Source organism: Shewanella olleyana (assembly GCF_023283825.1).
In the GTDB taxonomy this organism is placed as follows: Bacteria; Pseudomonadota; Gammaproteobacteria; order Enterobacterales; family Shewanellaceae; genus Shewanella; species Shewanella olleyana.
On sequence record NZ_JAKILD010000007.1, the window covers coordinates 57,672 to 115,342 of the forward strand.

The following is a 57,671-nucleotide window of genomic DNA, read 5'->3' on the forward strand; positions in this document are numbered from 1 at the left end:
AAAGTGGCCATGATCGAAGATCAAGAAAGCCGCAAAGTGACCAAGAAAGAAAAAGATGCGATGAAAGAAGAGATAACCATGACGTTACTGCCACGAGCTTTTTCTCGTCGTAGCCAAACTCATGCGCTTATCATGCCTGAACTCGAAATGATTCTTGTAGACAGCTCTAGTGCAGCAAAAGCAGAAGAGCTATTGGCTTTATTACGTAAAGCCTTAGGCAGCTTGCCAGTAGTGCCATTACACTTCACCACGCCAATTGAAACGACTCTGACTGAATGGTTACGTAATGGCGCTTCGCCACAACCATTTGAAATGCAAGATGAAGCCGAACTTAAATCAGACTCTGATGAAGGCGGTATTGTGCGCTTTAAGCAACAAGTGCTTCAAGAAGATGAAGTGCTTGCTCATTTAGCAACAGGCAAGCAGGTTCATAAACTTGCGCTTCATTTTGGTCAGTCCATTGCCTTTTTATTGCAATCAGATGCGAGTGTTAAGCGTCTTAAGTTCTCTGAAGAATTTAGAGCAGCGACAGATGATGTTGGTACAGAAGACCCACTTGCAAAATTAGATGCAGATTTTGCATTGATGGGCGGCGAACTTGTAGCCTTTATTAATTCAATTAAACAAGCTCTAGGCCCAATTGAAGAAAATATTTAATTGCTGTCGTTCTAATCGTAATCGTTTAAAAGCAATCATTAAAAAGCAATGGTCTAAATTTAAAAGCCCCCATAACTTTGGTTATGGGGGCTTTTTATTCACATGAAGCTCTCTAAATCTTCTTATTTGATAAAGTTTCCAGATTCATCAAATGGCCAGTCAATGCCAAGCCACGCCTTTAAGAACGCTTTCTGCTCTTTACTTGCATCTTTAATTCCTTTGATACTTAGATCACCCTTTGGCTGTTCTTTCAGTGTCAAAGCCACTTGTTTTAGTTGATCGTTACTGAATAACGACACTGAAATTTCGTCACCAGGCTTAAAGTCTTCTAAACGTTTTTTAAATCCTGCAGCAGTTACTTTAAGGCCATTGATAGCAACGATTTCATCTCCAGCAACAATGCCGGCATTCCAAGCGGGGCCATTACGGCTGACATGAGCAAGCGTCAAGTCGTTATGAGCTCCAGTAAGCTTTAATCCACTGTAAATCGTAGCCTCATCTTTTTTGCCATAACTAATAACGAGCCCAGCTTGGGCTAGTAATGAGTCAAAATCTAAACTAAACGGTGACGTAATATGCTGCTGCCACCAAGTTTGGTAATCCTTGCCCGATAAGTTTTTCAAAATGCCTTTCACATCATCAACGTTATAGCCTTTAGGCAATTTAAAATCACGATACAGCTGACGATGCACATCCCTATATGAATGCGCTAAATTGGTGTCTTCAAGTAAATTAAAATCTAAAGATAACGAAGCTAAATAGCCTTCAGAGTAAATATTAACCCCGTGGTTAATTGCATAATCCCCACCTGTATGAGTCCACTCGTTTAAACTTGCCTCCGATACCGATTGGATCTCTCTACCCGGTTTATGCATATTACTGTTAACCCGCTTGGCTAAATCAGCAAAAAACTCTTTTGGCGTAATCACATCAGCGCGTAGCAGCAACTGATTTTGAAAATAGCTTGTTGAACCTTCAGCCATCCATAATAGCTCTGTCATGCTGGCTTCTTGATAATCGTAAGGAACCAACCCTTGTGGGCGGTATGCTTTAACATTCCAAGTGTGAATGAACTCATGAGAAGCGGTGCTGATAAAACGAAGGTAATCTTTGCGCTCTCTGAAATTAAAGCGAGGCAATTGGATAATCGTTGAATTCAAATGCTCAGTTGCACCCCGTGCACCGCTGGTTGCATGCACCATATAAACATAACGCTCGAAAGGATAATCATCCCATATCACTTCAGCGGTACTACTAATTTTGGTTAGGTCTTCTACTACTTTTTGAGGGTCATAATTACCTTCCCCCCAAAAAACCAGTTCGTAATCTCTTCCATCAGCCTCAAAGCTATAGTGAGTGTTGATACCTGTTTCAATAGGTGAATCAATTAGCACATCATAATTATCAGCCACAAATGAGTGAGACTTTCTCCCCTGCTCCATGCCTGAGTAACTGTTCCAACCTTTAGGGACATTCATCGATACTTTAACATTATCGTCTCTAAATTCTGGGCTATACATAAACACGCCACTGGCATCTAAATAAGCATGAGACTCATCAATGTGGCGCACGCGAGTCCCTAAATCGTTGGCGTATAGCTGGTAAGTAACCTTAACCTCAGTCGGTTTAGCTAAGTTAATTTTCCATTCGCCAGTGGCGCTTCGTTGCCAAGTTAACGGTTTGCCCTTGCTGTCAGTCGCATTAAACAGTCGGATTCCATCAGCTAAAGGAAGCACAGCATATTTACCCGTACGCCACACTGGTAAGTTAACAGTGAGCACATCAGACGAAGATTCAGGAAAACTCACTTGAACTTTTGCTAAGTGGTGTTGTGGCTGGGTTAAATCAATTTGATAGTTCACTTCAGCAAGACTGTTTGCCGAAAAAAATACCCCTGTAGTAAAAATAGCCAGTTTTGAGACTTTCACTCTACATTCCTTCTGTTATTATTCTTGTTATGTTTTTATGTATTGTAGTTATTTGTTTTCAACATCATACAAATTCTTTGCGGTAAGTTTACTTTTTACAAAGTGATATTATAACAACAGCGATTATTCGCCCACCTACTTCCAACAAAAGCTTACAAAATAATAATAAGGCCGTTAATCATTCATGCAAAAATTCATACTATTCTGTTATGCCTTGTTGTTATCTTTTGTTGTTTTTCCTGTCAATGCTGAGATAAACGAACAACGTGAGATTGAGTTTATAGAAACCCCCAATCAATTATTCAAGCGAATTTCAGCTCGTATTCAATTTCCGCTGTCATTTAATAATCGTACTGAATTTGAAGCCGTGGCCGAATCATTAAAGTACCGCCCAGATGAATTACAAGCTGATTTAGAAATTCTGGCGCGGCTGTTTCTGGAAACGGCGCTCAAAGCTGATGACAAAATAAATAAAGCCCGATTACTGACACAGCAACTTGAATCTTTAGCTGAAACGCCAATGCAAGAAGCCATTATTTTACTGCTCGAAGGGAGAATAAGAGCGCTTGAAGACCAGCAATACAAGCAATCAATCATTTTATTTAAAGAAGCTCTTAATAAAATAAACAACCTTAAAGATAACCAAAGTTTAAATTTGCAATTTATACTGCATCAAAACTTAAGTTCTTTACACACCTTAGTGAAACAAGATACTCAAGCCTTATATCATTACAAACGCTACCGAGAAATAGCCTACCGACTGCGTAATGATTACTTCATAGCCCTATCTGAAACAGCAATAGGCATTTACTACACTAGACGTAATCAACTCGCTAAAGCACTGCAGCATCATAGTGAAGCTTATCGAATTTCAAATCGTTTAAACTATCCTGTTATTCAAGCGCAAACGCAGTTTCAGTTATCTCGCGCATACCGCGACTTAGGTCAATGGGATGAAGCTCTTAAGAATGCCAACGAAGCTGCTATCAGTTATCAAAAACTGGGGCGAGATGCATCTCAATCTAAAGCGATGACTGTCATTGCAATGATCTACGCCAATCAAGAACAGTGGAATAAAGCCATTGACTACTACCTGAATGCTCAGCAATTAGATGAAAAGAACAACCGAATAATAAGCCAAGGTCTTAATTTTCATAATATTGGCGAAGCGTATCTTCATTTAAATAACTACCCTTCAGCCATGAGTTACTTACAAATGGCCAATGATATTTTTAAAGAAAAAGGGATTGAGCATTACCTTGTTTATAATGAGTTACTATTTGCTCAGGCGATGTCAGAGCAATCATTATGGAAAGAAACAATCACCCATGGGATTGCCGCTTTAACGATAGCCGATTCGAAGCAATTAGCTGATGCACAAAAAGAAGCACTGGAATATTTAGCCAAAGCATACAGAGAGGAAAACAATTACCCTGCGGCATTGGAAATGATGGACAGATTAGTCCTAATGAAACAAGACACTGAAGAAGAGCCTGTTGAAGAAACGCTCACATCAAACTTAACTGAAGAAAAGTTAAAGTTTGAAATCAATATATATCAACACAAACTCAGTGGTTACATTGAAAGCAGTAAAGACCAGCAAATGGCCATTATTATCTTGCTTGCCGCCATTTTTATTTTATCTTTTGCCTGGCTTTATAGCTTAAAAAGGTTAAACAGTTTTAAACAACAAAAAGCGTTACTTGAAAAGCAGGTACTGCAAGAACCCCAAACTCAACTTAAAGGGTACCACGGCCTGCTAAAGTGCATGTCAGATGACAATTCACCTAAAACCATAGCACTTGTCAATGTGAAGCTATTGGCTGATTTAGATTTAGAGTTCGGACTTACAGAATTTAAAAACATCACTGAAAATTTAATTAACCAATTTGAAGCGCGCCTAAGCTGCAAAGTTTATTTGATTAAACCCGGTGAATTTGCATTTTGTTTTTCCGACGCCCTTGCACCTGAGCAAACTCTGACTCAAATATCCGAAGCTCTTTCTTTTCAAGCATTAACAATCAATACCAATGTTCCTAACTATTCTGAATTGAATAAACAGAAACTGGAATGTGTTTTAGGGCATATAAACTTACCTTTGCTAGCAAATCCAGACTTGAGATTAACCAACGAGTTATTATTTGAAACAGTTCAATATGCGTTAGCCGCAGCTAAAAGTATCAATGTAGACCATACTTACGTCAGCATTAGAACGTTGAACTTTGCTCCAGCGGCTATATTTTACAAACCTTTATATTTGAACCTAACCCATGCTCTGCAAAGAGGCATCATCCGAGCAGAAAGTAATAGATCTATTTCTGAGTTCAAATGGCCTAAAAATTAAGCGGTAGAACCCAAGTTAACTAAGCTTTCGTCCTAACCTGCCGATATAGGTGTATAGTTATTTAACATGTCATTGATATGCGCAACTTTTTAATATTAGTTTGTATCATCCATTGCCCAGATTTCTGATGATGTTGGTTATTTGTTTATTTTTAGGAACCCTATAAGCATGAAAGATTCTTCAACTGCAGTCTCACAAGTTTCATTATTAAAACAGAAGCTTAATTCGGCGAGGTTGGCACTCGAGGAAATACATGAAGATCGTAATGAGAAATTGCGCACTTTAATTCAATTCCTGGGTCATTTGAGTCTAGCCTGTAAAGGTCAAAATCTGGAACTTGATAATCGCCTTGCCAAGTTACGTCATCATCTTCAAGGTTATGATCAAATAGATGAAGCTTTACCTGAACTGGTGGAAATTGAGCGTCTGTTAAAAGGCCAATATCACCACACCATGACGCGTTTAGAAGAAAGCCGAACGAGTCTGACCCGAGTCATCGGTCAGATACAACGTGTTGATTCAGCTCCAGATGAAATCAAAAAAGAAATCAATTACTTTAAAAAAGATCTCAACAAACCTATTCATACTATTTGGGAATACATCCCTAAAGTAGAACAAGTTATTAGTTTTTATGAGCACATTTTACAAAAGGAGTTTGCTGGCACAGATGAGCACGTCATTTTGCCTCAGCACCTTATTTTAGCGAAAGAGCTCGCTCATAAAATATCTGAGATTGAGTTTCGCAAAGAGCAACGCGACCAGATTTTAGTCATGAAAGAGGTCTTGATGGGTGACATCAAGCTCAATACATTACTTGAATCTTATCAAACCATTTTAAGTTTATTACTTAATAATATTGCTCGCGAAAAAACCGCTTCTCAAGACTTTTTATATGCGTTAAATGATGCCATTAGCGTAGTGAGAGATGTTGTTACTAACACAGCTAATAACAATGATCGTTCACAACAAATCAAAACCCAGCTTAATAAAGAGATTAACCTGCGAGTTGATAACGCCGACGGTATTTTAATTGAATCTGATGATTTATTATCATTAAAGACAGCGCTTACCGTGCAGCTTACGTCTCTTAAAGATGCTTTGAGTCGTAAAGAAGCGTTAGAAAGCCGTGAGCAAGCTTTGCTGCGTAAATCTATTGATTCAATGCGTAAAGAGCTGACAAGTATTACCAAAGAAGCCAATACCTATAAAGAAAAGCTGTTTGAACATCAAAAACTCAATTTACTTGATCCACTGACACAATTACCAAACCGTGCGGCACTTGAAGACCGTATGGAGCAAGAGTTCAGAAACCATAAGCGCTTTAACACCCCGCTTTGGGTTGCTGTCACCGACATTGATTACTTTAAATCTGTTAATGATAATTTCGGCCACAGCACGGGTGATAAGACCCTACAGGTTATCGCAATGGCGCTTAAAAACTCACTGCGTGAAAGCGAGTTTGTTGCAAGGTATGGTGGAGAAGAATTTGTTTTATTGCTGCCAGAAATCAATGAAGACAATATTGGTTTATTATTAAACCGTGTACGTGAAAAAATTAAGAACATTCCATTTAAATTTAAGAATCAGCGTATTACTGTCACATTATCCATTGGAGCAGCACAAGTGATGGACAATGAACGAATCGAAGAAACGTTTGAACGAGCAGATGCTGCACTTTACAAAGCAAAAAATAATGGCAGAGATAGAGTCGTAATTGATATCTAATATCATAGTCAACTCATCTCTTAGAGGAGTTGCATATGATTGTAAAAATTAGCCCTAGAGGCAGTTTAGATCAACTGTCTCAAATGGAAGTTAATCGTCTTAAACAAAGCGCTAAAAGTGAACTTTACCAACTACTAAGAAATTGCTCTTTGGCTGTACTGGCTTCTGGCCTACAAAGTGATAGCTCAGAAGCATTATTCGATACCTATTCTAATTTTGATATTAATGTATTGCAGCGCGAGCGCGGCCTGCTCATTGAACTTATCAATCCCCCAGAGCAAGCATTTGTCGACGGCGAAATTATTGCCGGTATTCAAGAACACCTCTTTGCCGTGCTGCGTGACATTGTTTATATCGATAACAAATACGATAACTTAAAACACATCAATCTCACCAATGCCAGTCATATCACCAATGTGGTATTTGATATTCTCAGGAATGCCAGAGTCATTTCACCAATGAAAGACCCCAATGTGGTGGTATGTTGGGGCGGTCACAGTATTAACGCCATTGAATATCAATATACTCGAGAAGTCGGCTATGAACTTGGATTAAGAGGTTTAGATATTTGTACAGGTTGTGGCCCAGGAGCTATGGAAGGCCCAATGAAAGGTGCTGCCATTGGCCATGCAAAACAGCGAGTCAATAATGCTAGATACATAGGTTTGACCGAGCCGAGTATTATCGCCGCCGAGCCACCAAATCAAATCGTCAATGAATTAGTCATATTGCCCGATATCGAAAAACGCTTAGAAGCATTCGTACGCTTAGGCCACGGGGTTGTCATCTTCCCAGGCGGCGCTGGTACTGCTGAAGAGCTACTCTATATTCTTGGTATATTACTCAATCAGGCGAATAAAGCGCTACCCTTCCCACTCATTCTTACCGGTCCAAAAGAAAGCGCTGAATACTTTACTGAAATCGATACTTTTATTAGTGCGACCTTAGGCAAAGAGGCACAAGATAAATATCAAATCATCATAGACGATCCAGTTAAAGTGGCTCGCATCATGAAACAAGGTATGCTCAAAGTAAAAGAAATGCGTAAAAGCTTAGGTGATGCGTATCAATATCAATGGTCATTAAAAATTGAGCCCGAATTTCAGCTACCATTTGAGCCTAATCACGAAGTGATGAGTAACTTACATCTGTACTTCCAACCTAACAAAGCCGAACTTGCTGCAACCCTTAGACGCGCTTTTTCAGGTATTGTCGCTGGTAATGTGAAAAGTGAAACCATTAAATTGATTGAAGAGTTCGGTCCATTTGAAATTCGCGGCGATGAAAAATTGATGGCCATGATGGATAAGCTATTAAAAGCCTTTGTAAAGCAAAAAAGAATGAAATTACCTGGTAGTGACTATATCCCTTGTTATCAAATCATCAATGAAAAGGCTAGTTAACCTCAACGAATAGAGCTTATTCAATATAGTCCACATGCATAAGCATGGTCTACATCAAGCTGCCAACTTAAGCTACTCCTTTTGATGGTTGATGGTTTGATGTAAACAAACGCTATATTTTTAAGTCCTAGCCAAGATTCAGTAAACTCTTAACTGCCATTCACAATAGAAACGGCCACTGTCTTTATACCCATTAGTCTTTATCAACAAAGTAAATGCAGGGTGTTGTTTAATATCATGTTAAATAGCTATATGATAAGTCATCTTAAAAACACATCTGAAATAAATTTTTGAAGGTGTGAGAATAAATATATCCTTCAACGGCTCAATTGAGTCGTACCACCAGCTACGAAAGATAAAACATGAATAAACTATTGATCATTGATGGTCTCAATCTTGTTAGACGTATTCATGCTGTATTACCAGATGAAAATGACATCGCCAGTGTCAAAGAGCGAACCATTTCAGCGGCTAAAAAGCTCCTTAAACATCACCAGCCCACTCATGCGATTGTAGTTTGGGATGGAGATGAAGAGTCATGGCGTAAACAGTTATATCCTGATTACAAAAAAGGCCGAAAACCTATGCCTGCGCCTTTAAAGGCGGGGTTAGCTGATATTAAAGCAGCTTTAGCTGAAGCACATATCAACTCCCATGACGCCGCTTCTGAAGCTGATGATGTCATCGCCACGCTAGCCACCAAAATTGCTGAAAATAATGGTCAAGCCATTATCGTATCGACGGATAAAGGGTTTGGTCAGATCTGGCAGAGCAATATTGATATTTGGGACCATTTCAAGCAGCAGTATTTTGATATTAAAGAGTATGAAAAGAAATTAGCTGTGCAGCAAAACCAAATTTTAGACTTTATTGCCTTAGCGGGTGACTCTGGTAATAAAGTACCCGGTATTGCTGGAATTGGCCCTAAATCTGCTGCTGATTTATTAAATAAATTTCGCAGCTTAGCCAACCTCTATAAATCAATCGATAACCTTGGTGCTAAACAAGCGCAAAAGTTAATAGATGGAAAAGAAATGGCGCGAGTGAGTTATAAACTTGCACAGCTACAATGTCATATGCCGCTTAATATCAACCTAAAGCAATTTAGAGTGCCAACAACCAATGAAAGGAGTGCATAGGCAATGAAACCTTCCTTATCCTTTCTTATTGCTTCAATGTTTATTGCTTACGTGGTTTTCGCTATTACGGTTGTTTTGGTGTACGAACCACGACCAGAAGATCGAAGCTGGCAAGAAAGACAAGAATTTAACCATCAAATGCTAAGTGAAATTAACATTGGCCAAACCATTGAAGCTATCCGCGGTAAAATGGGGCGTGCTGACTTTACTGAAGCTAAGGCGACAGATGAAGCCAACTTCCAAATAATGTTCTACAGAACACATCACGTTAAGTCAGATGGAAAAACAACTCGAGATGAGTGCACTCCATTATTGTTTAAAGATGGTGAGTTGATCGCCTGGGGACAAGAAACGTATGATCAGTTTTTACAAATTCCTATTCTAAATAATATCGTTGACTCAAGTGTTTCTAGTAATCCACTGCCCATTACTGCAGCCAAAACAGAAACAGAAACAGATCAATCTAAGCAATAGTTCTAAGAGATTGCTCTAAATATTAGTTCCTAAGCGTTAGCTCTAAACGCTCTTTCTAACAAATCGCTCGGTTTGTTCAAGACATAAAAAATGCCGCTAACTGCGGCATTTTTTATGTCTCTCAATCAGGTTAGCTTTATTTAGCTGATTTATACTCTTGGTAAGCTTCGCCTTTTTCTAACCATTGCGGTGCTGGCGCTCCTTTTAAATAATGGTCAAAGTACTGCTTCATTCGAATAGTGTAGTCCAACTTATTTGGATACTTCTTCAAATGGTGCGGCTCATCTTCATATTGTAAAAACACCACATCTTTACCTGTACGGCGCATAGCTAAGTATAATTCAACACCTTGCTCCCAAGGCACTGCATCATCTTTATCACCAAACATGATCATCATAGGTGTTTGAATACGCTCTGCATAAAATACTGGCGAATTTTCAATGTACTTCTGTGGCGATTGAAATAAGCTTTCAGCAATACGGCTTTGGCCTGTTTCATATTGAAATTGACGAGCAAGGCCTGAACCATGACGAATACCACTATATGCACTGGTCATATTCGATACAGGCGCACCTGTAACCGCAGCTTTAAAGATATTGGTTTGGGTGACAGCAAACGCTGTTTGGTAACCACCCCAAGAGTGTCCTTGAATGCCGACAGCATCAGGATCTGCTATGCCCATATCAATTAGCTTTTGGACGCCAGAAGTTAACCCTTTAACTGCCGATGCACCTGGGTAGCCAACTTCAAAACGAATATCAGGTAAGAAAATAGCGTAGCCATTATCTGCATACCAAGCAAAGTTAGGACGATGATTAATGGCCATATGAGGGAATGAATGTAGACGATCACTCATAAAGCGGTAGAAATACACCATAACAGGGTATTGTTGACCTTCTTGATAATGAGTCGGCTTAATAAGTACACCATCGGTTTGGCGACCATCAGCATCACTCCATTGCACAAGTTCAGCACTGCCCCAATCAAAACCGTCACGCTGCTTATCTAATTGAGTCTGTTTAACTGCATTGTTTGGTGAAGTGACACTTGCAGTATAAAGGTCTGGGTATAAATCATAGCGCTCTTTAGAAAACACGATAGTGTCATCGTTCTTAGCACGCGCAAGCACTTTCAATTTAGCGCCACTATCTACCAATTCAGTCAAACCAGGTACACCTACGGTTGCACTGTATAAACTGTCGGCTTTGGTTGCTTCGTTATAACCATGAATAAGCAAAGTCTGATCTTGTGTTATCACAGCAGGAGCATTTGGGTCTTCATATAAGCCTTTAACTCGTAACTGCGTCTTGGTTTTACGCCCTTCACCATTTGAAAGCATAAATCCGTCAAATGATGATGAGTTAAACTGCCACATATCATATTTATCGTAAGCAATAATTCCTGAACTATCAGCTAACCATGGTCCAAAGCCATAGCTAGGGGCATTACCTGGGTAATCATGATCTTCATTGGCGAAGCTGACACTAATGTCTTTTGAAATAGTATGTCTTCTAACGCCAGCAATGTCGTACATAAACAGTTCACCTTGCTGATAATAAGCAACAAAACGAGCATTGGGCGATAAAGTCGGCATTTCATTAGATGGGTGCTGAGTTAACAACTGCTGTTTACGACCCGTATTTAAATCAACTAAATACACGTCTTGATAAAAGCCTGCCCAGGTAATCATTTTCTGATATGGTACATCAGAAGTCGCTAACAAATAACGTTGCTGTTCACCATATTGCACATCAGGAATGGACTCATCGGCAAGTTGGACAATTCGGTTTGCATTGATATGCAAAACCGATAAATAAGTACGTTGCTGCTCTTTTGAGTATTGCTTAATTTCGTGAGGCTTAATCTTAGGATCGTCCCCATGCCACACTTTTAAGTTACGCAAGCCTGTTACAACAGTTTCATCGAATAAGTCAGCTTCATTTTCTATTTTTGCAAGCGTAACGACTTTATCAACCTGTGGTACACGACCTAGAAAAAGCCTTAAGCTATCTTCAGAGAAAAACACCTTAGAGTATTGATTCAATGTCCAATCATCATCTTTCGGGGTTTCTTTAAGCTCGACGATCTCAAGGTTCAATAACGACAGTTGATATTCTCGTTCATCTCGCTCCTCAGCTGCAGAGCCTTGAGTAAACGCTAACCACTTGGCATCATCAGACAAACTCAGCTCACCAATTTGTGCATCACTGCTTTTATATAGTTGCTTTAGCGTATTGCTCACTAAATTCACTTTCTTAATGACATGCTGTTTTGCTTTAATATCATTAATAGCAACGACAAAGTTTTTGGCGACTCTATCAAAAGTAAATTGAGTGACATTTTCAAAGTCATGAGCTGATTTATCAGAGAGTTTTACCAGCTTTAACTCACTACCTATATCTTTCTCATTAAGCTTTTTGGCATCTTTATCATCTGAATCTTCATCGTTTTCGCTACCTTCGGGTTCAAACCAAATCGCTAAAAATTGACCATCTTGGCTAAATTCAGCTTGTTTAACTTTTTCAAAGGTTTGCTGCTCACCCGTTGTAGTATTAAGTAGCGCAAGGCCTGAATGCAGTTCTGATTTTTTCAAGGTTTCTTGTTTTAATAATGAAGGCGCTAGTGTTGCAATGGCAAAACTACCTTGGCTATTCACCTTAACGTCAGAACCACCGGCAATAACAAACTGCTTTTTAGATTCAACAAGATTGACTAAAGCACGACTATCCCCCCTATCAGGCATCGCCTCAACCGCCAATGTTTTTCCGTTATCGGAGATAACAGGTTGATTGAGGCTTTCAAAATGCATGATGTCATTTAGTGAAAGCGTCGTGGTTTTTTCAGCCGCGGTAACGGACATTGACGCTGCTAGTAGCGTCAAAGGAATAAGTTTATGTAACTTCAAAGTTATCCTCGTTATATTTATTATTTTAAACGGCTAAGCCTTTAATGACTCATTCCTGCGCTCAACCATGAGAAAACGACTCATTTACCTAAATTTGAAATAAATCGTTCAATATCGTGCTTAAGTTTAGTTTTTCATTCTTCAAACTTTATAATAAAGCTTGATCGATAAACTGTTAGACCAAAGTCGTCTGTTCAAAAAATCTAACCTCAATAAGCTATCTTGGTAAATTCATCGAACCAATTAACGATTCAATAACAATCACATTCAAAATATGACGCATATTGAACCTTTAAATTAAGCTGTTGTGAATATCTTAAAGCAATCAGCTGAGGATTAACTTAAAAAACATAAAAAATATGTGATTAAACTCACTAAATCCTGTAAAAAAATTTCAAAATTCGTTAAAATGCGCCGCAACAAAACCGTTAGTTAATCGTCCCGTAACAGTGTTGTTAACACTGACAGGAAAATGCAGTAACCACTAAGTGGAAGGACTATCCATGCCAAAACGTACTATAACCGTAATCCCAGGTGATGGGATTGGACCAAGCATTATCGATTCTGCTTTAAAGATTCTCGACAAGGCTGGTTGCGACTTTGAATATGAATTTGCAGACGCCGGTTTAGCCGCACTAGAAAAACAAGGTGAATTAGTACCACAGCGCACCTTAGACCTCATCGAAAAAAACCGTATTACATTGAAAGGCCCACTAACTACACCAGTTGGTGAAGGTTTCACTTCAATTAACGTTAGCTTGCGTAAAAAGTTCAGCTTATACGCTAACGTACGCCCAGTACTTTCTTTTAAAGGTACTCAAGCACGTTACGACAATATTGATATCATTACTGTTCGTGAAAATACTGAAGGTATGTATTCAGGTCTTGGCCAAAAAGTCTCTGACGATGGCGCAACAGCAGAAGCGACGAGTATCATTACTCGCCTAGGTGCTGAGCAAATCACGACTTTCGCATACGAACTAGCGCGCAAAGAAAACCGTAAGAAAGTAACGATTGTTCACAAAGCGAACATCATGAAGTCAACTTCAGGCTTATTCTTAAAAGTGGCTCGTGAAGTTAGCTTACGTTACCCAGATATCGAAACAGAAGAAATGATTGTAGATGCAACTTGTATGAAGTTGGTCATGAATCCAGAAAACTTTGATGTATTGGTAACCACTAACTTATTCGGTGACATCTTATCTGACTTATGTGCAGGTCTAGTTGGCGGTTTAGGAATGGCTCCTGGCGCTAACATCGGTAAAGATGCTGCTATCTTTGAAGCTGTTCACGGTAGTGCACCTGATATCGCTGGTAAAAACTTAGCTAACCCAACTTCAGTTATCCTTGCATCTATCCAAATGCTTGAATACCTAGGTATGGCTGATAAAGCTGAATTGATCCGCAGTGCAGTTTCTGCAGTGATTGAAGAAGGTGACCGTACCACTCGCGATTTAGGTGGCACACACGGAACGACTGACTTCACTCAAGCCGTTATTGACCGTTTAGGCTAATTTATACTGGCAATAAGCCATATAAACTTAAGCTAACAAAAAGCCCTTAGTGAGATTCACTAAGGGCTTTTTTAATATCTTTTAATTCACTTCACTTGCTGTGATGTCAGTTAGTCACTTAATCGTGAAAGTTCCATGCCGTATTAGGCTTAACCCATAAATGCACTGTCACTTCATCACGGTCATGATAAAGATGTTTACATTGGATTTTAAAATCATCAATTTCGTTTTCTTTTAAAATCTCAGCCATGGTATCAAGGATTTGTCTCACTTCTTTATAACGGCTTTTCATTGGTAGTTTTAAATTAAAAATGGCTTCTTTAAACCATCCGTTAATGGCCCATGCTTCCATCAATTCAGCAACACGAGATGGCTTTTCAACCATGTCGCACACTAACCAATAAATGTTTTTTCTTGGTGGCTCAAATCGAAAACCATCGGCGCGATAATGACGTACTTGTCCTGTATCCATTAATTTTTGATCCATAGGACCGTTATCAACGGCTGCAACAAACATACCTCGGCGAACCAGTTGATAAGTCCAACCGCCAGGGCAAGCACCTAAATCCACAGAATGTAATCCTGAACGACAACGTTGCTCTTGCTCTTCTTTAGTCAAGAAATGACCGAAAGCTTCGTCCAGCTTTAAGCTTGAACGACTCGGTGCATCCGCTGCCATTTTAAGACGCGGAATACCCATAAAGTGAGGTGAGCTATTGTTAGTCAAAGAATAACCGACATAAGCTTGTCCTGGCGCGACAAAACACACATGGATAATCGGTCTTCTATCATTTTCTTGGGCAAGCAGTGAACCTGACTTTTTAAGCCCTTGGCGAAGCGGCACTGTAAACTTACGGCAAAAACCTGAAAGCTCCTTTGCTTCGTTGGTGTCTGGAGTTTCAACCCTCAGCTCACCCGCTTTTGAGACTCCCGCTACTGCAGCCACAATTGGCGTCATACGATCGGTTTCAGGCAAGTTCTTTAATAAATCATTGGCTGCAAACATTTGTCTGGCAAACACTAATGAATTTAATTCGATTTTTTTGGCTAGCTGTTCACCACCATCTTCTTCAAAGCATTGGTAAATAACATAGGCATCGTTGGTATTGGTTTTAACAAAACCACCAATATTCAAGTCAGCTGCTCGCTGTTGAATCTCTGCTGCACAATCTTTCTCATAGCCTGCACGGCAGAATAAAAATAGGTTTTTCATGGTGAACCTTAAGCTTCAATAACAGCACTCTAAATTGAGCGCCGTCAGTACGTACGGATAAAAAATACAATAATGAAATGCATTATACGCAAGTTTACTGGCACTGTGTGAGTTGAAAAATAAAAAGCGCAAACAAAAATGCAGTTGAAATAGCTTTTTTCAACTGCATTAAAAAAATTGGGTCACGATTGCGTCACGATGATGAACTCTGAAGAATTACGACTGCAGCGATTTAGCCTTAGCTTGCCGCCTTGTCATCATGTTTAAATATTGCCACAGCAAATAATAACCAGCCTAAAAGCATACAAAAGCCACCCATTGGGGTTATTGGGCCAATCCATTTAGCGCCTGTGAACGCATACAAATATAACGAACCAGAGAAAAGCAGAATACCAACAAAGAACAAACCTGCCGCCCAATTAAGCAGCTTTGAAGATATCCAATGGCCCGCAAAGGCAACTGCAATAATCGCAAAGGTATGATAAAAATGATAATCAACGCCTAACTTAAAAATGGCCACAAGTTCAGGTGGCGCGATATTCTTAAGTCCATGGGCACCAAAAGCGCCTAAACCAACTGCTAAAAAACCGCTCAATGCCGCTAACAATAACAAGCCTTTTTTCATTCTATTACCTTAATATCCCATTATTACTTTATTAAATCTAAAGTTCGTTAAACCAGCGAATCAATAAATTGCTGACTCTGCTCAACACAATCTTGCAGGTTAGCTTCTAAATCTGTGCCTGACGACTTTCGTGGTTTAAAACTATGATCGCCATCGGTGATCCAACCTAATGAAATCGAATCTTTAATTGGCCAATGAGGTATTTCTAATTTTCCACCAAACTTATCTCGCTCTCCTTGTAATACCATAACAGGACAACTGGCATTATTAATTGGAGATAACCTTGGCTCACCACCTTTAAGCGGTACAAACGGGTAACCTAAACAGACAACGCCTTTGATTAACGTTTTGACTTGCTCAAATTGTGGATGAATTTCAACCTTATCAGTATCAGCAAGTTCGGGGGTCATTATCATGGCGGACATTCTTCCTCCCATGGATTTACCCATCAGAATGATATTTTCAGTGATTAAACTGCCGTCATTAATATAGGATAAGGTATCTACTAACACTTGCTGATAATAGTTCAGTAACTTAGGTGCCCTATCCGGCGGTCTTCTTTTGCCATCTTGCATGTTGGCTTGCATGTACAAAAAGTTAAACCGCAGAACTTGCACGCCTGTTTCAACAAGCTTTTGCGCAACTTGCTCCATAAAATCAGAATGCATATTAGCGCCGGCCCCATGAGCAAAGACCACTAAGGTTTTATTTGGCTTTCCCAATAAAACAGATTCAACTGCTTCTGAGGCTAGTGTTGGAGTTGTTTCATCTACTTGTGTCATTTTTATCGCTTTTTCAATTTAAACTCACTGTTCGCTAAAGCGCTGTTAGCTTCAAAATAGCTAAAGTGCTACTTCAACATAGTTGTACTGTTATCCCGCAAGTAATTCACTTCGAGATTCTTCAGCAAACATGTCGACCATCCACTCACGAAACGCAGCAACCTTGCCGAGTTCTGAATGATTTTGCTGACAAACCAGGTAATAAGCATCTTTACTGACGAGCACTTCAGAGAAAGGACACACTAATCGACCCGCTTTAATATCAGGCCTTGCCAGCACGCTATAACCTAGAGCAACCCCTTGCCCATGGGCAGCAGCCTGTAAAACTAACGAAGAATGGCTAAAGATAGGTCCAGAATTAACATTAATTTCACTAATCCCGCATTGTCTAAACCACGCTTGCCAATCGTGACGACTCGAGTCGTGTAATAAGGTGTGATTTTTAAGATCGCTCGGTTTTTCTAACGGTTTAGGACCGCTCAATAACAAAGGGGAACAAACTGGAATTAGCACTTCGTTACGTAACTTATCAGCTCGAAGTCCTGGCCAGTTTCCTTGGCCATAATAAATTGCAACGTCCACATCATCAGTTAAAGAATCCGCTTCACTGTCTACCGCTTTAATGCGTACGTCGATATCAGGATTCTGCTCACTGAATTTGGCTAATCTCGGTACAAGCCATTGAATTGCAAAGCTTGGAGACATACTCACAGTCAATGAGCCAATTGCACTTCTGGCTAAAAGTCGGTCTGTTGACTCACCTAATTGGATAAAAATATCTTTAATATCGAGGAAGTAGCTTTGACCTTCTTCGGTTAATAATAGTGAACGGTTCTTGCGGCGAAACAGTTTTAAGCCCAAAAAGTCTTCTAATGCTTTAATTTGATGACTCACTGCCGCTTGTGTGACAAATAGCTCTTCTGCAGCACGAGTAAAACTTAGGTGCCTAGCAGCTGCTTCGAATGCTTTTACAGCATTTAAAGGTGGCAATCTTCTCGACATAGTGATCCGCCTCTCGTTTTTTAATTAGTTTTTCTAATGATTATCGTTATTTTTTGTCGTTTGTAAAGAACACTCTGTTCGTTTAAATTATAACCATTGAAATTTAGTGAGTTGGACAGTCTCAAACATGGAAAAGAGGGAATGTCCGACAGCGATATTTGTCAGCCCGGAGGCGACCCTTTATGTTTAACTTAAAAACTTTAGCTACTGTAGCTTTACTTTCTTCTTTTGCTTTTGCTGCTAATGCAACTGATACCACCATTGATATCAGCGACCTTCATGCATCAATCAACGCCGAGTTTGAACAAAGCATGTCAGAAATGCAGAACAACGTTGATGTAGATGTGAAAAGCACTGTAACTGCAGAGAATGAAGACAACACAACAGTCACTACGGCAGAAGTTCGCACTGCTGATTAATCTACTGTAAAAATCGTTTCAAAAAAACCGCATTAGCCAAATTAATGGTAATGCGGTTTTTTTATGTCTTTTATTAGCATATAAATAAGCTAAAAAAAGCCAGCGACGCAATGCCGATGGCTATTTGATATAAAATATATATTGAAAAGCTAACGCTTAAGGGCGATATACCTTCACGTTACTGTAACCTTGCTCGGTTAAGTAAAGCGCTTGTAGCTTACTCATTACGCCACGGTCGCAATATAATAAGTAAGTTTTCTCTTTGTCTAAGTCAGCAAACTGAGTGGCTAATTTAAAGAAAGGGATTTTCAAAATCTCTGTATCTTCGATTTTAAGCGGGTTTTGCTCTTCTTCATCTTGAGCACGGATATCAATCACTACGTTGCCATTATCGATAGACTCAACCGTTTCAGTTTCACTAACAGTGGTTTCAACTTTTTCAGCAATCTGCTTAATATCGATAACAACCGCATCGTTAACCACACGATCAATTAAGTCTTCAGTAAACTTAAGCTCTTCGGCTTCAATTTTCGCTAGTACAGCTTTAACCGTCGGCTTTTGCGAAATCACGCCACAATATTCAGGAATCGCTTTAGCAAAATCTTCTGTACCAATTTTACGACTCTCATTAATGATGTCTTGCTTATCCATAGTGATCAGCGGACGTAAAATCAATAAATCAGTACAACGATCAATCACGTTAAGGTTAGTCAGCGTTTGGCTCGACACTTGGCCTAAGCTTTCGCCAGTAACTAACGCTTGAATACCGTATTTTTCAGCAATCTTAGTGGCTGCTCGCATCATCACACGTTTTAAAATAACGCCCATTTGACCGTTATCGATACGCTCTAAAATCTCTTCAACCACAGGTTCAAAAGGAACCGTGATGAAACGTACTTTGTGAGACTCACCGTATTTCTGCCATAGGTGATAAGCCACTTGTTTAACACCGATTTCGTGTTGCGCACCACCTAAGTTAAAGAAGCAGTAGTGAGTACGTGCGCCTTTCTTAATAAATTGGTAACTAGAAACACCTGAATCAAAACCACCAGAAATTAACGACAACACATCTTCTTGGGTTGCCATTGGGAATCCGCCCAAACCTTCAATACGGCGAACGACCATATAAAGCTTTTCATGATCGATTTCTAAATTCACCGTCATGTCTGGATTTTTCAGCTTAACACCTGCCGCATCAGTATGCTGATTTAATCCACCACCAACGTAACGTTCAACTTCGATAGAGTTAAAGTCATGCTTACCGGTACGTTTAACACGCACACAGAAAGTTTTACCAGCAAGTTCATCTTTATAAACAGGTAACACTTGCTGATAAATATCATCGATAGAATCGAAACTGTATTCATCAACTTGAATCACATGGGCAATACCAGGAATACACTCTAAACGTGCAGAAATAGTATCAACTCTTGCTTGTTCATCACTAGCTACATGGATCATGATGCGATCCCATTGGCGCTGCACTCTTACATCTTCATCGACTTTTTTAAGTACATTGCGAATGTTTGTTTCAAGGATTTTAGTAAAACGCATTCTAACGGTTTTACTTTTCATCATGATTTCTGGGTATAGCTTTACGATAAACTTCATTGGACTTCCGCGGGCATCTGATTCGGTATCAACCTAATAATCACTCATAATCTAACGCTAAAAAGCGATCTTCTCAGGTTAATTGAGAGCATACTTTTGGCATTAATATTGGTGTTATCAGGCATAAAAACGATGGCTGGTATAGTGACCAGCCATTTAAGGGCGGGATTATAGCAAAAATTGGCTATTTACCAAACACATTAAATAGCGTTTCGTAGACTATGACGAGTTTGAGTGAATTGCGCCAAAACCAATAAAATAGCCGCTTAATAAAAGCGACTATTCTCAGTGTCAATCCCTGTGCAATACAGTTTTAAAACAGCGTTAATTTAGTCTGATTAAATTTGTTTTAAATCATCTGTTTCAATTAAAACAGTTCTAACGGTTTAGTTTGATTATGGCTGAGGTATCGCTTCAATTTCTCTAGATTCTTTTGCCTTACCTTGCTCAATAGCAATTTCAACTCGGCGATTACGGCTTCGATTTTGATTAGAGTCATTGGGCACTAATGGTGAATTAGACGCCATGCCAACCACTTGCATTCTGGTTTCATCAAAGCCGGTTACTTTGGCAAGTTCATGAGCGACGGCAACGGCACGTTTACTGGATAAGTCCCAGTTAGAACTGTAAAGCTCATTACTGATATGCATACCATCGGTATGACCCGAGACAGTAATAATGCCTGGCACATCTTTGAGTAAATCGCCAATTGAGCGCACCACAGGTTTAAAACGTGGCTGCAAAAATCCAGAGCCTGAAGCAAAAGAGCCTTTCTCTCGAATTCGAATAATAATTTGCTGACCTAAAGATTCAATTTCAATAGCACCATCAACAATTTCTTCATTGAGTTTCTCTGCCATTTTCTTAACTTGATCGTTAATATTCTCTTGTTCAGATGATGCTTGAGATTGTTGAGCTTGAGCTTGTTGCTGCGCAGTTGCCGCAGCATTGCCGCCTCTGTCTTCACCTTGTTGTTTTTGTACGCCACCAGCACTGGCATCATCACCCGCTTGATACTCAATGGTTTGCTGAGTCATTTCATTGGTTTGCTGATTGATAATCTCAATCGGGGTAGGATCTGGTTTACCCGGGCGAAACTCCAGTGCAATGACTGAAGTCCCTTTAGGAATGTCTTTTACTTCTACTTTATTTTGCACACCAAAAGCGTACTTCATTGAACCGGCAATTTGCTTAAACTTCATCACATCCATTTCAGAGAATGCGAGCAGTAAAACGAAAAAACACATCAGCAGAGACATTAGGTCAGCAAAGGTTGCTAGCCATAATGGGGCTCCTGGTGGTGGACAATCACACTTGGCTTTCTTAGCCATGAGTTATTCTCCGTCCGTTGTATCAATTTGACGTTGTTTTTCGGATAAGTAGTTTTTAAGGAAGCCTTCGATTACGCGAGGGTTTTGGCCATCTTGAATCGCTAATACCGCATCCATTATGAGGTTTCGATTCAATAACTCTTCCGCCATTCTAAGTTGCAATTTATCAGCAATTGGAATCGCAATCATATTGGCGATGATCGCGCCATATAAGGTGGTTAACAAGGCTACGGCCATTGACGGGCCAATTGATTTAGGGTCATCCATATTTGATAGCATGGCAACAAGGCCAATCAAGGTACCAATCATCCCCATTGCTGGAGCGACATCACCTAACGATTTAAAAATGCCAACCCCTGTTTTGTGACGTTCTTCGGTCAGAGCAATATCTTTTTCAAGCGCTTCACGTACCACATCACCATCGTGGCCGTCGACTAACATATCGACCGCTTTTTGCATAAAACTGTTAGTAATTTGAGCTTCTTCTAATGCTAGGAATCCACCTTTACGGGCGGCATCTGCCATATTTACCGACTGTTCAATCAAGTCTTCAGGTTTATCAATTTTAAACATGAAGGCTTTAGCGCCAATTTTAACCGCCCCAAGGAATTGCTTTAAATTGTACTTCATCATGACGACGAACAATGAACCAATAAATACGATCATCACCGATGGCACATCAACAAAGATTGAAATACCGCCACTGCTGACCATTGACCCAATAATAAAAGCAAAGGCTCCGATCAAACCTATTAGGGTTGCTAAATCCACAATTTCTCCTTGATTGCAGTCTTAAAATGCTGCCTTACCTATTGATGGTCATAAATTTCATTAACCATTTATGAATATCAATGTAACACCCTGAGTGACAGGGATAATAGTTCAAATAACAAAAAAACACTCAATAAGCAGCATTCTAATAAAAAACAGCCAGTAGTGATAAAAAATTCAGCAACTTCAATTTAAAAAGTACTCTCATGTTAATAAGAATATTGATAGCCGATGAAGGAAACTGGCATTCGTTATAGTTATCGGTCAAACTTAGCCCAAGTTTAGAGTTATTTTATGAATTGTATAATTTTTCAGTCACAAAGCGTGCTTTTGAGCAAATAAACTACGACTGAATTTGACCCTTAGCTCGCCCTGATATACCTTGTCCTCCGCACAACAAAAGGAACAATAATTGTGGCCAAAAAACCTGAGAATCTTAGTTTTGAAGAGTCCTTATCGGAGCTTGAAAACATCGTTGCAGATCTTGAGCAAGGTGAAGTCACACTAGACAGTGCCCTCAAACAATTTGAGCGTGGAATTAAACTGGTTCGTCAAAGCCAGTCCAAGCTTGAACAAGCACAACAGAAAGTATCAATTTTATTGGATGAAGACGATACCAACCTGAGCCCATTTACCGTTGAAGGCGAATAAGTGTGTTAGCCCAAGCAATTGAAAAGTACCAACAACGTGTCGATAGTGTTCTGAGAAGCAAACTTGCAGAACTCGATGACACAGCACCTGAATTAAAAGCAGCTATGACCCATGGCGCTTTATTAGGTGGTAAACGCATTCGACCTTTTATGGTTTACAGCATTGGCGAAATGTTAGGCGCCGATATCGAATTACTCGATAATGCAGCGGCTGCCATTGAGTGTATTCATGCCTATTCATTAATCCATGATGATTTACCAGCAATGGATGATGATGCGCTTCGCCGTGGTCAGCCAACCGTTCATATTGCCTTTGATGAAGCAACAGCGATTCTTGCTGGTGATGCACTACAAACACTCGCTTTTGAACTCATATGTCAGCCGAACGCTAACATCACCCCACAGCAACAATTGGCCATGGTAACTGCGTTAGCGAAAGCATCGGGTTATAGCGGCATGTGTGGCGGTCAAGCAATTGATCTGAGTTCAACAGACAAACGTATCAATCTTGAACAGTTAACCCAATTACATAATAAAAAAACGGGGGCGCTAATTAGCTGCGCAGCTGAATTAGCGTTAATTGCAGCAAACGCTAACCAAGATGAACAACAAATTATAAGAGAGTTCGCCGCTAACATCGGCTTAGCTTTCCAAGTTCAAGATGACATATTAGACATCACTGCAAGTACTGAAGAGTTGGGCAAGCCCCAAGGCAGTGATGAAGAAGCGAATAAGAGTACTTTCCCTCGCTTACTTGGACTTGACGGTGCAAATGAATGCGCCGAAAAACTAATTAACGATGCACTATCAGCGCTGGCAAAATTGACCTACAATAGCCAGTTAATTGCAGACTTCGCCCGCTATATCATTGCGCGAAGATTATAAAAGAGACAGTTTATCTCATTATGAGTTTCGATAATTCTCAATTTCCGGTATTGGCTCAAGCTAATACCCCTGAAGATTTAAAAAAGCTGCCACAAGGCATGCTGCCACAACTGTCTGATGAGTTAAGACAATTCTTACTCAAGTCGGTGAGTAACTCTAGTGGCCATTTTGCTTCAGGACTGGGTACTGTTGAATTAACAGTAGCACTCCATTACGTCTACAATACGCCCTTTGATCGCGTAGTGTGGGACGTAGGCCATCAGGCATACCCGCATAAAATTCTCACAGGGCGTCGCGACCAGATGCACACCATTCGTCAAAAAAATGGATTGCACCCTTTCCCATGGCGCGAAGAAAGTGAATACGACACATTTAGTGTTGGTCATTCAGGCACTTCTGTCAGTGCCGCCTTAGCAATGGCAGTCGCGGCTGAGAAAGAGCAAAAAGATCGAAAAGTCGTTGCCGTCATTGGTGATGGCGCAATGACTGGCGGCATGGTGTTTGAAGCCATGAACCACGCGGGCGATTTGCACAATGACATGTTAGTTGTATTAAATGACAATGAGATGTCAATTTCAGAAAACGTTGGTGCCTTAAACAACCACTTAGCTCAGCTAATGTCTGGTCGTTTTTATACCACCATTCGTGAAGGTAGCAAGAAAGTGCTCAAGGGCATGCCTGTTATCAAAGAAATGGCCAAACGCACCGAAGAACATCTTAAAGGCATGGTTGTACCTGGCACTCTGTTTGAAGAGCTAGGATTCAACTATATTGGCCCTATTGATGGCCACGATGTTGACTCTTTAGTTGAAACACTGCGAAATATGCGCGACCTTAAAGGACCGCAAATATTACATATCATGACTAAAAAAGGTCGTGGTTATGAACCCGCTGAAAAAGATCCTATCGGCTGGCATGCAGTACCTAAATTTGACCACACCCAATTTAGAAAACCGAAAGCGAAACCTAGCTCACCGACCTTCTCACAAGTGTTTGGTAAGTGGCTGTGTGATGTTGCTAAAGAAGACGAAAAGCTATTAGCCATTACACCCGCTATGCGCGAAGGTTCGGGCATGGTTGAGTTCTCGCAAAAATTCCCGAAGCAGTATTTTGATGCTGCGATTGCAGAGCAACATGCTGTCACCTTAGGTGCTGGATTTGCTTGTGAAGGCTTTAACGCTGTTGTGGCCATTTACTCTACCTTCTTACAGCGCGGCTACGATCAAATCATCCATGATGTGGCCTTACAACGCTTACCGGTATTATTCGCCATTGACCGTGGTGGTATTGTGGGCGCAGATGGCCCTACTCACCAAGGCGCATTTGATTTAAGTTTCTTACGCTGTGTACCTAACATGGTGATAATGGCACCTTCTGATGAAGATGAATGTCGTCAGATGCTATATACAGGTTATCGTTATAAAGCAGGTCCTACTGCAGTTCGTTACCCTCGTGGTAGTGCCACAGGCATTGAGCAAACAGAAGTGATGACCGAAATACCAATCGGTAAAGGTGTTATTAAACGTCAAGGCTCTAAAATAGCGATTGTCAATTTTGGTACCACCTTATCAGCAGGCCTTGAAGCAGCAGAAGCGTTAGATGCTACCGTTGCCGATATGCGTTTTGTTAAGCCACTTGATGAAGCTCTGCTGGCCGAACTTGCTAATAGCCATGATATTATTGTCACACTTGAAGAAAACGCCATTATGGGCGGCGCAGGTAGTGGCGTGATTGAAGCACTTCAAAAAATGAAAATCATCAAACCTGTGCTACAGATAGGTTTACCTGATGAGTTCATTAAACACGGTGCACCTGATGAAATTATCCAAGAATTAAAACTTGATGGCGCTGGCGTACTAGAACAAATTCAGCAATATATTGGCTAATATTTAATTTATAACAGCCACAAAAAAGGACTGCCATGGCAGTCCTTTTTTATTGCAGCACTTAACATGCTGCTACTTATTAACTAACCTGAGCTCGGGATAACAACTTGCTTTCTAGAGGTTATTTTTGCAGATAACGGCGTTAAATTTGTTTGCAATAGGCCAGCTATTGACGCACAAATTTGCCTTGTTCTAAGCAAAATTATCTCTCTAGAATAAGATTGAAAGCAAACATGTAATAATTCAACAGTTTAACTAACTTCTTATACCGAGTTCAGGTTAACTAAACACTATAATGGTTAATAAATTAAGCTTGAGTATCTACGCTTGGTCCGCCTTGCGAAACCATCACCATAGCTGGGCGCAATAAACGTGAGTTTAATGTGTAGCCTTTTTGCATCACTAACATCACAGTGTCTTTCGGGTATTCTGCACTTGGTTGCATACCGATAGCTTGATGATGTTCAGGGTTAAATACATCGCCTAGAGGGTTAACTTGTACCACACCAAATTTCTCAACAGAACTTAAGAAACCTTTCATGGTTAAATCAACACCTTCAGCAATCGCTTTGGTCGCTTCATCTTCAGGGTTAACACCTGTTAACGCGCGCTCCATGTTGTCTAACACTGGTAAAAGCTCGTTTACAAACTTCTCTAAAGCGAAAGCACGTGCTTTTTCTACGTCTTTTGCCGCGCGAGTGCGGATGTTTGCCGTCTCTGCAGCAGCACGGATTTCAACATCTTTACGCTCAGCTAGTGCAGCTTGAGACTCCGCAAGTTGTTGTTCTAATGCTTCAATTTTAAGATTAGCTTGAGTTAACTCATCAACTTCTTGTGTTGCTTCAGCTGCTACTTCTGTTTCAACATCAGTGATTACTTCTGCATCAATGACTTCTTGATCTGGTTTATTCGACTCGTTGCTCATTTTCACTCCAGCTAAAAATGCTTTGTTTCTGATTACTATGGGCATATTATGGGGATCAATTTCTTTGTTTCAAGCCTTTGAGCAAATCAAATACTAATATGACCAAAAAGTTTCAAACAATTGGCCTTATCGGCAAACCACACCACCAAGGTACAAACCTCACATTGAAGCGTTTGCATCATTGGTTATCTATGCAGGGATTTGAGATTTTAGCTGAAGAGCGAGTGGCCTCAGAACTCAAGGTTGATATTGAATCTGTTGATTTAACTGAATTAGGTGAACGTTGCGACTTAGCCATTGTGGTTGGCGGTGACGGTAACATGTTAGGTGCAGCCAGAGTATTAGCCAGGTTTGATATTGCTGTTATCGGCGTTAACCGTGGCAACTTAGGCTTTTTGACTGATTTACCCCCTGACAACTTTGAAGAGTCATTATCCAAAGTGTTAGATGGCCAGTATGATACTGAGTACCGTTTTTTACTGGAAGCTGAAGTTCATCGCCACGGCATGCTAAAGGCCAGCAATACGGCAGTTAACGAAGCGGTACTGCATCCAGGTAAAATTGCCCACATGATTCAGTTTGAGGTTTATATCGATGATCAGTTCATGTATAGCCAACGTGCTGATGGGATGATTGTATCGACCCCTACAGGATCTACTGCTTATTCTTTATCTGCAGGCGGCTCTATCCTCACACCTAACCTACAAGCACTCATTTTAGTACCAATGTTCCCGCACACATTATCCTGCAGACCCATAGTCGTGGATGCTAGTAGCACCATTAAACTGGTGGTATCACCAGATAATGGCGAGAACTTAGAAGTGAGCTGTGACGGTCATGTCCATTTATCGGTATTACCCGGCGATGAGATTTTAATTAGTCGAAGTGAAGACAGATTAAGAATGATCCATCCTAAAGGACATAATTACTTTAATGTTCTACGGGCGAAACTCGGTTGGGGAAGCAAACTGTTTTAGTCTTACCTGCAAATCCAGACTTTGAATAAAACGTTCTATTTTTTTAATGTTTAAAAAGCTGATGTTAGATCATTAGGCTTTAGAAACATTATTGAAAGAGGTTAACTCAGATAATTAATCTCTTTCATTTAAATGGATATTTTAAGCTTTTGAATCTTCATGCAAGCAGGCTAGCAGTAACTCAGTAAGTTTAACTTCAGCCAATGGCGATAGCGCAATAATCTCCATTCGAGAATCCATGGTTTCATCCAATTCCATCACAGAAAGTTTACCATCCACCATATTAAAACCCGCTATGCCCTCTTCTGTAATCATCACCGCTTTCAATCGAACAATGTTGAGCTCAATAAAGTGATTAGCTAAATTTATCAAAGCATCAAAATCAAAACATAATCTGGGTTCAAATACCCAACCTATGCTAAACGCACCCTCACCTTGGTTATCTTTAACCCAAAAGCCTTGCTGATTAAATTCGATAATCTGAGATTCTTCGCCTTGGGATGAAGACTGCGGGAATATTGATGGTGAGTTACCAGCTAGAACTGATTTATTGTTTGCCACTGAGCTCGTCAGTTGTGGCTTTGTTGTTTTGGGAGTATTCGGTTTATTAATGCCTGCAAACAACTGCTGTATTGAAGTATCACTGGCTGAGCTGATTAACGATTTAGTCTGGTCAAATTGCTCTAAGAATTCACTAAGGTTCTCAAGTTCATTTTGCTGGTATAAATCAACTTTACTGGCATACACAATATCGGCGATTTGCATTTGCTGATTAAAGTTATCATTTTTACTGTATTGTTCATCTAGCACTTTTCGCGCATCAACCACACACACAGTTTGATTCACTTTTAATACTTGCTGATTAAATTCATTTGTCAGCACTTTCAAAATTTCAGCAGGATGACCTAAGCCTGTAGGTTCAATAAACAAACGGTCAGGCTTGGCTTTTTGAATCAACTGATTAATCGCCACTTGGGTTGGAATACCCGCGGCGCAGCATAAACAACCGCCTGCGACCTCTTTAATCACAATCTGTTCAGAAGAGTTAGTGCCAGCCATTAAGCCCGCATCAATACCGATTTCACCAAATTCATTTACCAGCACCGCCCATGTTTCATTATCTGGTTTAAGTTTGAGTAAAGACAAAATTAGGCTAGTTTTACCGGCACCTAAAAAGCCAGTAATAATATTGGTATTAATAGGTTTAAGGATCACGCTAAAACTTCCTTGTATTTTTAAGACTTAAATTCAACTTTTTAAGCTACGGCGATTCAACAGGTTACTTTGTCTTTTTAGCGTACTTACCCTGACGAGTCGGCTTGGCTTTATCGTTACCACGATTACCACTCGGCCTTTTATACTTAAATGATTTCTTAGGTTTTACAGCCTCGACCTCACGGTACCTTGCAGGTAAAGGTGCGCCAGCTTCATAACCAGGCTGAATTTGCACTTCAATTTGAGTATTGATTAATGCTTCAATGTCACTGAGTAGTTCCATTTCATTTTGAGCTACAAGCGATATAGCTTGGCCTGTTAAACCTGCACGCCCGGTACGGCCAATTCGATGAACATAATCTTCAGGCTCTGGTGGTAATTCAAAATTAATCACCAATGGCAGTGCTTCGATATCTAGCCCTCTAGCAGCCAAATCTGTCGCTATCATCACTCTTAACTTGCCAGTTTTAAATTCTTCAAGTGCTCTGTTTCTAGCCCCTTGGGTTTTATCTCCATGAAATACTGCCGCTTTAATGCCATCTAATTTTAATTCTTTTAATAGATGTTCAGCCGTTTCCTTCATGCTGGTAAATACCATCACTTGCTGCCAGTTATTGCGCCCAATCAGTTCTGACAGTAATTCAGCTTTACGTCTTTTATCTACTTGAAATACTGACTGAGAAACCGTATCGGCGGTAGTTTGATTCGACACGTGCACAAACTCAGGTTCATTGAGCATTTTTGCTGCTAAACTTTTTACATCTTCAGAGTATGTCGCTGAAAACATCATAGTTTGATGTTGGCGATTAACTAAACGCTTTACCTTTTCGATGTCTTTAACAAAGCCTAAGTCCAACATACGGTCAGCTTCATCAATCACTAAATGAGTGACAAACGATAGATCCAGTTGATGTTGACCAATGATGTCAAATAAGCGACCCGGAGTGGCCACAAGAATATCAACACCTTTAGTTAACGCTTTACGCTGCGGATTAATACTCGCGCCGCCATAAACCGCAACGCTTTCAAACGGCAGAAACTGAGCGTAACTCACAATGTTTTGCTCAATCTGAATTGCGAGTTCTCGCGTAGGTGTCATGATTAATACACGCAGTCTTTGCCAAGCGGTTTTATTGTCTTGCTCTGCAAGCTGTTGCTCTAAAAGTGACAGTAAAGGTAATGAGAAAGCTGCAGTCTTACCTGTGCCTGTTTGAGCACTGGCTAAGATATCTTTACCTTCAATGGCTAATGGCATCACAACTTGCTGCACTGGCGTCATGCTGTCATAACCACAAGCCGTTACTGCATCTAATATAGGCTGTGAAAAGCCAATTGAATCAAAAGTCATATTTTTCTCTAATCTACACTACCAATAATGGCGTCATTGTAACGGTAATAGCCTTCTGATGCGATTTATTCACACGCTATTTATTCGCACACTCGTTAGCAGATATAGCCGTTAACAAAAAGTTATTCTTAAGCCTGCAGCTCCTCTTCCACGACACTCAATCTTAAAATCCAAATTAACGATGTAAACTTCATCGTTTGGTAACGATGAATTAAGAAACCACTGTTTAAAAGACTTCAGCTCTTATCCGCATAAAATAATTTGCTGTCTTGACTACTTACCAAGTAACATTTTGTATCTTGAACCATTTTCAGTTGCTTTAAATAAAGCGTTTAAGCAACATGCTAGCTACATAAATAAAACAAAAATAAAGGCCTCAAATGAAACTCTTGTACCCAGTATTATTCGCTCTGACTTTATCCGCATGTGGCGGAAGTTCAGGTTCAAGCTCTCCAGCTCCAATTGACCCAGACCCGATCCCACCAGTTGAAGACAAAGAACTTCAAATGGATATCTGTTATTTAATGTCTACCACACTGGGTGATATGACCTTAGCAATTGATACAACCACGACGCCAATTACAGGACAAAACTTCAAAAACTACGTGGATGAGCAATTTTATGATGGCACTATTTTCCATCGTGTGATTTACAACTTTGTGTCTCAAGGTGGCGGGTTTACTTCAGGCTTAGTAGAAAAACCTGTTAATGACCCTATTGAGCTTGAAACCAATTTAGGCTTAACAAATGCGCATTATACGATTGCGATGGCAAGAACCGATGTAGCAAACTCGGCGACCTCACAGTTTTATATTAATGCCTTAGATAACCCGCAACTTGACTACAGCAGTACAAGTGCTCCTGGTTATGCGGTATTTGGTCAAGTGGTTGAAGGTATGGATATTGCTGATCAAATCAACATTGTTGATACTAATAGTAACTATGTACCTGTCACAGATATCGTGATTAACAGTGTTGTGGAAACAGCTTGCCCTTCAAGCTAAACACCTAAATCCATCTGATTAAACATACTTAAATGCCTGTAACTAAAATAGGGCCTGTCGATCTTTGCAGGTTAAGTTTTGTTCGAAATAAAAGTGTTTTAATTGAGGCGGATGGATTGATGCCTAGTCATCTAAGCTACTCTTTGTTTAAAAAGATGCATCCAACAAAGAGTAAAACGCTTTTACTCGAACCCTTCGGGCAGCGTTTGTTGGCCATTTTTACTGCGTTATCGACCTTTTATGTAGAATAACTACACCACAAAGTCTCTGCCTTGTATAAATGGCCAACAACTCGCTGCAAAAACAACCTTGAAAGTTCAACAGGCCCTATTACAGGCATTTTTATCTCTAAATAAATATGAGCCAGTTCAAAGCTAAACAACAAAATTAGCGCTAACTCCCCATTTGGTATTAAAACTACAAAATCGCACTAAACAAGTACGAATATATGATTTTCATCACAAACTGCAGTGCATTTGGTTGTTACTTTAACGACAGAAGAGAATTTTATCATTTTAAATTTTACGCGTTAAAGAGGTTTTTATGGCTACTAAATTTTTTATTCCTAGTGTCAATGTGATTGGTCAAGGTGGTGTTGATGAAGCGATTAATGACATTAAAACATTAGGTTTTAAACGTGCATTAATCGTTACCGATACACCTTTGGTAAAAATTGGTTTAGTTGAGAAAGTTACCAGCAAACTGATTGAAAATGGCATTGCTGTATTTGTATTTGATGGTGTGCAGCCGAACCCAACTATTGGCAATGTTGAAGCTGGTTTAACGATGCTAAAAGCTCACGAGTGTGATTTTGTGATTTCTTTAGGTGGCGGTTCGCCGCATGATTGCGCAAAAGGTATCGCTTTAGTCGCAACTAATGGCGGAAAAATTGGTGATTACGAAGGTTTAGATATGTCAGCTAAACCTCAAATGCCACTTGTCGCTATTAACACTACAGCAGGTACAGCGAGTGAAATGACGCGTTTTTGTATTATTACCGATGAAAAACGTCATATAAAAATGGCTATCGTTGATAAAAATACCACACCAATTTTATCTGTGAACGATCCTGAGCTCATGGTAGAAAAACCTGCATCATTAACTGCTGCAACGGGTATGGATGCGCTAACTCACGCCATTGAAGCTTATGTGTCAATCGCAGCGACACCTATTACTGATGCTTGTGCAATTAAAGCCATTGAGCTTATCCAAGCGAATTTAATCAATGCAGTTGAACAAGGTGACAATATTGATGCACGTGAGCAAATGGCGTACGCACAGTTTTTAGCGGGCATGGCATTTAACAATGCAAGTCTAGGTTATGTTCATGCTATGGCGCATCAACTTGGCGGCTTTTACGACTTACCACATGGTGTTTGTAATGCACTGTTATTACCACATGTTCAGAGTTACAACGCTAAAGTCGTACCTTCAAAATTAAAAGATATTGCCAAAGCGATGAGTGTTGATATTACAGGCTTAACCGATGAACAAGGTGCTGAAGCTGCTATCGATGCAATCAAAACACTATCTGTCGCCGTTAATATTCCAGCGAATCTCACTGAGCTAGGGGTTAACCCAGAAGATATTCCCGTGCTTGCTGATAATGCATTAAAAGATGCTTGTGGCTTAACTAACCCTAAACAAGCAACACATGCTGAAATTTGCGAAATATTCACCAACGCACTATAAATATACAGTAAGAAACAGTAGCAAAACTTATAAATAATGATTGCTACATCAATGTTTGGTTATGCACAACTGCAGCAATGTTGTGCATAGCTAACTATTTGCTCATTTAATGTGTATGGCTAAGCTGAATGTACCATGATCGGCCATTAATTAAGCAACACTAAGATTCACACTAACATCCCAAACCACTGAATTTAATGAACAAAAAAAGTTAACCTATTAACAATTGTTAACTAGATCTAACTTCTATAAATAACCGTTGACCAAAGTTAAATTAGCGGTCTATGATGAATTACATTCTTAAAAAAGTAGGTAAGCTATGACAGCAATCACTCATGTGTACAACTACACAGTAAGATGTCCTCATTACAAAGAAAACGAAAAACCAGCAAGCTGGTTAAATCATGTCGAAGTCAATCAATCTAGTGAAATCGCATTAAACAGAATCACAAAATGGCATGGTGAACCCGGTACTAAAGCCTTCGAAAGTGGCGAGTTTGTCGTCAGAAAATCCAATACGGATGACACCTATTATGCGATGCAAAGTGATCGCATGTTCAATAATGCCCACTCATTAGTTACCTTCAAAGTATTCTTAGACAAATGCTGTCAAGATGCAGACCCAGAGAAAATTATTGCTCACCTTGTTGAAGACTATAATGGTCGCTTAGCTAAAGCACAGTAATTGCTTACTTAGCACTAGCAACCATCGATTCAATAGCATGCTAGTTAAAAATATTCAAACTCACCAATAGCGATATTGAGTAGAATAACAATCGCTAAATTGAGACCGACAAGTAGTTGCTTGTCGGTTTTGTTTTTTAGAATGAATTTTTTTTTGAAATGAGTGATCCATTGCTCATTTATTTATTCTGCTTTAATAGTCGATCACACTTTAACGAACTTATTTAGACGCCCACTACTGTTTAATATATAAACATCTCTATCTGAATTTCTAACCTCTAATGTACTTCATTAGCAGCAACTCGTTTTGGTGACCATGATTTGGTGACCATGCTGTGATGATCATAGTGATGTACTAAAATTTAGCGCTAACGCTATGTTGTTGATTTCATTCTTTTGGGCTCAATACCCACATTAATCAACGCCAACCCCGACTCAGCATTAAACCAATATATCCAGTCATCACTTGGTTCATTAGTTGTGGTTTTTAAGAAATTTTACCGAATTATTTTAATCTTAAGTCAAAGGAGCATCACACGATGCAAGCAGTTCCAAATATCGTCATCATCGGTGGCGGCGCAGGTGGTATGGAAATCGCCACAAAATTAGGCCGTAAAGTTGGTAAGAAAGGTAAAGCAAAAGTCACTTTAGTGGATTGCGCAGAAAGTCATGTTTGGAAACCTTTATTACATGAAGTAGCAACAGGTGCCCTTGATATCGGTCTAGATGCTATTAGTTACCGTGGTCACGCATCAGATCATGGTTACCACTTCCAGCAAGGTGCCATGATTGATATTAATCGTGAAGAAAAAAACATCATCCTTGCTCCAATTAACGATGAAGAAGGCCAAGAGTTACTGCCTGCGCGTAAAATCCCATACGATTATGCTGTCATCGCTATTGGTAGTGTTGCAAACGATTTTAAAATCCCAGGCGTTAAAGAGCATAGTTTGTTCCTAGATAACACTGAGCAAGCGATGTCTATTCGTAAAATATTGCTGAATAAATTTATGCGATATGCCAGTCATCATCAGCTAGATGAAAAAATAAAAATTGCTGTGGTTGGCGCTGGTGCAACTGGCGTTGAAATGTCTGCAGAAATGCACCATGCCGTTGAGCAGCTAAGTGGTTTTGGTTATAAAATCGATACCAGTTTACTTGAAGTAACACTTATCGAAGCTGATGAGCGCATTTTACCTAAAGTAGATAAAGTCGAAATTTCAAACTCAGTGACTCGCGAGCTTAAACAGTTAGGCGTTAACGTCATGACCAATACTCGTATTACCGAGGTCAGCCCAGAAGGTCTTTCTACCACTGATGGAAACTTAATCCCGTCAGATATGGTTATTTGGTCTACTGGTGTTAAAGCGCCTGACTTTTTAAATAATATTGGCGGATTAGAGAGTAACCACATTAATCAAGTCATGGTTAAGCAAAATATGCAAACCACCTATGACGAACATATTTTCTCAATTGGTGATTGTGCAGCTTGTCCACAAGAAGATGGTAGCTGGGTTCCTCCACGTGGCCAATCAGCAAGACAAATGGCCTTAATGACAGCTGACAACATTATGCTAATGCTTGATGGTAAGGCACCAAGCAATGAATATGTCTATAAAGATCTGGGCTCATTAGTTAACCTATCTAAGTTCCATACTGTAGGTAATTTAATGTCATTTATGGGCGGTGGTGTACTAGTAGAAGGTAAGATCGCACGGTTTGTTTATACATCACTATATCGTCGCCATTTGATTGAATTACATGGTGTAGTAAAAGGAACATTAATGATGTTAGCTAAAGGTATTGGACGCATTATTCATCCGCACCTTAAGCTGCACTAAATTTAATCAGTAATAATTTAGCTCACTACCTTGTCGATAAATTTTAAAAGGTGGCTGAATATAATAAAAAAGCCCACTTCATTTATATTAAGTGGGCTTTTTAGTGCTTGCTGGCTATACGTCAATACTAAGCTGCGTTAGCTCTAACGCCATGAGGAACAGGTAAACCTCTTTCATTGATGTTGACGAACACAACTTTATCAACAAAGGCTACAGGCGCATTGTTAAAGCAATTACGCACTTTACAACGCAGCGTAATTGAACTTTGCCCTAAACTAATCACTTCCATACCAAACTCAATAACATCACCCAATTTTGCTGGGCTCATAAAATTAATTTCAGACATTAATTTAGCCATCAACATTGAGCTATGCATTTCGCAGCGAGCAAAAAGGGATGTTTCTTCGTTCAGCCAATTAAGTAACTGACCGCAACAAAGGTTTTTTTCAGAATTTAAATCAATAGGTTTTACAATATGACGGCTTAAATATTCCATTATATTGATCCTTACTTTATGAATACCCCTAAAGAGGTAGCAAAATCAAAGCCAATATAATAAACCATTGAAAAAGTTAAAAATTAATCTGTTATAGATTCAACGCCACTCAAAAAACGACCCACTTTATCGCATAAACTGAATCACTTGCACCAAATAAACGCGCGACTTACATGTTAATTAATAAGCCGCGGGAGTGTTTCTATTAAGCTGTAACTTGAGGCAGACACGTCTTTAACACGTCAATAAAGGTTAATACATCTTGGCGACTGATATCTTTATGAGTAACAAAACGCAGTGAATAGGTTGCACTAATTAATATCCCCTGTTGCGATAGCAACAGGGTTAGATGATTAACATCAAAACGTTTATCAAGTTCTGCAAACACCATGTTTGTTTGAACCTGTTTCACATCAACATTAAATTCTGGCATCTCTGCTAGATGTTGAGCAAGTAAAGCCGCGTTGTCATGATCTTCCGCTAATCTATCAACCTGTTCAGTGATAGCAAGTTCAGCTGCTGCAGCAATAATGCCAGCTTGGCGCATTCCACCACCGAGCATTTTGCGCCAGCGAACCGCTTTTTTTATCAAGCGTTCATCGCCGAGTAAAATAGAGCCTACAGGCGCTGCTAAACCTTTAGATAAACAAATTGATACCGAATCAAAATATTGGGTAATTTCACTTATTTGCACATTTTGGGCAACAGCGGCATTAGCAACCCGCGCACCATCTAAATGAATTTTTAAGCCTCGATTGAACGCTAACGTTTGCGCGCCAGCAAGGTACTTTTGAGGTAAGACTTTACCACCAATAGTATTTTCGATACTCAATAAGCGAGTGTGCGCAAAATGGACATCATCAGGTTTAATTGCCGCTTCAATATCAGCCAATAAGATACTACCATCAGCTTGATTATTTAACGGCTGGGGTTGAATACTGCCAAGTACTGCTGCCCCACCACCTTCAAACTTATAATTATGGGCTTGCTGTCCACATAAGTACTCATCTCCGCGCTCACAATGGCTCATAAGCGCTAATAGATTAGCTTGAGTACCTGAACTGACAAACAAGGCGCTATCAAAGCCAAACCGCTCTGCAGCCATATCTTGTAAACGGTTGACGGTTGGATCATCACCATAAACATCATCACCGACTTCTGCAGTTGCCATTGCTTTGCGCATTGCATCGGTTGGTTTAGTCACTGTATCACTTCGAAAATCTATCATGTTTATTCTCAACTACATCAAGCTCGTTTAAAGCAATTAAAATCACAAAAAAAATCATTCTACCTTAAAAAATATTACCTGCGCTGAGTTAAATATCACAAGTAAATAATCAATCTACTGAAGTTGGTGGTTTAAGGGCTGAAAACAAAAAAGCCAGCATACATGCTGGCTTTAAAACGATTGCTTAACTCAATATTACTGAGCAGGCATTTCTTTTAAGTGTAAATCCATTTGCGGAAATGGAATTTCAATATTAGCAGCATCAAGCGCATTTTTGATTTGTTCAAGTAATTCGAACTTTGCTCCCCAATAATCAGCAGTCTTAACCCAAGGGCGAACCACGAAGTTGATAGAGCTATCACCAAGCTCACCTAAGGCAACGGTATATTCTGGATCTTTAAGTACATATTGATTGTTGTCTAATACAGAAGAAATAACTTTCTTGGTTGCTGCGATGTCTGATGTGTAACCCACACCGATGACCAAATCAACTCGACGTGTTTCTTTAGTTGAGTAGTTAGTAATTGTGCCATCCATCATCGCTGAGTTTGGCGCAATAATGGTTTTGTTGTCTCCAGTGCGAAGCTTAGTAGAGAAAATGGTAATTTCTTCAATCACACCTGCTACACCAGCTGCTTCAACAAAATCACCTACGCGACAAGGACGGAAAATAACCATCAATACGCCAGCGGCAAAATTCGATAAAGAGCCCTGAAGCGCCAAACCAACAGCAAGGCCCGCGGCACCAATAACAGCCACTAGTGAAGCCGTTTGAACGCCAATCTGTCCTAAGGTTGCAATGATGGTAAAGACAAAAACTAATCCCCAGACTAAATTACCGACAAATGAAGCTACTGTTTCATCAATTTTACGGCCCAACATCATTTTTGTGGTCAACTTTTTTGCCACATTAGCTAGATATTTACCGATAATAAATATCACAATCGCCATGACAGCTTTAAGACCATAAGTCACTATAAACTCAGGTGCTTGAGCTATTAAACCTTCAATATTTTCCATTGTCTTACTCCCTTAATAAAAATTATTTTTTTACTTTAAATTCTACACGTCTGTTTAATTGTCTTTGCTCAGCTGTTGTATTGCTTGTCACTGGCTCAAAACTTCCTTTTCCTAGTACTGTTATCGCACTAACTTCAAAATCAAATTGTTCAACTAGCACTTTTTTGACTGATAACGCTCTTTGCAACGAAAGACTTAAATTGCTTTGTTCAGAACCCACATTATCTGTGTGCCCCACTAGTAAGATAGCTTTGCTTTTTAGCAACACAGGCAAGGCCTTCTTGATTGTAGGCAGTTGCGTGGTCAAAACCTCTGTACGTGCAAAGTCAAAATAAATCGGTAATGAAGACGCTTGAGAAAGATATAAATCTTGTTCTTGATTGTCCTGAAACAGATCCTGTTGTTCTAAACTGTTTACACTTGTTAATTCAGAGACATCTTGGCAGCCATTTGCTAATACGACAACGCCAACGGGTGTATCTGGGCAGGCATCTTTCTTGTCAGGCACACCATCTTTGTCCGAATCTATCCAAGCATAACTCGCCGGGATAAAACACAAGAATATAAGTGAAACTAATATTTTAATATTCATTTAGCCACCTTACTCTCGGAAACTTGGCACTGCTCATTAATTATAAAATCGGTAATTTTTAAAACGAAACCAATATAGCAGCATAAAACCAGCGGATTACATTTTATATATTTGTTAAGAGTTTGCAAAGAAAATACATTTAATTACAACAAGTATAGATTCAATTACAAAATTAATGCCTATACTAAGCAAACTAAAACAGCCCCCTTAAAAATTGATGGTTAAATTTACTGAAACATACCTCTGGCATTCAAAATTTACAAAACAGCCCAAACCCACAACATACGTATCCTGCAAATCGTTTTAAAAGGTAATTTTGTACAAGTATTTACTGAGCCAGATACCCCATTGCCATTGACTTCTAGGGGCTTAAAAGGGTATATAAGGTTAGCTTTTTCTGGTTTTCATGATTAAAACTTTAAAAAGACAATATTTAATATAATAAATAAACAACAAAGTGATTAATTTTATAGCAACCAAATTGAAACACTAAAAGGCTTAAGGCTGAAAATATCAATACGTTGAAATTAATTACCATTGCAGACAACAATTTCTGTGGCGACGTTTGTCCCACAGGCAAATCACAAGCTTAAGGTGGAAGACTTAATGAGCAATGCAAAACCACAGGGGACCATGCTTGGTCATCCCAAGGGGCTTTTCCTGCTGTTTACAACAGAACTTTGGGAAAGATTCAGTTATTACGCAATGCGCGCCATTCTGGTGCTATATCTTGTTGATAAAGTACAAACAGAAGGTGGACACGGTCTAGGTTGGACACAAGCAGATGCTATCTCTCTATACGGTACTTTCACAGGCCTTGTTTATTTAACCCCACTCATTGGTGGCTGGTTAGCTGATACCTATTTAGGCCAACGCAAAGCCATCATGATTGGTGGTGCGTTAATGGCTGCTGGCCAATTCCTATTAGCACTGCCTCACAGCTGGATACCAGGTCAAGAAACAATGATGTTTTACCTCGGTCTAGGCACCCTAATCTTAGGTAACGGTCTGTTTAAACCAAACATTTCTACTATGGTTGGTGATTTATATGAAGAAGGCGATCATCGTCGTGATGGTGCATTCACTATCTTCTATATGGGTATCAACGTTGGTGCATTCCTTTCAGGTATCATTGTAGGTTCAGTTGTTGCAGCTTATGACGGTAACTTCCAAATGGGTTTCCTATGTGCTGGTATCGGTATGGTATTTTCATTAATCATACAGTTTATTTTTGCTCAAAGATTATTGGGTGATATTGGACGTTACCCTGCTGCTAAACTTGAAAAAGAGAAAGATGCCGCTGCTGGTAATGTTCGTAAAGAACCATTAACTAAAATTGAACGTGACCGTATTAAAGTCATTATGGTTATGGGTCTATTTACTATTATTTTCTGGGCGGGTTTCGAACAAGCGGGCGGCTTACTCAATCTATTCACTCACGATTTCACCGATCGTATGATTGGTGGATGGGAAGTACCGACAACTTGGTTCCAATCATTAAATGCGATGTTTATTGTTATCTTCGCTCCAGTTATCGCCTCTATTTGGGTGCGTCTTGGCAAGAATGAGCCTAACTCACCAGTTAAGTTTGCTTTAGGTCTTGTATTACTGGGTATTGGTTTCTTATTCATGATTGGCGCTGTACTAGAAATGGGCGGCGATGCAAATGCTAAATCAAGCATGTGGTGGTTAGTTGGTGCATACTTCTTCCATACAATGGGCGAATTATGTTTATCTCCTATCGGCCTTTCTATGGTGACTAAATTGGCTCCTCTGCGTATCGCATCATTAATGATGGGCGCTTGGTTCTTATTCATTGCTATCGCTAATAAGATCGGCGGTATAGTTGGCTCATTTATCGGCCATGACGGTGGTAAAGAAGAGCAATTAGCCAATGCAATGTCAATCTTTGCGGGTATCGCAATTACTTCTGTTATATCAGGCATTATTCTTTACTTCATGGCTGACAAGCTTGTTAGCTGGATGCATGGCGCTGAAGGGCAAAATGAAACTGAAGAACAAGCCTTGACTGAAGAAATCGCTGTTACTGCAGAACACGAAGCAATTAAACCAAGCTAAGCCTGTGGTTAATACTTCAAAAAAACCTCGCAATTGCGAGGTTTTTTTATGCTTTTATTTACTGAAATAATGAATGAAAACTTTGAATAAGCTTTAAGATAGTTCGAGCTCAATAAAACCACCAGCAGGTAGTTCTTCATCATAAAACAAACCATCAAATTGATTTTTCATTAATCTACTTTTGTGATGAGATATGTTACTCGCAATGCAAATTTTCTCATTTGGCATTAATGTCCTAAATTGCATACTAGGTTTATTCCACTGAACAGCACCAAGCTGTAAAGACTCAGAAATAGCTAATGGTGCTAGGCCATTATCATTTCTTAAATAACACCGTAGACCGCTTCCAGCTTGGCCAATAGCCGCACGAAAATTTGTTAGTTCTACTGCGACATAAACGATATCGACATAAAGACTTAAACCTGAATTTGCCATTCTATCATTGAGGTAACTCAACATGTTAAACGGTTCAATTAGAGTGGTGCTTAGACCATTTCGATACAGTTTGAGTTTTTGATTAACAAAACTTCGCAGCATGACACAACCAAAAGCTGAACGATTATCTTCCGGGTGGAAGTGAGCCATATACATGATTAAATTATTTTCGCCCACCATGGTCGAATCAATGAAGTACGCACTTACATCGCTATTTTTACAAAGGCTGTAATGGATTCGGGCAGCTGGATAGCTCACATTAGAGGCGGGAAAAAGCTGCTGCTGAACACTTTTTGCAGCTTCTGCATTATGTTCAAGTAAAGTGAGATTATCACTGAGCTCTTGATAACATAAATCTTGGCTCATGCTGGCAGCAGAATTAATGACGGCGTCGCTATCATTAAAGTCGACAACACCAAATTGATTATTCGCAGGAGAAATGGCTTGTTCGATCGCATGTTCAATAATTTTTAAGTCGGCAACTGGTTTTACAAGGTAATCACTTGCACCATACCTCAGCGCCTCAACCACATCTGCCATTACATTATTGCCGGATATGACGATAGAAGGGATAGCGGGATTTATCTTAAGAATTTGTTTCAACATGCCAAGGCCACCTAGCCTTGGCATACTTAAATCTGCAATGACAATATCAACCGTGTGAGATTGAAACTCACTGACGCCTTCGTCACCATCACAAGCTTCAAATACAACTGCACCTTGTTGGATTAAAAAATCCGTCAATAACTGCCTAAAAACTGAATCATCTTCAACTAAAAGCACTGAGACATCGGTTAATGCCATACAACTCCCTCGACAGCTAACTGCCGAAGTCGCTTTTCGCCTCGGCAGCGTTACTCAAGTTCAGATAAGTATTCTTCGAGCAACTCATCGTCATCTTGTTTAGCTGGCACATTGCCATCGTAAACTTTGTAATCCATATACTGAAAATAAGCTTCTTTGACAAAGGTATACGGATCAAGCGCATTATCTAATAAACGTTCTTGATCAATAGCAGATGCACGGGAATCTAGATTTTTTAATCCCCACTTTACAATTGATTGCCACAACAAGAACTCTGATAAAGGAAAGTATAGACCATCAACCCAATCTGTCGCGAGTTCGCGAGTCACATAAGGACCAAAAAAGGGCGCCATAAAATAAGGACCATTAGGCACACCGTAATAGCCTAGTACTTCATTAAAATCATCTTGCTTTCTGACCATTCCCATCATGTCAGCAACATCAACTACGCCAAGTAGCCCTAGGGTTGTATTTACAGTAAAGCGTCCGCCAGCATTAGCCGCCCAGCCCCATTTTCCTTGTAAAGCATTATTGACGAGTGAACTAGGTTCTTCAAAATTACGTACAAAATTATTGACGCCTGACTTAACTGGCGAAGGTATATAATCGTTATAACCATGGGCAATTGGACGGAATAAATGCTTATCTAAAATCAGATAATTAAAATCCCACATCGCGCGGTTAAAACCTTCGATGGGATCCCGTGGATCATTATAAATAATTTCCACAGCTGGTTTTTGAGTAGGTTCACTCACAGTATTTATTTCCTCTGCTTTACTTGAAGCAGAAGAGCAACCCAACAACAAAGAAAGTAACATCCATTTATACTTCATACATTTCTCTTTAGGGGAACAAACAAGCGAATTCAAACCAATTAATCATTTAACACCCTAATAATAATTTAAATCAATACTATAACTAACATTCTAAACATAAAATAAATCACAAGTTGTATGCAATTGTAAGTGAATTGAAACGTTAAAGCTTAATGATTGCGAGTCGATAAAGGTTAGTGTTATCGCTAGATCTTAAAGTTGAATTTTGACATTCTGGCTACTGTTGTCGCTAAGAGCTACAGTTATCGCTAAGAATACTGCTGAAACATTGTAAATCAACAATTAAATTGTAATAGGACATATTTAAAGGTGATACTGGATTTATCATGACTTCAATAAAATTAACAAATTCTTCCGGATTATCCACATTAAGAGCATCATCTACAGATTCTCTTACTCGTCATGCTTCCAAAACTAGTCACGCTTCCAAAAATAGTGTTAAGGCACAAGTTCATCCTGAAACAGCTAGCCTAAACGTTAAAAACAAACAATCACCTGAACAACAGCAAGCCACTAAAGACACCAGTAGCCCATTAACGGTAAATACGGCATTAAGAGCTGTCAAGATCTTAACTCAAGATCATTTAGCTTCGCAAAGCGAAGTTAGTGCAGCCAAAGCTAATAATCTAGCCATTGAAGTGAATGGGAAATTATTTCAAATTCATACCAATGATCAGATCCGGCAGTTAATACAATCCGGTGCAAAAGTAATGCTCAATGCTGATAACTTAATGCAGCTTCAAGCTACAATACCCTCAGCAGTGAACGGCCAGAACAACCAGGTTATTAAACAAATTGTAATCGTATCCCAAGCAATAAAATTTAATCTCCCTGATGAGATACTCCAATTAGCAAAATCCAATGGAGTGTCATCTCAGCAGCTTTTAGCATTGGCTACAAGGCCTCAAGGTTACCCATTACCTTCTGTAGAAATAAATAATAATAAGCTTCATTTTGAAAATGGCACCCATATTATGGTGTCACCGCTCAATAAATTGCCCTCAGGGCCTCATCTTGCAGAAGTAACACAGTTAGCTGGGCAACTACAATTACGCTTAAGTCCAATTCAGCTGATTGATAACGTATCTATAAGCCCCATTTCGAGTAAGACACAAAGCACTTCACAGCCATTAGACAGTACTGTGATAGCTAAATCAGAACCGATTCAAGTCATCACTCAATTTTTAAAAAAACTAGAACGGATCCCTTTTAATGAAAACAAGCCCGCAGAGCAGAGAACAGAAACTAACCAGCAATTACCACAAAGCCTGAGCGCGTTGGTTCAGCAACCCTTAAATAGTAAAACGTTAGAGCAATTAAACAGCTACCTAATCCAGCACAGTAAGTTAGAGCTCAATGTATTTAAACAACTAGAATTACAGATTAATCAGAACTTAATAAAACCGGGAACAAGTTTAACTGCAAATCAAATGGGTGAACTGAAATTACTGTTAAGCAAATTGAACCCTGAAACCATGGCAATCAATCAAACCCAAATAGACAAATCGTTTAAATCACCATTTGAGGTCTTAAATCAAAACTTGTCTAAAGCTGGAGCACTGCCAATGCGTGCAGACGGTAATAATTTTCAGCAAAATCTTGCCACTCAATTATTAAAACTGTTTCCTAAATTAGACCCCTCCCCTTTAACTGAACTTGCCAACCCTGCACTACTAAAAGTTGAGCTTAAAAGCTTAGCAAGTTTAAACTTATCCCAAGCTATGCAGACAGCAAACACTAATCTTTCTGGTGGGGCGATAACCAGCTTATTCCAGCTTCTATTAGGTTTTAAACTGCAAAATAGTCATACTACGACCAGCCCCCGCTTGCAGTCATACATAAACAAACTGCAGCAGAAGATGTTGAGCCCATCGACATTCGCTCCGCAGTTATTATCCGCATTAGACAAAGCTGGCAGTCTGGAGTCAATGACAAAGCTTGCGAGCAGCATAGGCATGTATCAACAAAGCAGTAGTGACCCTAATCAAAATACAACCTGGTACTTTGCTTTACCCTATTCTGTTGGGCAAAGAGATGAACAATTAGAAGGGAAATTTGAGAAATCACCTAAAGATGAAAATGAAAACGATAATAAAGTTTGGCGGCTGCAATTAAAATTTAACTTAGCTCAAGGGCCTTTGCTCATAATGGCAGTTAAGCAAGGTGAATACCTAGACCTAACCTTTACAGGAAATAATATGCAGGTGTTATCTAAGGTTGAACAATATCAAGCTTCGCTTTCAGAGAAAATTCAACAGGCAGGTCTACAAGCAAGAGACATCAGCACCAAAATTGATGTTGTTCCTGCAACATTGTTACCTGGTGATCATTTCTTAGTAAAAACCAATGCGTAAATTTTCTCCCCATAAGGAAATTTGAGATGAAAGATGTAAAGAAAGCGGTGGCATTAAGTTTTGATGGAAATACAGCCCCTACTATCACAGCAACGGGCCAGGATTTAATTGCGGAAGAGATTATTGCTTTAGCTAATGATGCTGGTGTATATATCCATCAAGATGAACACCTAAGCAATTTTTTACAGCTACTTGAGTTAGGTGATGAAGTCCCAGAAGAGCTCTACACGTTAATTGCAGAGCTTATTGCATTTGTTTATATGCTTGATGGTAAGTTCCCTGAACAATGGAACAACCTTCACCAAAAAATCATTGAAAAAGCGTAAACTAATATGACTAAGCTAATACCCTAAACTTATATGCTTTAACTAATACCACTTAGTTAAAACGCTAAGAGAACAGGTTACTTTTTATGTAATCGGATTATCAACTCAGCTTCAGCTTTAGGCAGCTCACATTCTTGCATCAACTCTTCAATTCCAGCACCTAAGCCGACCATTTTTAACGCTCTAGAGTACATCTTAGACTGTGGGTCTTGCTGACTTGCTTCTTCGATGAGTTCAGATTGTTTAGTCATTTTCTGCTCAAGTTCTACAACTCTTCGGCCAACACCAATAGTACCACTGCGTAGTTCTTGGAGTTCTTTTTTTACCGTTTCACGCTGTCGGTCCTGCTCTTTTACTAAAACAGTTAACGCATCGACTTTGCTCTGTAGTTTTGTTGTCTTTTTACTGAAGACTATCCATATGACAGCACAACTAACAACATAAACAACGATCGTAATCAGCAGTTCTTGCGACATTTATTTTCCTTACCGAATTGAATTAAGTCATTAAAACACAAAAGCCAGCAAAAAATAATGCTGGCTTTCATTGTCAAACAAGATGACCAAGTTATTTCATTATAACTGAGTAATTTCAGCCCATTCGTCATCTGATAATAACTTATCTAAATCCACTAAAATCAGTAGTTCATTGTCACGGTTACTCACGCCTTGAATAAACTTAGCACTTTCTTCGGTGCCAACATTAGGTGCATTATCAATTTCTGAGCGGCGCAAATAAACAACCTCAGCGACGCTATCAACCAAAATACCAATAACTTGCTTTTCAGCTTCAATAATGACAATTCTCGACGAATCATCCACTTCAGCAGCGTCTAAACCAAAACGTGAACGAGTATCAATGACTGTGACAACATTACCACGAAGGTTAATAATACCAAGTACATATAAAGGAGCGCCTGGAACAGGAGCAATCTCGGTATAGCGCAATACTTCCTGAACTTGCATTACATTAATACCGTAAGTTTCATTATCTAATTTAAATGTAACCCACTGTAGTACTACGTCTTCTTTACCAGCAGCAACTGCTGCAACATTTCTCGAGTCTGTCATAAATAACCTCAGTCAATCGAATCTTGACAACCTAATCCTGCATCTAGCATTTCGATAAGTGCTTGCACATTCAAAATACCACACATTTGTTCTTTTACTACTCCAGCAAGCCATGGGCGCTTACCAGGCTTTTCACGCCAATTAACGTGTGATTTATCTATTCTAACGGCATTAACCAAAGATTCGCATGCAAGTCCCCAGTCAGTGTCTTCTAGCATTACCAGATATTGATAATCGATACCGTCAGCCAACTCTTTAGTGTATTTCTCAGGCATCACCCAGCGGCAACTATCAACAACATTCACTTTTTGTTCACGACGAGTTTGTACACCTAAAAACCAATCAGGACGTCCAATCAAATGATTTATATGTTCTATTTTAACAATTCCACCCAAACTTACCAATGGCACAGCTAAGGTTAAACCCGCAACATTGAAAAATAAAACCTGAAACTCATCGTCTAATACATCTTGTAAATTACCCGTAATGCTCGGCGGAATTGCAGACTGTTGAGCAACGCGTGAATCATGCTCTCCATCGGTCTCACTAAAACTCGTTTCTGCTTTATCTAGACTTATATCGGCTGAAAATTCAGATTCTTTATTATCAACAGAAGATAAAGTTTCGCTTTTCTCATTCGATTCTTTTTCGACGATAACTTGACCAAGTTGTTGCCTTACTTGCTGAGCTTTCGATTTTATTTCTTGTTGAACTTGTTGCTGTGTTTTTACAGGTTCAGGAGGATTTTCACCTGCTGTTAATTCATCAACCTTGTGCTCATGTTGTTTAATCGACGGTTTAGATACCGCCGATAACAATTTAGATAGAGCAGCCTTATCCACTTGAGGCTCAGCAAACTCCTTGTTTACCTCTGTATGCACTTTTTTCGATTCAACTTGTGGGCTCTTAGCCGAGACATTCGTTACATCTTGAGTACTTTTTAAGCTTGCTTTGTTAATTGTCTTACCGTGTTGTTTTTTAAAGCTAACAGATTCGACCTCTGCTTTTTTGCTATCAAGTTCGTTTTCAGCAGCTACTGGAACCTCTGTTGAAGGCTCTTGTAATAATACAGCGAAAAAATCAAAAACAGTCTCGTCAACCGATTTTGACATGCTTAAACTCCTTCGCTAACAAAAAGTCTAATAATCGGTTGTAAGCTTTCATACCACGAGAACTTGGGAAAAAATGCGAGACTGGAACGTGCGCTAAACTGGCATCCCTAAACTTGGTATCCACAGGGATCACATCAGGCCATAAAGTATCCGGGTAAGTTTCTTCTAGCGACTTAAGTGCGGTAGGCGAGGCTTTCGTGCGGCGATCAAACATGGTTGGTAAAATGGTGAAGCTATAAGAAGTTTTTTTAGAACGTCCCATTAGCCCCATCGTTTTTATCATTCTTTCTAAGCCCTTAATAGCTAAAAACTCGGTTTGTACTGGAATGATAATGTGCTGGCTAGCGGCAAGAGCATTAACCATTAACACTCCTAAAATAGGGGGGCAATCAATGATGGCAACATCATATTTATCTTCAAGCAATGAGGTTACATTTCGCAGTACTAGTCCCATTCCTTCTTGATGGCCTAGCGCCCGATCAAGTGTTGCCAAAGCCATTGTGGCTGGAATTAAATCTAAACCATCAATAGAGGTAGGAACAATATGTTTTTCAACACCTTCAAGGGTTAGGTTTTTATGAGCGAGGAAAATATCATACAAAGAGCTAGGAACCTGCTCAGAATCAATGCCAAGATAATAGCCCAATGAAGCGTGAGGATCTGTGTCTATCATCAACACCCGCTGCCCACGTTTTACCAACGCGCCAGCAAGGCTTGCAACCGTCGTAGTCTTTCCGACTCCGCCCTTTTGATTAGCTATTGTCCATACTTTCAAATCACGCCTCGTCACTCAATATTGTTTGCACTTATTTATTATTTTTAGGTGTCTCAGATTCTCGCGTTGTGACTCGAATTCCACCATGAGGCAACGTGATGACTTTTACGCCTTGTGCATTTTCAGTGACTGCTTGACTTGAAAGTGCAGAATTTTTTGCTTGCTCACTCATTAGAGTATTATCAAGAGTGTCGGAACTAACTACCTCGCTTCCTGGTCCGAATGCCAAGGTGATATCTTCACCTTTTGCAGCTCTTGCTGCCATAGCTTGAGTTTGTTCAGGGTATTTAGCTAACCAGTTTGCGATTTGCGCAGCTTGATCATCGGGAACCATTAACAAAACTTGCGACCCCTTTAGCGCGTTAACTTCTATTGCTAGTTCACGATTTTTTTTTGCTAAATCAAAATATAAACTTCCTAAACATATCACTGCAATAATCAATATAAACACAACAAACATGTGTTGTGTAGACATTGCAGGCTTAACCCTAGCCACGAGCGGTTTCTTTAATAATAGCTTCAGCCATACTGTCTAATGCGATTGAGTGACTAGAAATGCCAGCAGAAGTCACAGCTTGCGGCATCCCATAGACAACACAACTTGCTTCATCTTGAGCCCAAATAGTCGCGCCAGCAGCTTTTAACATTCTAGCACCCTCACGACCATCTGCTCCCATTCCAGTTAATACAACTGCCATCACATCGCCGCTAAAAGCCTTTGAAGCTGAAGCAAAGGTAATATCAACACTTGGCTTATAATTCATGTCAGCGTTACCCGCGATAACCTTCAAACGGCCTAAAGAACCACTTTTCTCAACCATCAACTGCATGCCACCCGGTGCAAGGTAAGCACAACCAGGTTTAAGTGCATCACCTGTCTGTGCTTCTTTAACTTGAATTTTGCATAAGCTATTAAGACGACTGGCAAAAGCTGGTGTAAATGCAGCAGGCATATGCTGGATTAATAAAATAGGATGAGGATAGCTCGCAGGGAAAGCCGTGAGGATTTTTTGCAAAGCAACAGGGCCACCAGTTGATGTCCCAATTAATAATGCTTTATATTTTTTCCCGCTCGCTCGTATGGAAGCTACAGAGCTTGATGCAGCCGCTGGCTGATTTGTTGCACTAGAAGTAGATAACTTTGAGCCCAAAGCAGATTTTACGCTGTTAGATGAGCTACTGAGACTAGAACCGGATGCTCTTGCTGCTGTTGGGCTTGCTGTCGTCGGGCTTGTTCTGGTTACAGGTCTATATAAACGACGGCGACCTAATGCTTTAACCCTTTGTTGTAAAAGTTTAATCGCATCGTCTTTGTTTGAGGCAATGTCTTCGAAACGCTTAGGTAAAAAATCTAATGCGCCTGCATCTAACGCATCAAGCGTCGCTTGCGCTCCGTCATGTGTTAAAGAAGAAAACATCAATATTGGAGTTGGATTTGATGCCATTATTTCACGAACGGCAGTGATACCGTCCATTACAGGCATTTCAATATCCATAGTGATAACTTGAGGTTTCAACTGAGCAGCCATATCAACGGCTTCTTTACCGTTAACGGCAACACCCACAACTTCTAAGTCAGGATCTTGATTAACAATCTCACTGACTCGTCGTCTAAAGAAACTTGAATCATCAACAACTAAAACTTTAGTAGCCATTTAATTCCTTAAATAATGGAACTTTTACTTCTTACTTTTAGCGTAATATTTTAATAAACCTGGCACATCTAAAATGAGTGCAATACCACCATCAGAAGTAATCGTTGCTCCCGCCATACCTGGCGTGCCTTGCAACATACTGCCAAGAGGTTTAATCACAACTTCTTCTTGGCCAATAAGTGCATCTACAACAAAACCAATTTGCATTGTTCCAAGTTGTACAATGACAACATGTCCCTGCTTTTTATCACCATGGATAAAGTTGGTTTTATTTCGATGTAACCATTGCTCTAAATAAAATAGCGGTACAGCTTTATCACGCACGATAACGGTTAATTGGCCATCTACTACATTTGTTTTAGTTAGATCGAGATGGAAAATTTCATTAACGCTTGAAAGAGGCAAAGCAAATACTTGCTTAGCAACATCAACCATCAGAGTTGGCATAATTGCTAATGTGAGTGGGACTTTAATCTCTAAGATCGTCCCCTTGCCCTGAACTGAATCAATATGAACAGTACCATTTAACTGTGTAATACGTGTTTTCACCACGTCCATACCCACACCACGGCCTGAAATATCAGAGATTTCTACCTTGGTAGAAAATCCAGGAGCAAAAATTAAATTATAAGCTTCATTATCAGTCATTCTGGCAGCGGAGTCTTCATCCAACACGCCACGACTAATTGCAATTTCTTTTAACTTACCCGCATCCATACCAGCGCCATCATCTTCAATTTTTAGAAGAATATGATCACCTTCTTGGCTAGCAGATAAGGTAATAGTACCCGTTCTTGGCTTACCATTAGCTTCACGGGTTATCGGCATTTCAATACCGTGATCCACTGAGTTTCTCACTAAATGGACTAATGGGTCAGCAAGAGCTTCAACTAAATTTTTATCAAGATCGGTATCTTCACCCACCATGATTAAATCAATTTCTTTATTTAACGTCCGCGCTAAATCTCTTACCACGCGCGGGAAGCGACCAAAAACTTTCTTGATTGGCTGCATACGCGTTTTCATGACCGCGCCCTGAAGATCCGCTGTCACCAAATCTAAATTAGCTAACGCCTTAGACATCTCTTCGTCATCTCGAGAAATACCTAAGCTCACCAGGCGATTACGTACTAATACGAGTTCTCCAACCATATTCATAATTTGGTCTAATCGAGAGGTATCAACACGAACAGTGGTTTCACCTTGAGGCATTGCATTTTGCGCTTTGGCAGGTTCAGCCTTTTTAGCAGCAGGTTTAGCTGCCGGAGCTGGTTTTGCTACAGGTGCTTTTGTTACTTTAGCTGGCTCTACAGAAGCTTTAGGTTCAGCTTTGGCTGCTTTTACGGCTTCAGCAGGTTTGGTGCTTTTAGGTGTACTAGACTGGCTTGTACTCGCTGGAACTTGAGGCGCGGCTGGTGCTGAAGTGACTGCTGCAGGTGCAGAGCCTTTACCGTGTAACTCATCAAGTAATTTTTCGAATTCATCATCGGTAATGTCGTCAGCATCAACTTTAGGTTCCTCAGCTACTGGAGCTGGCTCGCTCACTTTCGCCGTAGACTGGAACCCACCTGAGCCATGAAGCTCATCAAGCAAGGCTTCAAACTCATCATCAGTGATTTCATCACTGGCTGTATTTTCAGTCACGGATTCTGTCACTGAAGTGTTGATTGGTTGGTTAACAGCTTTTTCAGCAATTGATGTAGGACTATTACCTTGACCATGCAAAGCATCGAGCAAGGCTTCAAATTCACTCTCATCTATATCATCTATGCTGCCTGAAACATCAGAAGAAGTTGTTTCGGCTGTAACCTCTGGTTCTGGCTCTACAACTGTTTCTTCAGTGATCGCTTCGATAAACTCTTCAACGGCAGCGGGTTCGGCAACTGGCTCAGATAATTCAGAAGGAAGTGGAGCACCAGAACTCAGCAATTTAAGCTTTTCTAACAAATCAGGATCTGCATCATCTTGCTGCTGACCTTGCTGAGTTTGCTCAAACATGCTGTTGATAGCGTCAACAGCTTGTAGAATGATATCCATTAACTCTGCGTTTACTTGACGCTTACCGGTTCTCAATAAATCAAAGGTATTTTCAGCTTCATGACAAACATCGACCATTGGTCCCAAGCTTAAAAAACCTGCACCACCTTTTACGGTGTGGAAACCTCTAAAAATAGCATTAAGTAAATCAGCATCATCAGGATTATTTTCAAGAGCGACGAGTTGCTCTTGTAGAAGCTCTAAAATTTCACCAGCTTCAATCAAAAAGTCCTGGAGTATCTCTTCATCAACATCAAACGACATTAAATTTGACTCCTAATTAGAAACCCAGACTTGATAGCAAATCATCAACTTCATCTTGGCCTGTTACCACGTCTTCTCGTGTTTCAGCGTTCAAGATAGGACCTTCTGCTTCAATTTTATTTTCATCAACGACCCGTGCTGAGTCTGCTGCATTATCACCAAAGATAGTTAGCATTGACACTAAACTGCTTTCTACTTCTCTGACTAAATCAATAACACGACGGATCATTTGCCCAGTTAAATCTTGGAAATCTTGTGCCATCAAAATTTGATTAAGCAATTCCTTTAATCTACCTGAGTCATGCTCGCTATGAGACATGATGTGCTGAACGTCATGACACAAAGACTTAAATTCGCTCAGTGCGATGTCTCTTCGCATCAATTTGTCCCACATTGGTGTGACCGATTGAATGTTATTAATTATTGTATCGGCCAAAGGTAAACATTCTTCAACTGCATCCATAGTTTTATTTGCAGCTTGCTCTGTCATATCGATAACAAAATTCAATCTTTCTTTTGCGTCAGGTATTTCACTGTTAGCAAGTTCGGCTAATCGCGTATCAATTTGGAACTCATTCAATGAACTATGAAGTTGACGCGTCAACTTTCCGACTTCATCAAACAACTCCCGTTGAAGAGGAGCTGATAAGTCACGAATGACTTCATCAGCTTGTTCTTGTTGACCTTCTTCAAGTAATTTTACGAGTTGCTTGGCTTGCTCAAGATCAATCAACCCTGATGTGGCTGCCTGCATAACTTATCCTTAGCTTATGCTAAACGCTCAAAGATTTTATCGAGTTTTTCTTTTAAGGTTGCTGCAGTGAACGGTTTAACAACATAACCATTCACACCAGCTTGCGCTGCAGCAATAATTTGCTCACGTTTTGCTTCTGCAGTTACCATTAATACAGGTAAATGCTTGAGTGAATCATCTGCACGAATTGCCTTTAGTAAGTCAATTCCTTGCATTCCAGGCATGTTCCAGTCAGTTACAACAAAATCAAATTCGCTTTTTTGTAACATTGGTAACGCGGTCGAGCCATCATCTGCTTCTTGAGTATTGTTAAATCCCAAGTCTCGCAACAAGTTCTTGATGATACGTCTCATTGTTGAAAAATCATCAACAATAAGAATCTTCATATTCTTGTCCAAGGTTTCCTCCGGTGAGCTTTACACATTGTGCTCTATATTAATAATTATACCTGTGTCCAATGCTTGAGTTTGCCTTTAAGACGCAGCATTGCCTGACTTAATATCTGGCTAACACGCGACTCACTGACCTCAAGAATGGCACCGATTTCTTTTAAATTTAATGCTTCGTCATAGTATAGCGACAAAACTAACGCATCTCTTTCGGGTAATGTGGTAATTGCTTCAGATAATGCAGATTTAAATTGCATTTCAGCGAGCGAATCAAAGCTTTCATCATGGGTTATTTCTTCAGTTACAATGACGTCTTCTGAAACACCAAGATCTTCAATACCTATGATTTTACCGACTGAAACATCATTTAGAATATGATGATACTCTTCAAGAGTCATCTCTAATTTCTCTGCAATTTCAGTATCTTTAGCGTCTCGACCAAGCTCTTGCCCTAATTCATCAATCACCTGCGCGACTCGGCGCTGATTACGATGTACAGAACGAGGAACCCAATCACCGCGACGGATTTCATCAATCATAGAGCCACGAATTCGAATACCAGCAAAAGTCTCAAACTTAGCACCTTTGCTGCCATCAAATTTCGATGATGCTTCCAATAACCCCATCATCCCTGCTTGTAATAAGTCATCTAACTGCACTGATGCTGGCAGCCTTGCTAGCATATGATGTGCAATTCTTTTTACCAACGGAGCATACTGTTCAACAATTGAAGTTTTATTATCAAACTGAGTATACGCTGCGGCTTTATTCACTCGTCGAATCCTCTTGTGTCTCTTTACGCTGAACTAAACGTTCAACAAAGAATTCAAGGTGCCCGCCAGGTTGCTGCGGAACTGGCCAGCTCATAATTTTATTGGCTAAACCGTGATAAGCAATTGCCGCAGGAGATTTAGGGAAAGCTTCAATGACTAACTTTTGTTTGCGCACAGACTTACGCAAGTTTTCGTCAAATGGAACGGTCGCGACCAGCTCTAAAGCAACATCTAAAAATCTATCGGTCACTTTACTGAGTTTGGCAAATAATTCCATGCCCTCGCGCAAACTTCTGACCATATTCGCAACAATTTTGAAACGAAACACGCCGTGCTCACGGCTGAGGATTTTAATTAACGCATAAGCATCGGTAATTGATGTCGGTTCATCACAAACAACAATGAGTACATCTTGTGATGCACGAGAAAAACTCAATACCATATCGGAGATACCAGCAGCGGTATCAACAATTAAAATATCAAACTGTGTTTTCATTTCGCTGAAGGCACGGATTAAACCAACATGTTGAGCTTGAGTCAGTTCAACCATCGCTTGTGTACCTGAAGTGGCAGGCACAATGCCTATACCTTTAGGACCACGGACAATAATATCGTCTAATTCTGCTTCACCAGATAATACATGAGATAAGTTGCGTTCGGCTCGAATACCTAACATCACATCGACATTGGCTAAGCCTAAATCGGCATCGAGCACTAATACTCGTTTACCTTTTTCAGCAAGAGCAACAGCTGTATTAATTGACACGCTGGTTTTACCCACGCCGCCTTTACCACCACTGACTGCAATTACTTTTACTTTTTCGTTATTTGGTTGATTCATCATACGTAAACCACTTGCTTGATCTCTGGTCATATTTTTACTCGAATGCATAGGCCATGTCATTTGACCACGCAGTGTCATGTGACGTTTGAGGTTTTGTGTCGTTCAATGCTGCTAACGCTTGCTTTGCAAGCATAAGTGTATCAGCAACTTGCATATCTTCTGGAACACGTTGACCATCTGTTATATAGCTTAATGGTAACCCATTTTGAATCAATACACTTAATGCGCCGGCAATCGAGACGGATTCATCTAGTTTAGTTAAAATCACCCCTGAAAGCGGGATTCTTTTAAAATGCTCCACAGCATCTTGCAATACTCTTCTTTGCGAGGTTGCCGACATCACTAGATAGCTTCTAATCGGTATTCTTGTGTTAGCCATTAAATCATCTAACTGCTGATATAGGCGCATATCACGTTGCCCCATCCCAGCTGTATCTATTAATACTAACTTACGATTCTTAAACTGATAAAGAATTTGTTCTAATTCAGCAAGATCATGAGCTTGTTTTACTGGACATCCCATTATTTTGCCATAAGTTGCCAATTGCTCATAGGCTCCAATACGATAATGATCTGTTGTGATCAGTGCAACCTGTTCAGGGCCATGATGTGCTGCAAATCTTGCGGCTAATTTAGCCAATGATGTGGTCTTGCCAACACCCGTCGGCCCTACAAAAGCAACCACGCCACCCGTTCGAACAATATCATCACCTTGATTATCTAATAAATTAGCTAAACTTTGCGGCAATGCCCTCACTAAATCAGCTGGCGTATATTGTTGACTTAGTCCTGCTAACTTAGCCGCTACTGCTGGTGAAAACTCAGCATTGATTAACTTACTTTCAAGCATAGCCCCTACAGGATCGGTACGCTTTTTTTGGTCTTTCATCAACGATGACACTTGATGAGTCAATAAGCCACGCAGTGATGCCATTTCTTCTCGCATTGCTTCCATTTCAGCAGACGGGTTTTTATTAGCACTTCTTGGCTGCTCAAATTGCGGTTGCTGCACTTTAGGCTCAACTTTAGCAGCTTTGGTATCTTGTAATTGTTTCGCCCAATCTGGTAACTCAGGTTCTTCAACTCGCTGTGAAATCTGTTGCTGCAAACGGTTATGTTGCTTCTCAAGCAATGCTTGTAAAGAATCTGCTGCCGGTGGCGGACTGACTTTAGTTTGCGCCTTTACTGTAGGCTTACTCTGCCCAATAGAGACTTGGTCATCGCTGACATTCATAAATCCTGGAACGGGTGAGTTAACAGCAACATCTGCTTTAGGCTCGTCGTAGTCAACAGCCGCAACGATTTCTATACCACCCGTTACTTTTTTATTAGACATAATCACTGCATCAGAGCCCAAGGTCTCTTTCACTTGAGCTAACGCTGAACGCATGTCTTTGGCAAAAAATCGTTTAATCTTCACTACACACCTCTTTCAAACAGATAGTCATCGCTATTGCCCTACTGCAGATACTATGCGTATTTGCTTTTCATCAGGTATTTCTTGGTAAGAAATAACCCGTAAATTCGGGATAGTATATTTAACAAATCGTGACAGCGTTGACCTTAGCATGCCTGATGTCAATAAAATGGCTGGCTGACCAACCATTTCTTGCTTCTGAGAAGCGTCTAATAATGACTTCTGCATGCGTTCTGCAAGGCCTGGTTCGATATTTGGCCCTTCTCCGCCTGTCGCTTGCATAGACTTGTGCAACATCTGTTCCAACTCTGGTGCCAATGTTATGACAGGGATTTCTAATTCCGGTCCAGATATCTCTTGAACAATCATTCGTTTTAATGCAATACGCACAGCTGCAGTTAATACTTCTGTATCATTACTCTTTGTACCGTATTCTAACAGGGTTTGCACGATTGTGCGTAAATCGCGGATAGAAACACCTTCATTTAGAAGGTTTTGCATCACTTTAACCACTGAGCCTAACGGCATAATGTCAGGAATAAAGCCATCTATGAGCTTAGGAGAATTCTTACCTAACATATCCATTAGCTGCTGCACTTCTTCATAACCCAGTAACTTAGCTGCGTTGTTCGTCAGTAGCTGACTAATATGGGTTGCAACAACTGTTGCTGTATCTACCACGGTATAACCTAAGGTCTGCGCGTGTTCGCGCTGCTCTGGCGCAATCCAAACAGCCTCTAGACTAAATGCAGGGTCGGTAGTCTCAATACCATCCAGCTTACCGTATACTTGGCCTGGATTAATGGCTAGCTCACAATCATGCCTCACTTCAGCCTCTCCAACCACAACCCCCATCAAGGAAATCCGGTAACAGTTGGGTGATAAATCTAGATTGTCTCGAATATGAACAGCTGGAACTAAGAAACCTAATTCTTGAGATAACTTCTTACGTACACCTTTAATACGGCCTAGTAATTCACCGCCTTGGCTTTTATCTACCAAAGGAATTAAGCGGTAACCCACTTCAAGACCAATAGTGTCAACATGTTGAACGTCTTCCCAGCTAAGCTCTTTTGGCTCCGTATCCTTGACTTCAGCAGGGTTCTTAACCGCTTGTTCAAGCGCTGCGGTTTTATTGTCGTTGTTACGCTTATAAATCATGTAAGCAGCAACGCCAGTGATCACAGCAAAAGTTAAGAAAGCAAAATGAGGCATACCAGGCACGATGCCCATAATGAACAACACACCTGATGCTATCGCCATAGATTTATGGCTAACAAACATTTGGCTTATCATCATGCCGCCCATATCACCTGACTCATTCTGACGAGTCACCATCAGTGCAGCAGCTATGGATAATAGTAAACCAGGAATTTGTGCAACTAATCCATCACCAATGGTCAGTAAGGTATAAATTTCAACTGCGCTGGAAAAATCTAGCCCATGCTGCACCATACCAAT

50 protein-coding genes (2 of these 50 cut by a window edge) are annotated in these 57,671 nt (G+C 40.0%); 19 read left to right on the forward strand and 31 right to left on the reverse strand.

Annotated features, from left to right (window positions below; all coding sequences use genetic code 11):
• Positions 1 to 657: the 3' portion of a recombination-associated protein RdgC gene (gene rdgC, locus L2735_RS06640; RefSeq protein ID WP_153914606.1), read on the forward strand. Its footprint begins 255 nt before the window's first position; the window shows 657 of its 912 coding nt (coding positions 256-912); its start codon lies off the left edge, out of view; its stop codon occupies positions 655 to 657.
• Between the two features lie 122 nt (positions 658 to 779).
• Here rdgC and L2735_RS06645 read toward each other — a convergent pair whose 3' ends face one another.
• Positions 780 to 2,585: a M61 family metallopeptidase gene (locus L2735_RS06645; protein ID WP_248983960.1), complete on the reverse strand. Its 1,806-nt coding sequence runs from the start codon at positions 2,583 to 2,585 to the stop codon at positions 780 to 782.
• 184 nt (positions 2,586 to 2,769) lie between these two features.
• On the opposite strand from L2735_RS06645, the gene L2735_RS06650 reads away from it, so the two are divergent.
• From L2735_RS06650 to L2735_RS06670, 5 genes are all read left to right on the forward strand, one after another.
• Entirely contained in the window at positions 2,770 to 4,929 is a 2,160-nt protein-coding gene (locus L2735_RS06650) for a tetratricopeptide repeat protein (RefSeq protein ID WP_248983961.1), read from the forward strand.
• A gap of 168 nt (positions 4,930 to 5,097) precedes the next feature.
• Positions 5,098 to 6,654: a GGDEF domain-containing protein gene (locus L2735_RS06655; protein ID WP_248983962.1), complete on the forward strand. Its 1,557-nt coding sequence runs from the start codon at positions 5,098 to 5,100 to the stop codon at positions 6,652 to 6,654.
• A 35-nt stretch (positions 6,655 to 6,689) separates the two neighbouring features.
• The gene (gene ppnN, locus L2735_RS06660; protein WP_248983963.1) at positions 6,690 to 8,057 is read left to right on the forward strand and encodes a nucleotide 5'-monophosphate nucleosidase PpnN; all 1,368 of its coding nucleotides are present in this window, start codon (positions 6,690 to 6,692) and stop codon (positions 8,055 to 8,057) included.
• A gap of 362 nt (positions 8,058 to 8,419) precedes the next feature.
• Positions 8,420 to 9,196: a flap endonuclease Xni gene (xni, locus tag L2735_RS06665; RefSeq protein ID WP_248983964.1), complete on the forward strand. Its 777-nt coding sequence runs from the start codon at positions 8,420 to 8,422 to the stop codon at positions 9,194 to 9,196.
• A gap of 3 nt (positions 9,197 to 9,199) precedes the next feature.
• On the forward strand, positions 9,200 to 9,670 hold the full coding sequence (locus tag L2735_RS06670) for a DUF3192 domain-containing protein (protein ID WP_248983965.1): 471 nt from the start codon (positions 9,200 to 9,202) through the stop codon (positions 9,668 to 9,670).
• A 136-nt stretch (positions 9,671 to 9,806) separates the two neighbouring features.
• On the opposite strand, the gene L2735_RS06675 is transcribed toward L2735_RS06670, so the two are convergent.
• A complete protein-coding gene (locus L2735_RS06675) occupies positions 9,807 to 12,530 on the reverse strand; it encodes a S9 family peptidase (protein WP_248983966.1) in 2,724 nt (907 codons plus the stop codon).
• Between the two features lie 548 nt (positions 12,531 to 13,078).
• Here L2735_RS06675 and L2735_RS06680 point away from each other — a divergent pair.
• Positions 13,079 to 14,089 carry an isocitrate dehydrogenase gene (locus L2735_RS06680; protein WP_248983967.1) on the forward strand — a complete coding sequence of 337 codons (1,011 nt, stop codon included), beginning with the start codon at positions 13,079 to 13,081 and terminating at the stop codon, positions 14,087 to 14,089.
• Between the two features lie 118 nt (positions 14,090 to 14,207).
• On the opposite strand, the gene rlmM is transcribed toward L2735_RS06680, so the two are convergent.
• The 4 genes from rlmM to L2735_RS06700 form a co-directional block, all read right to left on the reverse strand.
• The gene (gene rlmM, locus L2735_RS06685) at positions 14,208 to 15,302 is read right to left on the reverse strand and encodes a 23S rRNA (cytidine(2498)-2'-O)-methyltransferase RlmM (RefSeq protein ID WP_248983968.1); all 1,095 of its coding nucleotides are present in this window, start codon (positions 15,300 to 15,302) and stop codon (positions 14,208 to 14,210) included.
• Between the two features lie 238 nt (positions 15,303 to 15,540).
• Positions 15,541 to 15,927 (reverse strand): DUF423 domain-containing protein, encoded by a 387-nt coding sequence (locus L2735_RS06690; RefSeq protein WP_248983969.1) that lies wholly within the window; start codon positions 15,925 to 15,927, stop codon positions 15,541 to 15,543.
• A gap of 47 nt (positions 15,928 to 15,974) precedes the next feature.
• Positions 15,975 to 16,709: an alpha/beta family hydrolase gene (locus L2735_RS06695; RefSeq protein ID WP_248983970.1), complete on the reverse strand. Its 735-nt coding sequence runs from the start codon at positions 16,707 to 16,709 to the stop codon at positions 15,975 to 15,977.
• A 90-nt stretch (positions 16,710 to 16,799) separates the two neighbouring features.
• Positions 16,800 to 17,711: a transcriptional regulator GcvA gene (locus tag L2735_RS06700; RefSeq protein ID WP_248983971.1), complete on the reverse strand. Its 912-nt coding sequence runs from the start codon at positions 17,709 to 17,711 to the stop codon at positions 16,800 to 16,802.
• 182 nt (positions 17,712 to 17,893) lie between these two features.
• On the opposite strand from L2735_RS06700, the gene L2735_RS06705 reads away from it, so the two are divergent.
• The gene (locus L2735_RS06705; protein ID WP_248983972.1) at positions 17,894 to 18,130 is read left to right on the forward strand and encodes a hypothetical protein; all 237 of its coding nucleotides are present in this window, start codon (positions 17,894 to 17,896) and stop codon (positions 18,128 to 18,130) included.
• A gap of 156 nt (positions 18,131 to 18,286) precedes the next feature.
• Here the strand turns inward: L2735_RS06705 and thiI are convergent, their stop codons facing one another.
• From thiI to pomA, 3 genes are all read right to left on the reverse strand, one after another.
• Positions 18,287 to 19,741, reverse strand: a complete 1,455-nt coding sequence (thiI, locus tag L2735_RS06710; protein WP_248983973.1) for a tRNA uracil 4-sulfurtransferase ThiI — start codon at positions 19,739 to 19,741, stop codon at positions 18,287 to 18,289.
• Positions 19,742 to 20,136: 395 nt separating this feature from the next.
• Positions 20,137 to 21,072 carry a flagellar motor protein MotB gene (locus tag L2735_RS06715; RefSeq protein WP_248983974.1) on the reverse strand — a complete coding sequence of 312 codons (936 nt, stop codon included), beginning with the start codon at positions 21,070 to 21,072 and terminating at the stop codon, positions 20,137 to 20,139.
• 3 nt (positions 21,073 to 21,075) lie between these two features.
• Positions 21,076 to 21,843 (reverse strand): flagellar motor protein PomA, encoded by a 768-nt coding sequence (gene pomA / locus L2735_RS06720; RefSeq protein WP_248983975.1) that lies wholly within the window; start codon positions 21,841 to 21,843, stop codon positions 21,076 to 21,078.
• A 414-nt stretch (positions 21,844 to 22,257) separates the two neighbouring features.
• Here pomA and xseB point away from each other — a divergent pair, with 414 nt between their 5' ends.
• From xseB to dxs, 3 genes are read left to right on the forward strand one after another with little or no spacing between them, the layout of a single operon-like run.
• Positions 22,258 to 22,494 carry an exodeoxyribonuclease VII small subunit gene (gene xseB / locus L2735_RS06725; RefSeq protein WP_102529053.1) on the forward strand — a complete coding sequence of 79 codons (237 nt, stop codon included), beginning with the start codon at positions 22,258 to 22,260 and terminating at the stop codon, positions 22,492 to 22,494.
• Between the two features lie 2 nt (positions 22,495 to 22,496).
• Positions 22,497 to 23,378, forward strand: coding sequence for a (2E,6E)-farnesyl diphosphate synthase (ispA, locus tag L2735_RS06730; protein ID WP_248983976.1), 882 nt, complete (start codon positions 22,497 to 22,499; stop codon positions 23,376 to 23,378).
• Positions 23,379 to 23,398: 20 nt separating this feature from the next.
• A complete protein-coding gene (dxs, locus tag L2735_RS06735; RefSeq protein ID WP_248983977.1) occupies positions 23,399 to 25,264 on the forward strand; it encodes a 1-deoxy-D-xylulose-5-phosphate synthase in 1,866 nt (621 codons plus the stop codon).
• Between the two features lie 307 nt (positions 25,265 to 25,571).
• Here the strand turns inward: dxs and grpE are convergent, their stop codons facing one another.
• Positions 25,572 to 26,189, reverse strand: coding sequence for a nucleotide exchange factor GrpE (grpE, locus tag L2735_RS06740; protein ID WP_248983978.1), 618 nt, complete (start codon positions 26,187 to 26,189; stop codon positions 25,572 to 25,574).
• Positions 26,190 to 26,287: 98 nt separating this feature from the next.
• Between grpE and nadK the strand changes: the two genes are divergently transcribed.
• On the forward strand, positions 26,288 to 27,166 hold the full coding sequence (nadK, locus tag L2735_RS06745) for an NAD(+) kinase (protein WP_248983979.1): 879 nt from the start codon (positions 26,288 to 26,290) through the stop codon (positions 27,164 to 27,166).
• A 141-nt stretch (positions 27,167 to 27,307) separates the two neighbouring features.
• On the opposite strand, the gene L2735_RS06750 is transcribed toward nadK, so the two are convergent.
• Both L2735_RS06750 and L2735_RS06755 read right to left on the reverse strand, forming a co-directional pair.
• Complete coding sequence (locus tag L2735_RS06750; RefSeq protein WP_248983980.1) at positions 27,308 to 28,381, reverse strand: CobW family GTP-binding protein; 1,074 nt, start codon at positions 28,379 to 28,381, stop codon at positions 27,308 to 27,310.
• Positions 28,382 to 28,445: 64 nt separating this feature from the next.
• Positions 28,446 to 29,729 carry a DEAD/DEAH box helicase gene (locus L2735_RS06755; protein ID WP_248983981.1) on the reverse strand — a complete coding sequence of 428 codons (1,284 nt, stop codon included), beginning with the start codon at positions 29,727 to 29,729 and terminating at the stop codon, positions 28,446 to 28,448.
• 380 nt (positions 29,730 to 30,109) lie between these two features.
• Between L2735_RS06755 and L2735_RS06760 the strand changes: the two genes are divergently transcribed.
• The 4 genes from L2735_RS06760 to L2735_RS06780 all read left to right on the forward strand — a co-directional run bounded on the left by L2735_RS06760 (position 30,110) and on the right by L2735_RS06780 (position 34,950).
• Positions 30,110 to 30,733, forward strand: a complete 624-nt coding sequence (locus tag L2735_RS06760) for a peptidylprolyl isomerase (RefSeq protein WP_248983982.1) — start codon at positions 30,110 to 30,112, stop codon at positions 30,731 to 30,733.
• Positions 30,734 to 31,276: 543 nt separating this feature from the next.
• Entirely contained in the window at positions 31,277 to 32,425 is a 1,149-nt protein-coding gene (yiaY, locus tag L2735_RS06770) for an L-threonine dehydrogenase (protein WP_248983983.1), read from the forward strand.
• Positions 32,426 to 32,744: 319 nt separating this feature from the next.
• Entirely contained in the window at positions 32,745 to 33,110 is a 366-nt protein-coding gene (locus L2735_RS06775; protein WP_248983984.1) for a cytoplasmic protein, read from the forward strand.
• A 538-nt stretch (positions 33,111 to 33,648) separates the two neighbouring features.
• Positions 33,649 to 34,950 carry an NAD(P)/FAD-dependent oxidoreductase gene (locus tag L2735_RS06780; protein ID WP_248983985.1) on the forward strand — a complete coding sequence of 434 codons (1,302 nt, stop codon included), beginning with the start codon at positions 33,649 to 33,651 and terminating at the stop codon, positions 34,948 to 34,950.
• 127 nt (positions 34,951 to 35,077) lie between these two features.
• Here L2735_RS06780 and L2735_RS06785 read toward each other — a convergent pair whose 3' ends face one another.
• From L2735_RS06785 to L2735_RS06800, 4 genes are all read right to left on the reverse strand, one after another.
• Positions 35,078 to 35,446, reverse strand: coding sequence for a hotdog domain-containing protein (locus L2735_RS06785; protein WP_248983986.1), 369 nt, complete (start codon positions 35,444 to 35,446; stop codon positions 35,078 to 35,080).
• Positions 35,447 to 35,651: 205 nt separating this feature from the next.
• Positions 35,652 to 36,674, reverse strand: coding sequence for a low-specificity L-threonine aldolase (gene ltaE, locus L2735_RS06790; protein ID WP_248983987.1), 1,023 nt, complete (start codon positions 36,672 to 36,674; stop codon positions 35,652 to 35,654).
• A 195-nt stretch (positions 36,675 to 36,869) separates the two neighbouring features.
• Positions 36,870 to 37,694 carry a mechanosensitive ion channel family protein gene (locus L2735_RS06795; RefSeq protein ID WP_248983988.1) on the reverse strand — a complete coding sequence of 275 codons (825 nt, stop codon included), beginning with the start codon at positions 37,692 to 37,694 and terminating at the stop codon, positions 36,870 to 36,872.
• A gap of 22 nt (positions 37,695 to 37,716) precedes the next feature.
• Positions 37,717 to 38,286 (reverse strand): OmpA family protein, encoded by a 570-nt coding sequence (locus tag L2735_RS06800; RefSeq protein WP_248983989.1) that lies wholly within the window; start codon positions 38,284 to 38,286, stop codon positions 37,717 to 37,719.
• Between the two features lie 606 nt (positions 38,287 to 38,892).
• On the opposite strand from L2735_RS06800, the gene L2735_RS06805 reads away from it, so the two are divergent.
• A complete protein-coding gene (locus L2735_RS06805) occupies positions 38,893 to 40,365 on the forward strand; it encodes a peptide MFS transporter (RefSeq protein ID WP_248983990.1) in 1,473 nt (490 codons plus the stop codon).
• Between the two features lie 93 nt (positions 40,366 to 40,458).
• On the opposite strand, the gene L2735_RS06810 is transcribed toward L2735_RS06805, so the two are convergent.
• Together L2735_RS06810 and L2735_RS06815 are read right to left on the reverse strand one after the other, a co-directional pair.
• Positions 40,459 to 41,604 (reverse strand): response regulator, encoded by a 1,146-nt coding sequence (locus L2735_RS06810; protein ID WP_248983991.1) that lies wholly within the window; start codon positions 41,602 to 41,604, stop codon positions 40,459 to 40,461.
• A gap of 50 nt (positions 41,605 to 41,654) precedes the next feature.
• On the reverse strand, positions 41,655 to 42,437 hold the full coding sequence (locus L2735_RS06815; RefSeq protein ID WP_248983992.1) for an MlaA family lipoprotein: 783 nt from the start codon (positions 42,435 to 42,437) through the stop codon (positions 41,655 to 41,657).
• Positions 42,438 to 42,766: 329 nt separating this feature from the next.
• Between L2735_RS06815 and L2735_RS06820 the strand changes: the two genes are divergently transcribed.
• Together L2735_RS06820 and L2735_RS06825 are read left to right on the forward strand one after the other, a co-directional pair.
• On the forward strand, positions 42,767 to 44,794 hold the full coding sequence (locus tag L2735_RS06820; RefSeq protein ID WP_248983993.1) for a hypothetical protein: 2,028 nt from the start codon (positions 42,767 to 42,769) through the stop codon (positions 44,792 to 44,794).
• Positions 44,795 to 44,820: 26 nt separating this feature from the next.
• The gene (locus L2735_RS06825; RefSeq protein WP_248983994.1) at positions 44,821 to 45,120 is read left to right on the forward strand and encodes an EscU/YscU/HrcU family type III secretion system export apparatus switch protein; all 300 of its coding nucleotides are present in this window, start codon (positions 44,821 to 44,823) and stop codon (positions 45,118 to 45,120) included.
• Between the two features lie 77 nt (positions 45,121 to 45,197).
• On the opposite strand, the gene L2735_RS06830 is transcribed toward L2735_RS06825, so the two are convergent.
• The 13 genes from L2735_RS06830 to flhA form a co-directional block, all read right to left on the reverse strand.
• Complete coding sequence (locus L2735_RS06830; protein ID WP_248983995.1) at positions 45,198 to 45,596, reverse strand: DUF2802 domain-containing protein; 399 nt, start codon at positions 45,594 to 45,596, stop codon at positions 45,198 to 45,200.
• 99 nt (positions 45,597 to 45,695) lie between these two features.
• Positions 45,696 to 46,190 carry a chemotaxis protein CheW gene (locus L2735_RS06835; RefSeq protein WP_102529032.1) on the reverse strand — a complete coding sequence of 165 codons (495 nt, stop codon included), beginning with the start codon at positions 46,188 to 46,190 and terminating at the stop codon, positions 45,696 to 45,698.
• A gap of 8 nt (positions 46,191 to 46,198) precedes the next feature.
• Complete coding sequence (locus L2735_RS06840) at positions 46,199 to 47,302, reverse strand: chemotaxis protein CheW (protein ID WP_248983996.1); 1,104 nt, start codon at positions 47,300 to 47,302, stop codon at positions 46,199 to 46,201.
• The gene (locus L2735_RS06845; protein ID WP_248983997.1) at positions 47,286 to 48,077 is read right to left on the reverse strand and encodes a ParA family protein; all 792 of its coding nucleotides are present in this window, start codon (positions 48,075 to 48,077) and stop codon (positions 47,286 to 47,288) included. The genes L2735_RS06840 and L2735_RS06845 overlap by 17 nt, the downstream gene beginning before the upstream one ends.
• Before the next feature lie 31 nt (positions 48,078 to 48,108).
• A complete protein-coding gene (locus L2735_RS06850) occupies positions 48,109 to 48,552 on the reverse strand; it encodes a membrane anchored protein in chemotaxis locus (protein ID WP_248983998.1) in 444 nt (147 codons plus the stop codon).
• A 13-nt stretch (positions 48,553 to 48,565) separates the two neighbouring features.
• On the reverse strand, positions 48,566 to 49,732 hold the full coding sequence (locus L2735_RS06855) for a protein-glutamate methylesterase/protein-glutamine glutaminase (RefSeq protein WP_248983999.1): 1,167 nt from the start codon (positions 49,730 to 49,732) through the stop codon (positions 48,566 to 48,568).
• A 24-nt stretch (positions 49,733 to 49,756) separates the two neighbouring features.
• Entirely contained in the window at positions 49,757 to 52,033 is a 2,277-nt protein-coding gene (locus L2735_RS06860; protein WP_248984000.1) for a chemotaxis protein CheA, read from the reverse strand.
• 16 nt (positions 52,034 to 52,049) lie between these two features.
• A complete protein-coding gene (locus L2735_RS06865; RefSeq protein WP_248984001.1) occupies positions 52,050 to 52,787 on the reverse strand; it encodes a protein phosphatase CheZ in 738 nt (245 codons plus the stop codon).
• A gap of 14 nt (positions 52,788 to 52,801) precedes the next feature.
• A complete protein-coding gene (cheY, locus tag L2735_RS06870) occupies positions 52,802 to 53,185 on the reverse strand; it encodes a chemotaxis response regulator CheY (protein WP_080916243.1) in 384 nt (127 codons plus the stop codon).
• A gap of 44 nt (positions 53,186 to 53,229) precedes the next feature.
• The gene (locus tag L2735_RS06875; RefSeq protein WP_248984002.1) at positions 53,230 to 53,949 is read right to left on the reverse strand and encodes an RNA polymerase sigma factor FliA; all 720 of its coding nucleotides are present in this window, start codon (positions 53,947 to 53,949) and stop codon (positions 53,230 to 53,232) included.
• The gene (locus tag L2735_RS06880) at positions 53,942 to 54,823 is read right to left on the reverse strand and encodes a MinD/ParA family protein (RefSeq protein WP_153913896.1); all 882 of its coding nucleotides are present in this window, start codon (positions 54,821 to 54,823) and stop codon (positions 53,942 to 53,944) included. The genes L2735_RS06875 and L2735_RS06880 overlap by 8 nt, the downstream gene beginning before the upstream one ends.
• Positions 54,824 to 54,827: 4 nt before the next feature.
• Entirely contained in the window at positions 54,828 to 56,213 is a 1,386-nt protein-coding gene (gene flhF / locus L2735_RS06885; protein WP_248984003.1) for a flagellar biosynthesis GTPase FlhF, read from the reverse strand.
• A gap of 30 nt (positions 56,214 to 56,243) precedes the next feature.
• Positions 56,244 to 57,671 carry the 3' portion of a flagellar biosynthesis protein FlhA gene (gene flhA / locus L2735_RS06890; RefSeq protein ID WP_248984004.1) on the reverse strand. It continues 672 nt past the right edge of the window, so 1,428 of the gene's 2,100 nt are visible here — the last part of the coding sequence; the start codon falls outside the window, past its right edge — the gene reads right to left on this strand; its stop codon occupies positions 56,244 to 56,246.

Bases quoted from the DNA above. Each gene is read 5' to 3' on its own strand.
- L2735_RS06650 (WP_248983961.1), top strand. From the start codon at position 2,770: ATGCAAAAATTCATACTATTCTGTTATGCCTTGTTGTTATCTTTTGTT.
- L2735_RS06655 (WP_248983962.1), top strand. From the start codon at position 5,098: ATGAAAGATTCTTCAACTGCAGTCTCACAAGTTTCATTATTAAAACAG.
- ppnN (WP_248983963.1), top strand. From the start codon at position 6,690: ATGATTGTAAAAATTAGCCCTAGAGGCAGTTTAGATCAACTGTCTCAA.
- xni (WP_248983964.1), top strand. From the start codon at position 8,420: ATGAATAAACTATTGATCATTGATGGTCTCAATCTTGTTAGACGTATT.
- L2735_RS06670 (WP_248983965.1), top strand. From the start codon at position 9,200: ATGAAACCTTCCTTATCCTTTCTTATTGCTTCAATGTTTATTGCTTAC.
- L2735_RS06675 (WP_248983966.1), bottom strand. From the start codon at position 12,530: ATGTCCGTTACCGCGGCTGAAAAAACCACGACGCTTTCACTAAATGAC.
- L2735_RS06680 (WP_248983967.1), top strand. From the start codon at position 13,079: ATGCCAAAACGTACTATAACCGTAATCCCAGGTGATGGGATTGGACCA.
- rlmM (WP_248983968.1), bottom strand. From the start codon at position 15,302: ATGAAAAACCTATTTTTATTCTGCCGTGCAGGCTATGAGAAAGATTGT.
- L2735_RS06690 (WP_248983969.1), bottom strand. From the start codon at position 15,927: ATGAAAAAAGGCTTGTTATTGTTAGCGGCATTGAGCGGTTTTTTAGCA.
- L2735_RS06695 (WP_248983970.1), bottom strand. From the start codon at position 16,709: ATGACACAAGTAGATGAAACAACTCCAACACTAGCCTCAGAAGCAGTT.
- L2735_RS06700 (WP_248983971.1), bottom strand. From the start codon at position 17,711: ATGTCGAGAAGATTGCCACCTTTAAATGCTGTAAAAGCATTCGAAGCA.
- L2735_RS06705 (WP_248983972.1), top strand. From the start codon at position 17,894: ATGTTTAACTTAAAAACTTTAGCTACTGTAGCTTTACTTTCTTCTTTT.
- thiI (WP_248983973.1), bottom strand. From the start codon at position 19,741: ATGAAGTTTATCGTAAAGCTATACCCAGAAATCATGATGAAAAGTAAA.
- L2735_RS06715 (WP_248983974.1), bottom strand. From the start codon at position 21,072: ATGGCTAAGAAAGCCAAGTGTGATTGTCCACCACCAGGAGCCCCATTA.
- dxs (WP_248983977.1), top strand. From the start codon at position 23,399: ATGAGTTTCGATAATTCTCAATTTCCGGTATTGGCTCAAGCTAATACC.
- grpE (WP_248983978.1), bottom strand. From the start codon at position 26,189: ATGAGCAACGAGTCGAATAAACCAGATCAAGAAGTCATTGATGCAGAA.
- nadK (WP_248983979.1), top strand. From the start codon at position 26,288: ATGACCAAAAAGTTTCAAACAATTGGCCTTATCGGCAAACCACACCAC.
- L2735_RS06755 (WP_248983981.1), bottom strand. From the start codon at position 29,729: ATGACTTTTGATTCAATTGGCTTTTCACAGCCTATATTAGATGCAGTA.
- L2735_RS06760 (WP_248983982.1), top strand. From the start codon at position 30,110: ATGAAACTCTTGTACCCAGTATTATTCGCTCTGACTTTATCCGCATGT.
- yiaY (WP_248983983.1), top strand. From the start codon at position 31,277: ATGGCTACTAAATTTTTTATTCCTAGTGTCAATGTGATTGGTCAAGGT.
- L2735_RS06775 (WP_248983984.1), top strand. From the start codon at position 32,745: ATGACAGCAATCACTCATGTGTACAACTACACAGTAAGATGTCCTCAT.
- L2735_RS06780 (WP_248983985.1), top strand. From the start codon at position 33,649: ATGCAAGCAGTTCCAAATATCGTCATCATCGGTGGCGGCGCAGGTGGT.
- L2735_RS06785 (WP_248983986.1), bottom strand. From the start codon at position 35,446: ATGGAATATTTAAGCCGTCATATTGTAAAACCTATTGATTTAAATTCT.
- ltaE (WP_248983987.1), bottom strand. From the start codon at position 36,674: ATGATAGATTTTCGAAGTGATACAGTGACTAAACCAACCGATGCAATG.
- L2735_RS06795 (WP_248983988.1), bottom strand. From the start codon at position 37,694: ATGGAAAATATTGAAGGTTTAATAGCTCAAGCACCTGAGTTTATAGTG.
- L2735_RS06800 (WP_248983989.1), bottom strand. From the start codon at position 38,286: ATGAATATTAAAATATTAGTTTCACTTATATTCTTGTGTTTTATCCCG.
- L2735_RS06805 (WP_248983990.1), top strand. From the start codon at position 38,893: ATGAGCAATGCAAAACCACAGGGGACCATGCTTGGTCATCCCAAGGGG.
- L2735_RS06810 (WP_248983991.1), bottom strand. From the start codon at position 41,604: ATGGCATTAACCGATGTCTCAGTGCTTTTAGTTGAAGATGATTCAGTT.
- L2735_RS06815 (WP_248983992.1), bottom strand. From the start codon at position 42,437: ATGAAGTATAAATGGATGTTACTTTCTTTGTTGTTGGGTTGCTCTTCT.
- L2735_RS06820 (WP_248983993.1), top strand. From the start codon at position 42,767: ATGACTTCAATAAAATTAACAAATTCTTCCGGATTATCCACATTAAGA.
- L2735_RS06825 (WP_248983994.1), top strand. From the start codon at position 44,821: ATGAAAGATGTAAAGAAAGCGGTGGCATTAAGTTTTGATGGAAATACA.
- L2735_RS06830 (WP_248983995.1), bottom strand. From the start codon at position 45,596: ATGTCGCAAGAACTGCTGATTACGATCGTTGTTTATGTTGTTAGTTGT.
- L2735_RS06835 (WP_102529032.1), bottom strand. From the start codon at position 46,190: ATGACAGACTCGAGAAATGTTGCAGCAGTTGCTGCTGGTAAAGAAGAC.
- L2735_RS06840 (WP_248983996.1), bottom strand. From the start codon at position 47,302: ATGTCAAAATCGGTTGACGAGACTGTTTTTGATTTTTTCGCTGTATTA.
- L2735_RS06850 (WP_248983998.1), bottom strand. From the start codon at position 48,552: ATGTCTACACAACACATGTTTGTTGTGTTTATATTGATTATTGCAGTG.
- L2735_RS06855 (WP_248983999.1), bottom strand. From the start codon at position 49,732: ATGGCTACTAAAGTTTTAGTTGTTGATGATTCAAGTTTCTTTAGACGA.
- L2735_RS06860 (WP_248984000.1), bottom strand. From the start codon at position 52,033: ATGTCGTTTGATGTTGATGAAGAGATACTCCAGGACTTTTTGATTGAA.
- L2735_RS06865 (WP_248984001.1), bottom strand. From the start codon at position 52,787: ATGCAGGCAGCCACATCAGGGTTGATTGATCTTGAGCAAGCCAAGCAA.
- L2735_RS06880 (WP_153913896.1), bottom strand. From the start codon at position 54,823: ATGACCAGAGATCAAGCAAGTGGTTTACGTATGATGAATCAACCAAAT.